The organism is Williamsia sp. Y721, from assembly GCF_059683565.1.
Genome location: NZ_JCASNH010000002.1, coordinates 972777 through 1029910 on the forward strand (window position 1 = coordinate 972777; position 57134 = coordinate 1029910).

Annotated in this window: 54 protein-coding genes (2 of these 54 cut by a window edge); 23 read left to right on the plus strand and 31 right to left on the minus strand. The window is 63.7% G+C overall.

Annotated features, from left to right (window positions below; all coding sequences use genetic code 11):
- Together AC56PL_RS13350 and AC56PL_RS13355 are read left to right on the plus strand one after the other, a co-directional pair.
- Positions 1–1942 carry the 3' portion of an HAD family hydrolase gene (locus AC56PL_RS13350; RefSeq protein WP_497154122.1) on the plus strand. The gene continues 743 nt to the left of window position 1, outside the view, so the window shows 1942 of its 2685 coding nt (coding positions 744–2685); its start codon lies beyond the left edge, outside the window; its stop codon occupies positions 1940–1942.
- A complete protein-coding gene (locus tag AC56PL_RS13355; RefSeq protein WP_497154123.1) occupies positions 1929–2984 on the plus strand; it encodes a class I SAM-dependent methyltransferase in 1056 nt (351 codons plus the stop codon). The genes AC56PL_RS13350 and AC56PL_RS13355 overlap by 14 nt, the downstream gene beginning before the upstream one ends.
- A gap of 265 nt (positions 2985–3249) precedes the next feature.
- Here AC56PL_RS13355 and AC56PL_RS13360 read toward each other — a convergent pair whose 3' ends face one another.
- Together AC56PL_RS13360 and AC56PL_RS13365 are read right to left on the minus strand one after the other, a co-directional pair.
- Positions 3250–4530, minus strand: coding sequence for an HNH endonuclease signature motif containing protein (locus AC56PL_RS13360; RefSeq protein ID WP_497154124.1), 1281 nt, complete (start codon positions 4528–4530; stop codon positions 3250–3252).
- Positions 4531–4657: 127 nt separating this feature from the next.
- Positions 4658–5374 (minus strand): phosphotransferase, encoded by a 717-nt coding sequence (locus AC56PL_RS13365; protein ID WP_495515984.1) that lies wholly within the window; start codon positions 5372–5374, stop codon positions 4658–4660.
- Between the two features lie 140 nt (positions 5375–5514).
- Here AC56PL_RS13365 and AC56PL_RS13370 point away from each other — a divergent pair, with 140 nt between their 5' ends.
- From AC56PL_RS13370 to AC56PL_RS13380, 3 genes are all read left to right on the plus strand, one after another.
- Positions 5515–6417 carry a TIGR03621 family F420-dependent LLM class oxidoreductase gene (locus AC56PL_RS13370; RefSeq protein ID WP_497154125.1) on the plus strand — a complete coding sequence of 301 codons (903 nt, stop codon included), beginning with the start codon at positions 5515–5517 and terminating at the stop codon, positions 6415–6417.
- 85 nt (positions 6418–6502) lie between these two features.
- On the plus strand, positions 6503–6658 hold the full coding sequence (locus AC56PL_RS13375; RefSeq protein WP_495514150.1) for a hypothetical protein: 156 nt from the start codon (positions 6503–6505) through the stop codon (positions 6656–6658).
- A 150-nt stretch (positions 6659–6808) separates the two neighbouring features.
- A complete protein-coding gene (locus AC56PL_RS13380; RefSeq protein WP_495514151.1) occupies positions 6809–7114 on the plus strand; it encodes an antibiotic biosynthesis monooxygenase in 306 nt (101 codons plus the stop codon).
- 262 nt (positions 7115–7376) lie between these two features.
- Here AC56PL_RS13380 and atzF read toward each other — a convergent pair whose 3' ends face one another.
- The 5 genes from atzF to AC56PL_RS13405 are packed head-to-tail and all read right to left on the minus strand — an operon-like array spanning position 7377 to position 14194.
- Complete coding sequence (gene atzF, locus AC56PL_RS13385; RefSeq protein ID WP_497154126.1) at positions 7377–9038, minus strand: allophanate hydrolase; 1662 nt, start codon at positions 9036–9038, stop codon at positions 7377–7379.
- Positions 9035–11038 carry a 5-oxoprolinase/urea amidolyase family protein gene (locus AC56PL_RS13390; RefSeq protein WP_497154127.1) on the minus strand — a complete coding sequence of 668 codons (2004 nt, stop codon included), beginning with the start codon at positions 11036–11038 and terminating at the stop codon, positions 9035–9037. Before AC56PL_RS13390 ends, atzF begins: the two co-directional genes overlap by 4 nt.
- A gap of 4 nt (positions 11039–11042) precedes the next feature.
- Positions 11043–11732 carry an urea amidolyase associated protein UAAP2 gene (locus AC56PL_RS13395; protein WP_495514154.1) on the minus strand — a complete coding sequence of 230 codons (690 nt, stop codon included), beginning with the start codon at positions 11730–11732 and terminating at the stop codon, positions 11043–11045.
- Positions 11732–12592, minus strand: a complete 861-nt coding sequence (locus AC56PL_RS13400; protein ID WP_495514155.1) for an urea amidolyase associated protein UAAP1 — start codon at positions 12590–12592, stop codon at positions 11732–11734. The genes AC56PL_RS13395 and AC56PL_RS13400 overlap by 1 nt, the downstream gene beginning before the upstream one ends.
- Positions 12593–12631: 39 nt before the next feature.
- The gene (locus tag AC56PL_RS13405) at positions 12632–14194 is read right to left on the minus strand and encodes an amino acid permease (RefSeq protein ID WP_497154128.1); all 1563 of its coding nucleotides are present in this window, start codon (positions 14192–14194) and stop codon (positions 12632–12634) included.
- Positions 14195–14409: 215 nt separating this feature from the next.
- Between AC56PL_RS13405 and AC56PL_RS13410 the strand changes: the two genes are divergently transcribed.
- The gene (locus AC56PL_RS13410; protein ID WP_495514157.1) at positions 14410–15024 is read left to right on the plus strand and encodes a TetR family transcriptional regulator; all 615 of its coding nucleotides are present in this window, start codon (positions 14410–14412) and stop codon (positions 15022–15024) included.
- An 86-nt stretch (positions 15025–15110) separates the two neighbouring features.
- Here the strand turns inward: AC56PL_RS13410 and AC56PL_RS13415 are convergent, their stop codons facing one another.
- From AC56PL_RS13415 to AC56PL_RS13425, 3 genes are read right to left on the minus strand one after another with little or no spacing between them, the layout of a single operon-like run.
- Positions 15111–15794, minus strand: coding sequence for an NADPH-dependent F420 reductase (locus tag AC56PL_RS13415; protein WP_497154305.1), 684 nt, complete (start codon positions 15792–15794; stop codon positions 15111–15113).
- A gap of 51 nt (positions 15795–15845) precedes the next feature.
- Complete coding sequence (locus tag AC56PL_RS13420) at positions 15846–16529, minus strand: response regulator (protein WP_497154129.1); 684 nt, start codon at positions 16527–16529, stop codon at positions 15846–15848.
- Complete coding sequence (locus AC56PL_RS13425; RefSeq protein ID WP_497154130.1) at positions 16517–17782, minus strand: sensor histidine kinase; 1266 nt, start codon at positions 17780–17782, stop codon at positions 16517–16519. Before AC56PL_RS13425 ends, AC56PL_RS13420 begins: the two co-directional genes overlap by 13 nt.
- Before the next feature lie 151 nt (positions 17783–17933).
- Between AC56PL_RS13425 and AC56PL_RS13430 the strand changes: the two genes are divergently transcribed.
- Positions 17934–18338: a VOC family protein gene (locus AC56PL_RS13430; RefSeq protein ID WP_497154131.1), complete on the plus strand. Its 405-nt coding sequence runs from the start codon at positions 17934–17936 to the stop codon at positions 18336–18338.
- Here the strand turns inward: AC56PL_RS13430 and AC56PL_RS13435 are convergent.
- Positions 18317–19354 (minus strand): sigma-70 family RNA polymerase sigma factor, encoded by a 1038-nt coding sequence (locus AC56PL_RS13435; protein ID WP_497154132.1) that lies wholly within the window; start codon positions 19352–19354, stop codon positions 18317–18319. The two genes, AC56PL_RS13430 and AC56PL_RS13435, sit on opposite strands and share 22 nt — an antisense overlap.
- Positions 19355–19410: 56 nt before the next feature.
- Entirely contained in the window at positions 19411–19887 is a 477-nt protein-coding gene (locus tag AC56PL_RS13440; protein WP_497154133.1) for a nucleoside deaminase, read from the minus strand.
- Positions 19888–19932: 45 nt separating this feature from the next.
- Between AC56PL_RS13440 and AC56PL_RS13445 the strand changes: the two genes are divergently transcribed.
- The 3 genes from AC56PL_RS13445 (at position 19933) to AC56PL_RS13455 (ending at position 22608) form a co-directional block, all read left to right on the plus strand.
- Positions 19933–20736 (plus strand): DUF72 domain-containing protein, encoded by an 804-nt coding sequence (locus AC56PL_RS13445; RefSeq protein WP_497154134.1) that lies wholly within the window; start codon positions 19933–19935, stop codon positions 20734–20736.
- Positions 20737–20823: 87 nt separating this feature from the next.
- Entirely contained in the window at positions 20824–21807 is a 984-nt protein-coding gene (locus AC56PL_RS13450) for a YhjD/YihY/BrkB family envelope integrity protein (protein WP_495514165.1), read from the plus strand.
- A gap of 99 nt (positions 21808–21906) precedes the next feature.
- Complete coding sequence (locus AC56PL_RS13455; protein ID WP_497154135.1) at positions 21907–22608, plus strand: hypothetical protein; 702 nt, start codon at positions 21907–21909, stop codon at positions 22606–22608.
- Between the two features lie 82 nt (positions 22609–22690).
- Here the strand turns inward: AC56PL_RS13455 and AC56PL_RS13460 are convergent, their stop codons facing one another.
- The 3 genes from AC56PL_RS13460 to AC56PL_RS13470 are packed head-to-tail and all read right to left on the minus strand — an operon-like array spanning position 22691 to position 26246.
- Entirely contained in the window at positions 22691–23917 is a 1227-nt protein-coding gene (locus AC56PL_RS13460) for an SfnB family sulfur acquisition oxidoreductase (RefSeq protein WP_497154136.1), read from the minus strand.
- Positions 23914–25032 carry a dimethylsulfone monooxygenase SfnG gene (gene sfnG, locus AC56PL_RS13465; RefSeq protein WP_495514168.1) on the minus strand — a complete coding sequence of 373 codons (1119 nt, stop codon included), beginning with the start codon at positions 25030–25032 and terminating at the stop codon, positions 23914–23916. The genes AC56PL_RS13460 and sfnG overlap by 4 nt, the downstream gene beginning before the upstream one ends.
- A gap of 35 nt (positions 25033–25067) precedes the next feature.
- A complete protein-coding gene (locus AC56PL_RS13470) occupies positions 25068–26246 on the minus strand; it encodes an LLM class flavin-dependent oxidoreductase (RefSeq protein WP_497154137.1) in 1179 nt (392 codons plus the stop codon).
- Between the two features lie 463 nt (positions 26247–26709).
- On the opposite strand from AC56PL_RS13470, the gene AC56PL_RS13475 reads away from it, so the two are divergent.
- Complete coding sequence (locus AC56PL_RS13475; RefSeq protein WP_497154138.1) at positions 26710–28068, plus strand: ROK family protein; 1359 nt, start codon at positions 26710–26712, stop codon at positions 28066–28068.
- A 122-nt stretch (positions 28069–28190) separates the two neighbouring features.
- On the opposite strand, the gene AC56PL_RS13480 is transcribed toward AC56PL_RS13475, so the two are convergent.
- The 3 genes from AC56PL_RS13480 to AC56PL_RS13490 form a co-directional block, all read right to left on the minus strand.
- Positions 28191–29045 (minus strand): ABC transporter permease, encoded by an 855-nt coding sequence (locus AC56PL_RS13480; RefSeq protein ID WP_495514171.1) that lies wholly within the window; start codon positions 29043–29045, stop codon positions 28191–28193.
- A complete protein-coding gene (locus AC56PL_RS13485) occupies positions 29045–30025 on the minus strand; it encodes an ATP-binding cassette domain-containing protein (protein WP_495514172.1) in 981 nt (326 codons plus the stop codon). The genes AC56PL_RS13480 and AC56PL_RS13485 overlap by 1 nt, the downstream gene beginning before the upstream one ends.
- Before the next feature lie 218 nt (positions 30026–30243).
- Positions 30244–31065: a VOC family protein gene (locus tag AC56PL_RS13490; RefSeq protein ID WP_497154139.1), complete on the minus strand. Its 822-nt coding sequence runs from the start codon at positions 31063–31065 to the stop codon at positions 30244–30246.
- 144 nt (positions 31066–31209) lie between these two features.
- Between AC56PL_RS13490 and AC56PL_RS13495 the strand changes: the two genes are divergently transcribed.
- The 5 genes from AC56PL_RS13495 to AC56PL_RS13515 all read left to right on the plus strand — a co-directional run bounded on the left by AC56PL_RS13495 (position 31210) and on the right by AC56PL_RS13515 (position 35485).
- Complete coding sequence (locus AC56PL_RS13495) at positions 31210–31614, plus strand: TOBE domain-containing protein (protein WP_495514174.1); 405 nt, start codon at positions 31210–31212, stop codon at positions 31612–31614.
- Positions 31611–32399: a molybdate ABC transporter substrate-binding protein gene (gene modA / locus AC56PL_RS13500; RefSeq protein ID WP_497154140.1), complete on the plus strand. Its 789-nt coding sequence runs from the start codon at positions 31611–31613 to the stop codon at positions 32397–32399. Before AC56PL_RS13495 ends, modA begins: the two co-directional genes overlap by 4 nt.
- Positions 32396–33196, plus strand: a complete 801-nt coding sequence (locus AC56PL_RS13505; protein WP_495514176.1) for an ABC transporter permease — start codon at positions 32396–32398, stop codon at positions 33194–33196. The genes modA and AC56PL_RS13505 overlap by 4 nt, the downstream gene beginning before the upstream one ends.
- A gap of 10 nt (positions 33197–33206) precedes the next feature.
- A complete protein-coding gene (locus tag AC56PL_RS13510) occupies positions 33207–34268 on the plus strand; it encodes a sulfate/molybdate ABC transporter ATP-binding protein (protein ID WP_497154141.1) in 1062 nt (353 codons plus the stop codon).
- 176 nt (positions 34269–34444) lie between these two features.
- Positions 34445–35485, plus strand: coding sequence for an ABC transporter substrate-binding protein (locus tag AC56PL_RS13515; protein ID WP_497154142.1), 1041 nt, complete (start codon positions 34445–34447; stop codon positions 35483–35485).
- 75 nt (positions 35486–35560) lie between these two features.
- On the opposite strand, the gene AC56PL_RS13520 is transcribed toward AC56PL_RS13515, so the two are convergent.
- Positions 35561–36625, minus strand: coding sequence for an NADP-dependent oxidoreductase (locus tag AC56PL_RS13520; protein WP_497154143.1), 1065 nt, complete (start codon positions 36623–36625; stop codon positions 35561–35563).
- 108 nt (positions 36626–36733) lie between these two features.
- Here AC56PL_RS13520 and AC56PL_RS13525 point away from each other — a divergent pair, with 108 nt between their 5' ends.
- The gene (locus AC56PL_RS13525; RefSeq protein ID WP_497154144.1) at positions 36734–38317 is read left to right on the plus strand and encodes an MFS transporter; all 1584 of its coding nucleotides are present in this window, start codon (positions 36734–36736) and stop codon (positions 38315–38317) included.
- Between the two features lie 32 nt (positions 38318–38349).
- Here AC56PL_RS13525 and AC56PL_RS13530 read toward each other — a convergent pair whose 3' ends face one another.
- Positions 38350–39138 carry an SDR family NAD(P)-dependent oxidoreductase gene (locus AC56PL_RS13530; protein ID WP_495514181.1) on the minus strand — a complete coding sequence of 263 codons (789 nt, stop codon included), beginning with the start codon at positions 39136–39138 and terminating at the stop codon, positions 38350–38352.
- Positions 39139–39240: 102 nt separating this feature from the next.
- A complete protein-coding gene (locus AC56PL_RS13535; protein WP_497154145.1) occupies positions 39241–40275 on the minus strand; it encodes an ABC transporter substrate-binding protein in 1035 nt (344 codons plus the stop codon).
- Positions 40276–40527: 252 nt separating this feature from the next.
- Between AC56PL_RS13535 and AC56PL_RS13540 the strand changes: the two genes are divergently transcribed.
- The 6 genes from AC56PL_RS13540 to AC56PL_RS13565 all read left to right on the plus strand — a co-directional run bounded on the left by AC56PL_RS13540 (position 40528) and on the right by AC56PL_RS13565 (position 47569).
- On the plus strand, positions 40528–41853 hold the full coding sequence (locus AC56PL_RS13540) for an FAD-dependent oxidoreductase (protein WP_497154146.1): 1326 nt from the start codon (positions 40528–40530) through the stop codon (positions 41851–41853).
- Positions 41854–42039: 186 nt separating this feature from the next.
- The gene (locus tag AC56PL_RS13545) at positions 42040–43080 is read left to right on the plus strand and encodes an ABC transporter substrate-binding protein (RefSeq protein ID WP_497154147.1); all 1041 of its coding nucleotides are present in this window, start codon (positions 42040–42042) and stop codon (positions 43078–43080) included.
- Positions 43081–43116: 36 nt separating this feature from the next.
- Complete coding sequence (locus tag AC56PL_RS13550; protein WP_497154148.1) at positions 43117–43905, plus strand: SDR family NAD(P)-dependent oxidoreductase; 789 nt, start codon at positions 43117–43119, stop codon at positions 43903–43905.
- Positions 43902–45068 (plus strand): ATP-binding cassette domain-containing protein, encoded by a 1167-nt coding sequence (locus AC56PL_RS13555; protein ID WP_495514186.1) that lies wholly within the window; start codon positions 43902–43904, stop codon positions 45066–45068. The genes AC56PL_RS13550 and AC56PL_RS13555 overlap by 4 nt, the downstream gene beginning before the upstream one ends.
- Positions 45065–46765 (plus strand): ABC transporter permease subunit, encoded by a 1701-nt coding sequence (locus AC56PL_RS13560; RefSeq protein ID WP_495514187.1) that lies wholly within the window; start codon positions 45065–45067, stop codon positions 46763–46765. Before AC56PL_RS13555 ends, AC56PL_RS13560 begins: the two co-directional genes overlap by 4 nt.
- Before the next feature lie 48 nt (positions 46766–46813).
- Positions 46814–47569, plus strand: a complete 756-nt coding sequence (locus tag AC56PL_RS13565; RefSeq protein WP_497154149.1) for an SDR family NAD(P)-dependent oxidoreductase — start codon at positions 46814–46816, stop codon at positions 47567–47569.
- An 8-nt stretch (positions 47570–47577) separates the two neighbouring features.
- Here the strand turns inward: AC56PL_RS13565 and AC56PL_RS13570 are convergent, their stop codons facing one another.
- The 10 genes from AC56PL_RS13570 to AC56PL_RS13615 form a co-directional block, all read right to left on the minus strand.
- The gene (locus AC56PL_RS13570) at positions 47578–49149 is read right to left on the minus strand and encodes an HNH endonuclease signature motif containing protein (RefSeq protein ID WP_497154150.1); all 1572 of its coding nucleotides are present in this window, start codon (positions 49147–49149) and stop codon (positions 47578–47580) included.
- Positions 49150–49375: 226 nt separating this feature from the next.
- Complete coding sequence (locus AC56PL_RS13575; protein ID WP_495514190.1) at positions 49376–49585, minus strand: hypothetical protein; 210 nt, start codon at positions 49583–49585, stop codon at positions 49376–49378.
- A gap of 72 nt (positions 49586–49657) precedes the next feature.
- A complete protein-coding gene (locus tag AC56PL_RS13580) occupies positions 49658–50674 on the minus strand; it encodes an MBL fold metallo-hydrolase (RefSeq protein ID WP_497154151.1) in 1017 nt (338 codons plus the stop codon).
- A 10-nt stretch (positions 50675–50684) separates the two neighbouring features.
- The gene (locus tag AC56PL_RS13585; protein WP_497154152.1) at positions 50685–51020 is read right to left on the minus strand and encodes an EthD family reductase; all 336 of its coding nucleotides are present in this window, start codon (positions 51018–51020) and stop codon (positions 50685–50687) included.
- 68 nt (positions 51021–51088) lie between these two features.
- Entirely contained in the window at positions 51089–51712 is a 624-nt protein-coding gene (locus AC56PL_RS13590; RefSeq protein WP_495514193.1) for a TetR-type transcription factor C-terminal domain-containing protein, read from the minus strand.
- Between the two features lie 48 nt (positions 51713–51760).
- The gene (locus tag AC56PL_RS13595) at positions 51761–53263 is read right to left on the minus strand and encodes a class I adenylate-forming enzyme family protein (RefSeq protein ID WP_497154306.1); all 1503 of its coding nucleotides are present in this window, start codon (positions 53261–53263) and stop codon (positions 51761–51763) included.
- Between the two features lie 68 nt (positions 53264–53331).
- Positions 53332–54381 (minus strand): NAD(P)-dependent alcohol dehydrogenase, encoded by a 1050-nt coding sequence (locus tag AC56PL_RS13600; RefSeq protein WP_497154153.1) that lies wholly within the window; start codon positions 54379–54381, stop codon positions 53332–53334.
- Positions 54381–55169: an SDR family NAD(P)-dependent oxidoreductase gene (locus AC56PL_RS13605; protein ID WP_497154154.1), complete on the minus strand. Its 789-nt coding sequence runs from the start codon at positions 55167–55169 to the stop codon at positions 54381–54383. The genes AC56PL_RS13600 and AC56PL_RS13605 overlap by 1 nt, the downstream gene beginning before the upstream one ends.
- 33 nt (positions 55170–55202) lie before the next feature.
- Positions 55203–55961 carry a glucose 1-dehydrogenase gene (locus AC56PL_RS13610; protein WP_495514196.1) on the minus strand — a complete coding sequence of 253 codons (759 nt, stop codon included), beginning with the start codon at positions 55959–55961 and terminating at the stop codon, positions 55203–55205.
- Positions 55958–57134: the 3' portion of an acyl-CoA dehydrogenase family protein gene (locus tag AC56PL_RS13615; RefSeq protein ID WP_497154155.1), read on the minus strand. The gene runs 26 nt beyond the window's last position; only the last 1177 of its 1203 coding nucleotides appear in the window; its start codon lies beyond the right edge, outside the window; its stop codon occupies positions 55958–55960. The genes AC56PL_RS13610 and AC56PL_RS13615 overlap by 4 nt, the downstream gene beginning before the upstream one ends.

The window sequence follows — 57134 nt, forward strand, 5'->3', positions numbered from 1 at the left end:
ACTCGGACCGTTTGGTGCCACTGCGCCTCGTCTGGACCTGACAGAGGGCGACTTCGGCATCACGAGCCTGCGCGCCAAATTGATCGAGGATGCGCAGCTCGATGCCGTCGCGCCGGATGTGGCCTGCACGTGGCGTTACGGCGCATCGGTGCTCGGACCGGTACTCACCGGCTTTGCCGAATGGGCCGCGCGCCGGGCTCACGAAGAAGGCACCTCGGTGCTCTGGTGTCCGATGCGGGAAGGAGAGATGCTCTCGACACTCATCAACAATGCTGCCCGCCAACATGGCCTTGATGTCACCGCGAAGCCGGTGTGGTTGTCGAGGCATCTGACATCGGTTGCGGCGCTGGGGTTCATCGATCAGGACAGCATCCACAAGTTCATGCGGCGCCGTCACGGTATGACCATCGGCGGGTTGCTGGGCATCCTCCAGTTGCGGCCCGGTGATGTTCCGGCGTTGTCGGCGCGGCTCGGCACGGTGCTCGACAACGGGATCATCGCCGACGACGTGGCCACCGCCCTGACCGAGTCTCCGGCGATTCGCAACCGGATCGCCACCACGGCAACAGCCACCCGCGAACGACTCCTGGCACATCTGCGGTCGCTTGGTGCTCTCGACTCGGCCGATCTCACGCTGGTGGATCTGGGGTGGGGCGCCACCATCCAGAGCCAGCTGGCAACAGCCCTGGAGCTGGCCGGGATTCCGATCACTCCGGCCGGCCTGTACCTCGCGACAGACACACGCAGTACCGCGGCCGCGCTGCGTGGACTGCGTCTGGAAGGCTATCTCGGTTCCGCCGGTGAACCCGTCGAGATCGTCAGCCCCCTCATCCGAAGTCCGGAGGTTCTGGAACAGGGCGTGAGCAGCCTGTGCGGCTCGCTGCTCGACTTCACCCCCGAGGGCGAACCGATCCTCGGACCGATTGCGGGCACGGCAACCCAGATCCACGCGCGCGCAGCACTGCATGAGGGTGTTCACGCGTTCCAGGGCGAGTGGATTCGTTATGCCTCGGCGTTGTCGGAGTGGCCGGCGTTCAACGGCGGTGAGGTACCGCTGCTCGGCAACATCTTGGCGTCCTCCATCATCTCGCCCACCCCTGACGAGGCCGCGGTCTTCGGCGCCTGGGAGCACGAGGACAATTTCGGCTCCGATCTGGTGAGTCATGTTGTCCCGGTGGATCTCCTACCAGCCGTCGGATACATGTCGCCGGGGGATGTCACCGACCTCTTGATGCGGGATTCGTTCTGGCCGCAGGTTCTGGCGGCGACGGATCCGAAGCTGGCCGCCGCTGCCGAGGCCGTGAACTCGGGGGCCGTACCGGCCGAGGTCTTCGAGCCGGACGCCCCGGGGAGCGAGACCGTGCTGCGTTTCCGGACCGGCGACGGTAAGTGGCATGACGGACCGAAGGTCCCGTTGCGGATCAACCGCAACGGATTGTCGTTCGCGCGCTTGAACTTCGAAGCGTTCGACGCGACGGACATCTCACTGGCGATCCCGGGGCGTCCGGCGCTTGTACGGGTGGACTGGATCGAGGCCACCGTCACCGCCGGTGGACATCGGTTGCCGGAACCGCTGCGCTGGGAGCATCCCGGGGACTTCTCCGGCCTGGTGTATGCGGAATCGACGTGGCTGGGCGGCAATCTCGTCGAGTTCCACGCCCCGCATTCGGCGTTGTGGATACCGCTGGCCGCGCGGGCCGGTGCCCCGGTCAGCACAGCTCAGGTCACCATCGCGTTTGCTGTTCTCCCGCAATCATTGTCGGGTCTGCAGCATCGGCCCCCATCTGGACCACGACTGACCAGGTTGACCGCTCGCGCCAAGGAAGAATTCCGGGCGGGTGGAGCGCTGGCATTGGCTGCCGGTGTGGCCCGTATCGTCACTCGCGCCGGGAGTCCGCCACCTCCACCGAAGGAAGCGGACGACGACCGTGACGACACCTGAGTTCGGGGATCGAGGCGATCCACACGCCCAGGCGCGGAATGCGCGCCGGGCTCCGCTGCTTCTGCACTCATTGACCCTGTTCTCCGAGGTGATCGGCCGCGTCTTCGCGGCGGCGCGTCCGGCGATCGTGGTGGAGGTCGGGGTCGAATCCGGCGGGGCGAGTTCGATCTATCTCGATCACGGCGCCGGCGAGGTGTACTGCATCGAACCGACACCCACCGAGCAGATGCGCAACACGTTGGCGAAGCATGCCAATCTGCATTTGGTAGAAGGGTTTTCGCCGGACATCCTCAGCGATCTCCCGATCGGCGATGTCTACATACTGGACGGTGACCACAACTACGCCACCGTCCGTGCCGAACTCGACTGGATTCTGTCCAAGGCGCCCGATGCGATCGTCATACTGCACGACGTCTTGTGGCCCTGCGGTCGGCGCGATCAGTACTACAACGCGGATGCACTGGAGCCCGGTGGCGTCCACGAGCACGGTGACGAGGGATCGACGGTGTGGCACGACGCGGTCACTCCGGCGGGTTTTGTCGGTCTCGGTCAGTTCACGGTTGCCGTCGAGGCCGGGGGTGAGCGTAACGGCGTGCTGACCGCGGTCGAAGACGCCCTGGCCGCGCAGCCGCCGGGTACGCACGAGTTCGCTTTGGTACCGGCGATTTTCGGACTCGGGATCATCTACCCAACCGGAGACGCGGAGCGGGCGGAGCGCATACGTGAGGCGCTCGAACCCTATGACAATTCGCCGTTACTGGCGGCGATGGAGAACAATCGTATTGCGCTGTACACCCGCGTTCTCGCCATGCAATACGAGATGGCCGAGGCCGCCGTCAATCGCGACGAACTCGTACACCAGCTCGAGCAACAGCGTGCGCAGCAGAGTGACGAAATCGCCGACCTCCAGCGCCGACACGACGAAGAACTGGCTGCACTGCGGGCCAACCCACCCATCTCGATCCGCAACGTGACCCGACGTGCCGCGCGGAAAGCAGTGCGAGGGGTACGTGGTGTCACTCGTGGTAGACCTTCGCGGTAGGACCGTGCCGCGTGGTGGCCGCCCGTGCGAGAATGCCTCAGCAGCAGGATGGTTTGCTCGCGAAACCGTGGTCGACCACTGCGCTGTCATGCGGAGCTGTACCACCATGTCCCGGCCGGCCTGGTGAGAATCGCGCCAGTGCGCGTTTGCCAGGCCGGGCCGGGATCTGATGGCCCCGGGGGTTCACTATTCAGTTCTCAAAGGTCATGCAGTACACAGGGTTCAGCCTGTGTTGCGCGGTCTTGCGGATTGGTGTCCCGCCCTCTTATGCGGCGGCGAGGTCGGTGGTCAGTGTGCGGCGGGCGTGGGATCGTAGTTCGGTGGTGGTGCCGGGTGCGATGAACCAGGGATGGCCGTCGCGACCCGGGAACACGGTCCACCCGTGGTGGTGGATGTAGCGATGATGGCGCCGGCAGAGTAGGACCATGTTGGTCAGGCTGGTGGTGCCGCCGTTGCGCCAGAAGTCGATGTGATGGGCATCGGTGTACACCGGGGCGCAGCCACATCCAGGGAAAGCGCACCCCTGATCGCGGGCGATCAACGCTTTGCGGATCGCGGGGGTGACGGTGCGTTGGTCGCGTCCGACATCGAGCGGCACCGACTCACTGTCCAGTAGAATCTTGGTGATCACCGAATCACAGGCCACCATCTGGGCGGTGGGTGCTGAGGCGGGGCCGGTCCATTCGAACTTCGGCGCCATGGCCGGCGGCGTAGGACCCGGGATACCCCGCAGCTGCAGCTGTTGCAGATATTCCGGCGAGACTGTCACCGTCACATGTGGTTTTGCCCCGCCGCGGGTAGGTCGGTCTTCCTGATCGAAATACGAATCCAGCAATCGTTCCAGAGCATCAGCACGGATTTGGCCTGTGCTCCGCGGATCCGGCGAGCCGTCGGGTTCGGGTACAGGCCTGCACAGTGGATCGAGTGCCACCGCCAGCTTTTCGCCGAGCAAACTATCCAAGTCCAGGGTGCCGTGGGTGCGGCCGTCATCACCGGTCCCGAATGACAACTCGTTCAAATCATGGTTTTCGGCGTCGGGTACCTCTTTATCCGGCGGCGACAACACCAACGCCATATGCCGTGCCCGTAGCGACACCGCCGCCGGCGTCCCCATCAACGCTTCGGTCAGCAGTCCTCGCTCACAGTCAGACCGGTCAGTAGCCGGGAGTTCTGGATTGCGACGCTCAATATGATTGAGCCCCTTCACAATCGAATCCACATGCTCACCCGATAGTGTCCCGTCGATACCGTAGGACGCTACCGAAGGAATGTCACTGAGCGCCTTACCTACTCGCACGTACCGGTGCGCGACCGCCGGCGCGACACCTGCGTCCCGTAACAGCTTGGCTGTGGACCCCACATCTTTCTTCTGTGCGATCCGACGCTCATCGACCTCGCCGACCAAACGGAAAAGAATCTGCTCCACAACATGATTGAGTCGAACAACCGCCACCATTCGTGAAGATACCTGCGCATCATCACCGGCGACCAAAGCCGCATCCCCTGCCAGATCTGACAACCTGGCGAACGTTCCCCCGAGGTCCATGGATCAACAATACGACGCAGATTCCGTTCGCACAAGCTTTCGAGCGAACTAATCAAGTTGGGCTGCAATATGTTTCGCGATACTCAGGTTCGCGACGAGATAGTCTATCGAGGGGGTCTGACAAGTGTCAGGTGGCGTTCCACAGCCGTTGGTAGTAGTCCAACCGAACGTGATCAACGGGGAGTCCGTACGCGCTGACCAATTCATGCTCCCAGCCGGGCCCGTAGTTCCATCGGGTGCTCATGGCGGCAACTGCGATATCTGCCCAACGATCGCCGATGCCAAGGGAACCGAAGTCGACGTGACCAGAGAGCTCCCCGGCGTCGGTGAGGATGGTGTTGGGGCAGCATGCATCCCCGTGGCAGACGACGAGATGATCGACCGTAGGCGGGTCATGCAGAACTTGGTCCACGTGAATGTTCCTGGAGGCCGCGTCGGCGATGCGTGATGATGGATCCCATTGCCAGGGGCACTGCTCGACCGGCAAACGGTCATGGAGCTCCCGTAAACCACGCCCGACGGCCCGGACTGCAACATCGGGTCGGGCGAGCCAGCGCGGCGACACAGCGCTGCTCCCGGGGAGAGCTTGGGTGAGAAGCCATTCCGCCTGCTCGGACTGACCGGCTGCGATGACGCGAGGCGATAGGGTGTGCGGATTCGTCCAAGTCAGCTTGCGCACTTCGCGTTCCAACGACACCTCCGCATGTGGGGGCTGCCACTTGAAATAGCGGGTCGCCGGACCGGTTCCCAAGCGGTATGTCACTCCGCCGACACCGTTCATCCACACGGCTTCGACGGGCTCGTCCACCGCGACAAATCTGGCGAGCACCTCAGGAATGGGCATATCGGGAACCGCTGACGTCACCCCATGAGCATATGTGGAAACTGTTCGAGGTCTCGAGAACCCCCGCGGCGCAGAATGTCTCCATTGCCCAGGCGGCATCTTCCGCATCGGACGTGGGATCCTTCGATATGGTGGACTTCATGGCCACAACGCGTGACTTCCGTTTCGGTGTCAATGTGCTGGGTCGTGGCAGCGCGGATGATTTTCTGGCACAGGTGCGTGATGCCGAACGATGTGGCGTCGATGTCATCTTGTTGCCAGACCACCTGGAACTCGGGGCGCCCTTCCCCATGCTGGCCGCCGCAGCGGCGGCCGCGCCCGGCGTCCGGGTCGGCACGTTTGTGCTCAATGCCGGGTTCTATCGCCCGGCATTGTTGGCCCGGGACATCGCCAGTGTTGATCAACTCAGTGGTGGACGGTTCGAGATCGGGCTCGGTGCGGGCTATGTGGAGAGTGAGTTCGCAGCTGCTGGAATACCTTTCGGGACACCTGGGCAGCGCGTGCAGCACTTGCGGGAGACGGTGTTGGCACTCAAGGACCTCCTCGGCCGCGCTGACCATGAGCCTCCGTCGGTGCAGACTCCGCCGCCGATCATGATCGCCGGGACGGGGGACAAGGTCCTCACCCTCGCGGCGGAGCATGCCGACATCGTTGCCATCGCCGCAGTCGCCGACGACGAGGCGCTGGCCGAACGGGTCGAGTTCGTTCGATCCAAGGCAGGCAGCCGGTTTGACCAATTGGAGATCAATCTGATCATTTTTGATCTCGCCATCGATCGTGACCCCGACCTCGACGTCCTTCGCAGCCATCGGCCGAAGGATACCGACGCCGAACTCCTGGCGCTGCCAAACGGATTGCACGGCAGCCACAGTGAGGTCGTTGCGCGTATCCGGGAACTGAGGGACAGGTTCGGGGTCAGCTACATCACGCCGATCGACCCGCCCGCCGCCGATATGCAGGCGTACGGGCGGGTGATCTCGGAATTGCGAGGCGACCAGTCAAACGCGCACCCGGATCGGACGCCGCCTCGCCGAAGAAATTAGTCAGGCGCCAGGCGAGCAGACCGTCGTCGTGGTCGGCACAAGCCACTGCTGTCCTGCCCCGATCGGCCGAGCAACTCGCCGGGCTGTGCTGAACGACGAACTGGCCGCTCACTTACTCGTCGTCGCACAGAGTTTGGTGGAACCGCTGCGCCAGTGGGGCACCTTCGCTACTGTCGTGGCCTCCGAACCGGGCGACACCGCTACCGATGAACTGCTGCGCTACCTGGGGCGCGAACCGTAAAACGCCGAACGAAACGAAAGCGGCTAGGTTAATGGTCACCAGCAGTAGACGGTCGGTGCCCGAGAGGGAGGCGGTCATGCCGTCGACCGATCGCCGCTGGCCGATCAGGTGGCGCTTACCTGCGTTCCACACATGATGGCAGGAGACGAAATGACAGTCGAGTACATCCGCTACCGGATCGAAGATCCGCAGCGCCGCGACGAGTTCGAGAAGGACTATGCCGCGGCCGCCGAACAGCTGGCCGCCGCTCCGCAGTGCCTCGGGTGGGAGCTGTGCAACGGCGTGGAGGAACCAGAGCGCTACATCTTGCGGATCGAATGGACGTCCGTGGAGGACCATCTGGGCGGCTTCCGCTCCAGTTCCCTGTTTCGACAGTTCCTCGGGCACATTCGGGCCTACATCGGCGACATCGAGGAGATGAAGCATTACGAGCGCACCAGCGTGGTGTCCACGTAAGCGGCGAACTGACGGTGCCGCCCGGCTGACGGTGCTCGGGCTCGGACGTGCCACCGGTTCGACAAGTCGACGTTGTCGAACTCTTCCGGTGCACGGTCGATGATCGTGGGCACGGCGCTTGCATGCCACGCTCGAGTTCGCGCAGTTCTGCCGGCGCCAGTTCGATTGCCGCACCGACCGGCAGTTCGTCGTCCAGTCATCGGCCGCATCGACCTCGACGGCATCGCCTCCGTCATTGACAGACCGGTGGCAGGTCCGAGAGCTACCGCTCCAGCCAGTGTGTCGCGGTGAGTGGTTCGGCGTCGGCCACCGAGTCGTGGCTACAGCCGAAGCCGACGGTCCAACGACCATCGGACAGTTCGACCGGTCCCAGTGTCATCGGTGCCGGCAGTTCTGCGAGGAACTCGCCGAGGGCCGCCGGTGACAGAGTCCAGAGTTCGCCGCGGATGGACTTCCCGTGTTCGCTGTCTCGCACCAGTCCGGGCTTGGCAGGTTGTGTATCGAGTGCGACCAGGCGATAGTCCGGTGCGGTGGCGGCCTCACCCGACCACCGGGCGCCGCGCCTGGTCAGCTGCCGATCCAGTGGCTGCCCACGAAGATGAGCCCCGACAACAAACACCTCGGCGACGTCGGCGCCCGCCCGCTCCGGCCATGACGGACCGGTGGCAGGCAGGCTGCTGCCGATACGCCCGGCGATGTCGAGTGCAACGGCGTCGTCGTATGCGCGACCGATCACGGTGATCCCGAACTGGGCTGTACTGCCATCGGATTCGACAACTTCTCCGGCGGGGACCGCCACGGCGCACATGTCGAACAGGTTGCAGAAGTTGGTGTACGTGCCCATTGTCGCGTTCACCCCGATCGGATCGGCCGCGACCTGCGCCAGCGTCGGATGCATCGGGGCGGTCGGAACCAGCAGAGCCGCGGCGTCGCCGAGTGCCTCGAGTGCGCGGACGCGAAGGTCCTCGACCCGCCGCCGGTCGGCGAGTAGTTCAGTCGCCTTGAAGCGATCGGCACTACTGATGATCCCGGCCACCGTGGGATCGAGGCCATCCGAATCCTCGGCGGCCGAGATGAACTCGCCGACAGCGTCATACCGTTCAGTCACCAGAGCGCCCTCGTACAGGAGCTTGGCGGCGGCGAGGAAGTCGTCGATGTTGATGCGCTTGACCGTGATACCCGCAGCCTCGGCCTGTGCAACGGCCGCTTCGAAGGCGGCCTGCCAGCGTTCGTCCAATGCGGGCAGTGTGTCCGGAACCGCAACCACAGGTTGCTCACTCGCCGCGAAATTGGTGTTGGCGGGCCATGTTCCGACGTCGGACATGACGCCCATCGCACGGTTGGCGAGATCGAGGTCGGCGGCCAGGATCGTGACACAGTCATAGCTCGCACACGCAGGCACGACGCCGGTGGTGCTGACCACGCCCAGTGTCGGCTTGATGCCGACGATGCCCTGCAATCCGGCAGGCACGCGGCCGGATCCGGCTGTGTCGGTGCCGATTGCGATGTCGGCGAAACCCAGTGCGACTGCGACGGAGGATCCGGAACTGGAACCGCCGGAGATCCGATCGTCGCGGCGCGAATCCCGCACCGCACCATAGGGGCTGCGGGTGCCGACAAGGCCGGTCGCGAACTGGTCGAGGTTGGCCTTGCCGATGACGACCGCGCCTGCTGCCTTGAGCGCGGCGACCGCATCGGCGTCGACGTCGGGCAGGTACTCGTATCCCGGGCAGGCGGCGGTGGTCGGGAGCCCGGCCACATCCACGTTGTCTTTCACTGCCAGGACAACACCGGCAAGTGGACCTCCGGCGGCCAAAGATGCGGTGTGTTCCCGGGTTACGTCGGCTTCATCGCGCAGTGTGATGAAGACTTCGGGGCGATCCGCCGCGGCGATGGCGGCGTAGATCTCGGTGATGCGGCTCATGCCACCCTTCCTGTTTTGATGGCGAACTCGCCACTGTCGGACCAGCGTCGACGTTCTTCGTTTCGGGCGATCTCCATCGCTGTTCGCTCGGCGGCGATGTCGTCGGCGTTCTCGTCGAGATACTTCTGGTGTTCGGCGAGCGAGAACGTTCCATGCTCGATCTCCACCCGGCCGCGTCCGGCCGCGGTGTCGGCCCGTAGGTCGAGCAGTTCGTCCGCACTCACCGGATACCACCTGATCTTGTCGAAGAAGCGCAGCAACCACGGGTGCTCGGGGTCGAATCCCGCTGCCTCCAGAGGATGTCGATGATTCCACACCTGGGTGGTGCGTCCGACGAACTGGTAGCCGCCTGGTCCCTCCATCCCGTAGATGCACATATAGGCGCCACCGATCCCGACCGCGTTCTCCGGTGTCCACGTGCGTGCCGGGTTGTACTTGGTGGTGACCAGCCGGTGGCGGGGATCCAGTGGCACCGCAACCGGGGCACCGAGATACACATCGCCGAGCCCGAGCACGAGGTACTCGGCGTCGAAGACGATGCGGTGCACGTCGTCGACAGAACCCAGTCCGTTCATACGCCGGATGAACTCGATGTTCCACGGGCACCACGGGGCATCAGAACGGACCCCGAGCATGTAGCGCTCGATGGCTTCCCGTGTTGCCGGGTCATCCCACGAAAGGGGCAGATGGACGGTCCGGCTCGGGACCACCAACTCCGATGCGGCCGGAAGCTGGGCCTCGCACTCGATCAGCCAGTCCAGCAGAACCGACTGCCGCAACTTGGTCGGATCGACCTTGACCTGTAGCGATCGGATGCCCGGGGTGAGGTCGATCAGTCCGGCCGGTCGGTCCGCGTCGATCCGTTGCGCGAGCGCGTGCACCCGTGCGCGCAGTGCCAGGTCGAGGGTCATCTCGCCGTATTCGACCAGGATGTTGTCGTCGCCGCTGCGCCGGTAGGTGACCAGGGTGCTGCCGTCTGCGGTCATGGTGGACCCCAGGACACCGTTGTCGAGGTCACCGCCGGATGACAAGACGATGCTGATGTCGGAGCGGCGGGCCGAACCGAGGTCGGCCGGGCTGGCGGTCTCAGCCGAACGGACGGGGACGAAGCGCACGGTGTTGCCCGGCTTGAGTTGGCCCATCTTCCAGCGATCGGCGGTGGTGATGGTGACCGGGCAGACGAATCCGCCGAGGCTGGGGCCGTCGGGGCCGAGCAGGATCGGGGTGTCGCCGGTGAAGTCGAGGGCGCCGACGGAGTAGGCGTTGTCGTGGATGTTCGATGGATGCAGTCCGGCCTCGCCGCCATCGGTCCGCGCCCAGCGGGGCTGTGGTCCGACGAGTCGGACGCCGGTCCGATCGGAGTTGAAATGGACTTCGTAAGGCGTGTTGTAGAGGTCCTCGATGTCTTCGACGGTGAAGAACTCGGGTGCGCTGTGCGGGCCGACGGTCACCGCGAGATGCCAGTTGTCGGTGAGGGCCGGCTTTTCCTCGTTCAGGATGCGCCGGGGTGCACTGACCAGATCGGCGCCGGCGCAGGTGAGCGTATCGCCCTCGATCAGTGGACGGCCGTCCTTTCCACCGAACTTGCCGAGAGTGAACGTGGAACGGCTCCCCAGATACTCCTGCGCCTCCACACCGCCTGCGACGGCCACATAGACCCTCATCCCGACCGGCCCCGCCGCACCGATGTCGAGGACCTCGCCTGCCTTGACCGGGATCGGGGCCCACTGCGGCACCGGGATCGAATCCACGGTGACAACCACCGGTGCGCCGGTCACCGCGACGACGGTGTCCTCGGCGAAGGTCAGCCGCGGACCCATCAGCGTGCATTCGAGTCCTGCTGCGCCCTCGGGGTTTCCGACCGCGACGTTGGCGAGGCGGAAGGATAGGTCGTCCATCGGTCCCGACGGTGGGACACCGACCTGCCAGTGCCGGATACGTCCGGGCCAATCCTGGATGGTGGTCTGCGGACCCGCCCGCAGCACCGAGATCGTCGACATTGCTTCAGGCGCCTTTCGAAACTGCGGCCGGCCGGGTCACGATGACCCGGACTGCGGTGGGGTCGAATCCGTTGCACGGGTTGTTGATCTGCGGGCAGTTGGAGATCAGGACGAGGGTGTCGATCTCGGCGCGGAGGGCCAGTCGTCGTCCCGGCGCGGACAATCCGTCGACGATGCCGAGCGAACCGTCGGCGTCGACCGGCACATTCATGAAGAAGTTGATGTTGCCGACCAGATCGGCCTTGCCCAAACCGTGTGGCGCACCGCCGATGAGGAAGTTCTCGACGCAGGCGTGCTGATGTTTGGTGTGGTGCCCGTACCGCAGCGTGTTCGATTCTTGTGAACAGGCGCCGCCAACCGTGTCGTGATTGCCGACCTCATCCGCCACGATCGTCATCATCGGGGCGCCTTCATGATCCCTGATGACGCTGCCGGTGGTCAGGAAGAGGTTGCCCTGCGCGGCGATCGTCGCCTGGGCGGAGTATCTGACCGCGTGATCGTCGGCACCGTAGAACAGGGTGTCGACGGCCTGATTGCCGTGCAGGTCCACGATGGTCAGCACGTCGCCTGCCGCCACGACACCCGACCAGGGTGCGCGATCTCCGATCACGTGGTCGAAGATCACCTCGCCGGTGACCAGTGCCAGCTCTGCGGCCGACGTCGTGGCGGCGGAAGCTGTTGCGGTGGTGGACATCAGATGGTCCTTTCGAAGTGGGCGGCGTTCCAGGCGTCTTCGGAGTTGAGGACCGCACGCTGGTATTCGGGGTCGGTGTCATCGAGCCCGGCCACGGCGGCGTCGAGGTCGGCGGGCGCCTTCCAGGCCAGCACCTCCACGGGCCCGACGTCGAACGTGACGGACGGGTCGAGGGGGTGGGCGGTGTTGACAATGGCAACGGTGCAGGGCAGATGGAGCAGGAGATCGACGTACTTGTCCTGCCCGGCAGAACCTTTGGACGTGAGCGAACCATCGGCCTCGACCACAACACTGTGGAAGAAGGAGATCGATGGCACCACGTCGGTGGGGGTGAGTCCCTGTTTGGCCGCGGCCAGCGTGAACAGCTCCCGGCCGGCGGGGGAGTGCGAATGGACCTCTCCGGCACCGTATTTCTCGGTATTGGTCGTCAACGTGGTGGTGCCGCACAGGGCGTCGTGGTGGCCCGAGGTGTCCTCGACGATGGTGGCCAGCGCCCGACCCTGATCACTGAGCAAGGGATGGCCGGTGCCGAGGTACGCCTGCCACGGCACCTTCACCGTGTCGGCGACATTGAGTCGCTCCCACGGGGCGTCGGAACGCCACAGCAACAGATGCGCACATCCGGTACCGGTCACGTCGCGCAGTCGCAGCCGTGTACCCCGTGCCAGTACCTTGACGCTGTAGCGCCCGCCGGGGATGGTCTCGGCCCACGTCATATCCTGCGGTGCGATCTGGTCCGGGATCGCCGGCCAGGCCGACGCGGGAACAACCGGCATGGAGTCGGTGATGGCCCGGGCCTGAGCGCGGGCATGCTCGCGGGCGCCTGACGTGGTTCCGGTGGTGGCTCCGGTTGTGGTCATGGTGAATATCCTTGTGCAGTAGGTGAATTGGACGGTCTGCTACTTGGCAGTTGCAGCTGACGGCGCCGGGACCGGCATCGGATGCTTCTTGCCGTGCGGGAAGCAGGCGATACCGACGATGATCGTGACCACGATGCAGATCGGGCCTGCCCACTTCAGGATCGGCATGTCACCGGCCGGATCGAAGATCTCTTCCCGGGGCCAGGCGAGGTTGATCACCATCAGGAACCCGTAGACGACAGCCAAGATGTTGATCGGAATCCCGAACCGTCCCAACGTGAACAGCTTCTTGCCCTCGGAATCCACGGGCACGTCTTCGCCGGGCCAGCCCTTGATGCGGCGCCAGAGCATCGGACCGGTGACGGACAGGTAGGCGAGGTAGATCAGGATGATGCAGACGCTGGCCAGGGTCGCGAAGATGGCGGAGTTGCCGACGTTGACCACGAGCACGCCGATGCACAGGACACCGATCAGGATCGACGGTGCGATCGGGGTTCCGGTCTTCGGGTTGACATGCGACAGGATCCTGGAGGCCGGCAGCCGGTCGTCGCGTGCCATCGAGAACATCAGTCGTGAGCATGCGGTCTGAATTGCCAAGGTGCAGATGAAGATCGCGATCACCACATCGCAGAGCAGGACCTTGCCCCAGAACGATCCGAGGACCGAGTCGAGGACGTAGGGGAGACCGCCGACGGCGAGTTCTTCGCCCAGGCTGGGTGCGGCCATCAGGGCGCCGAGCAACATCAGGCCGCCGCCGATCGCCGACACGGTCAGTGCCAGGCGGATGGTGCGTGGAGCGACGCGGCGCGGGTTCTTGGTTTCTTCGGCGAGTTCGCCGGCGGAACCGAATCCGACCATCACGTAGGCGGCCATCAGGCCGGAGACGATGAACGCCCAGATGTAGCCGGGCTGTTCGCCGGGGATGCCGGTGTCGAAGACGACGTCGGGGCCACGCTCGGCGTGGGTGAACAACGCCAGGATCACCGCGATCACGCCGATGATCTCGCAGGTGACGCCGATGCTGTTGATACGGCTCATCCAGTTGACGCCGATGCAGTTGATGAAGGTCGTGACCACGAGCAGGATCGAGCCAAGCAGAACCGCGTTGGACGCTCCGCTGGTGCTGGTCAGGGCGGAGTCGTCGCCGATGATCTGGAAGCCTTCCCAGATCGACGGCATGACCACCTGCAACGCGATCGCCGCGGCAGAAGCGGTGACGATCTGCGCGAGCATCATGAACCAGCCACCGAACCATCCGATGACCTCACCGCCCATGCGCCGCGCCCACTGGTAGATGGCACCGGAAATCGGGTATCTGGCAGCGATTTCGGCAAAACAGAGTGCGACGAGGAACTGGCCGACGTAGACGATGGGCCACGTCCAGAAGAATGCCGGGCCGCCGAAGGAGAAGCCGAGGCCGAAGAGTTGGAAGATCGTCGTCAGGATCGATACGAACGAGAATCCTGCCGCGAAGGATGCGAAGGTCCCCAATGACCGGTGCAACTGTTGGGTGTAACCGAAGGCAGAGAGATCGTCGGAGTCGCCGATCTGCGAGGCACTCCCGGTTGTCGGCGCCGAGGGTGGTTGCGCTGTTGCGGTCATGGCGGGGTCTTCCTGGTCGTGGGCGCTGGAGCCCGATGAACCTGTCGAGTGATAGATAATCGTGAAGCGATTTCTGTCGGGTGACAGGTTTGTTACCGGGGTGCTACCACGTGAAACAATTAGGTTTCGCAAACCACACTGAGCTGCAGGTAGGGGGCTTACGCTGGTGATTCGTGCTGTCCGAAAGAGCCCGGGCGACAGTAGGGTAAGTGCTTGTGAGTCAGATTGCGGCAGGGCCGGGGCGCCCGAGGTTGGTGGAACAGCGCCGCCGTGGGGCAACCGCCCGCGATGAGATCCTCGACGCCGCAGCTGAGTTCTTCACGACGCGCGGGTACTCGGGTACGTCCACCCGCATGATCGCCGAGGCCGTCGGAATCCGGCAGGCTTCGCTCTACCATCACTTCAAGACCAAGGACGACATCCTCGAGGCGCTCCTGCAGGACACTGTGCTCGCGCCGCTCGAACAGGCGACGGTACTACTCGATGCCGACGGATCAGCGCTGGATCGGCTGCAGCAGTTGGCCCGCTTCGATGCCGGACAACTTGCCCGCTCGCGCTGGAACCTCGGTGCGCTCTACCTGTTGCCAGAGCTGCGGACTGAGCGGTTCGCCGAGTTCCGCAGTGCCCGAAGCGACTTGGCGCGGATCTACGCCCAGCTGGCCGGCGAGGTGCTCGGCAACCAGACCGATCCTCGTAGGCACTTGCCGTTCCGGCTCGTCGAGTCGGTGATCAGCATGCGGTCCGACGAGATGGTCGGCGCGCTGGGGGCGGATTCTCTCGAGGACTTGGTGACGGTGCTCGTCGAGAGCGTCGAGCCGGTCCTCACCTAGTACCGCGAGTCGACAAAAGCACACCGTTCAGTCAAAAGCACACGTTGGAACGTGTGCCTTTGACCGAACGGTGTGCTTTTGTGGGATCAGGCGCGCCAGTCGGCCGTGCGTTCCGGGGTTGCCTGCGCGAGTGCTTCTTTGGTGGCTTCGGCGTCGAAATCTTTGCCGTACACCGGGGTTCCGGGCTGCTGGCGCCACGACTGCGCCAAGGATCCGGCGTCGACCGGATCGAAACCGAGTTCGTCGACGAGGGCCGACACGATCTTCTTGGCCTCGGCGTCATCACCGGCGATGGGTAGTGCGATCCGGCCCTTCGTTCCGGGCGGGGTCCCCTTCTGCAACAGGTGCTTCCAGTAGATGCCGTTGAAGACCTTGATGACGGGCTCCTTCAGAACCTCCGAGACCCACACGCTTTCAGGGGTTCCGTCTTCGATGGCAGCGATTTTCCCATCGCGTTGCTGTGGGTAATAGTTGTTGGTCTCGATCACCGGCGCTCCGGGTTTGCGGTTCGCCACGATTCCCGGTGCCAGGTCAGGTGTGTTCTTCTGGGGAATACTGACGATCACCAGATCTGCGTCCTGGGCGGCGTCCTTCGCCCATACCGCTTCAGCACCGGTTTCGGCGGCCAGTTCGGCAAGGGTCTGCGGATCCCGCGAATTGGCGACGCGCACCTCGTGACCCAACTGCGTCAGGCGACGTGTCAGCGTTCCGCCGATGAAACCTGCACCGATGATCCCGATTTTCACAGCTGCTCCTTGTTGATAGACGATTCGCGATGGTTCAACCCGTCCGGTCGCCGGATCATTCCACTACTACCGGCGCTACAGCACCTGGTCGGGCATTGCGTCGTGCACGAGTAGTGCGATCTGAACTCGGTTGTTGAATCCGAGTTTCTCAAGAATGTGGGAGATGTGTGTCTTGACGGTGGCGACGGAAACGTGCAGGTCGGCGGCGATCTCGGCGTTGGACATACCGCGCGCCACAGCGATCGCCACCCGTTGTTCTCCGGCCGTCAACTGGTCGAACTGCTGGGTGCCCCGGCTGTTCCGAGCGTCGTGCTGGGTATAGCGCTGGATCAGTTTTCGGGTGATTGCGGGCGAGAATATCGGCTCGCCTGCGGCCACTTTGCGCAGTGCCGCGATCACATCGCGCGGTGGCGTGTCCTTCAACAGGAATCCACTGGCGCCGGCCCGTAGCGACCGCAGCACCAGATCGTCGGCGCTGAAGGTGGTCAGCATGATGATGTGCGGAGGGCGGGGCAGTGCGCGCAGTGCCGCGGTGGCATCGAGCCCGTTGACCTTCGGCATCCGGATGTCCATGAGGACCAAGGTCGCGGCGGTCTCGCGGACGAGCTCGGTCACACCGACTCCGTCTGCGGCCTCACCGACGATCGTGATGTCGGGCTGACCGGTCAGCATCGTCCGCAGTCCCGCACGAACCAGCCACTCGTCGTCGATCAACAGGAGCCGGATGTCCGTGTCCAACCCGTCGATCACCTCGGGCATTCTTCCTCCCAGGGCAGCCGTGCAGTCAGCACGAAGTTCCGGTCGATGATGCTGTGCTCGAGCGTCCCCCCGGCCAGTGTCACGCGTTCATTCAAGCCGACCAGCCCCGACCCGGTTCCCGGGATCGATGGATGCGGGTGCAGGTCCGCGTTCAGCGGCTGCGAGATGGTGACCGTCAGCCCGAACCCGGGTGACCCACCGATCCGCACGGTCACCGGCACGGCTCCGGCATGCTTGCGGGCATTCGTCAGACCTTCCTGGACGATGCGGTAGGCAGCGCGACTCACCACACCGGGCACCATGTCCACATCCGCGATGTCGACGGTCGCCTTCACCGGACTTCCGGCCAGTTCTGCCTCGTCGAAGAGCTCGCCGATCGTGGCCAGGGCCCTGGTCGGCGCGGCGAGATCGTCGTCGGTCTCCTCGCGGAGCATGCCGATCACATCCCGCAGATCGACCAGCATCTGATGGACTCCGGCGCGGATCACACCGGCGGCGCGGCTGATCTCATCCGGCGAGGCGTCTGGCCGAAACTCGAGTGCGCCCGCGTGAACCGATAGCAGACTCATCCGGTGCGCGAGCACGTCGTGCATCTCCCTGGCCAAACGTTCACGTTCGGTGGCGCGGGCGTGTGCGATCCGCTCGCGTTGCTCGGACTCGACGTTGCGGGCGAGTTCGGCGAGCGAGATGAGCAGCTGACGACGATTGCGCACCATCGTTCCCCAGCCGAGCGCCGCGACAGTGAGCAACACCGAGAACGCCAGGACCACGGGCCAGGAGTCCTGCTCGGCATCGGGGTACAGAGCATAGTTCGACATCGCGGCACCGATGCCAAGTGCGCCGATCGCAAGGGAATAGCGCAACGGTCGGTGCACAGCGAGCGAGAAGAGGGCCAGGAACGCAGGTCCGGTGATGAACGTGGCAAACCCGGATGCGATGGTGAGGATCAGTGCGATCGCGACTGGCCACCGACGGCGCCAGGCCAAGGCGATGCAGCCGAGTAGACCGACAGCGATGTCGGCAAGGAGGAGCGGACCCCAATTTTCGACACGACCACCAATGGTGAGACTGCCGATCCCCGCGGCGAGTAGCACCATGATCACATCGATCGCGATGTCGCGGTTGGTGCGCCGACCCATCAGCGGATGAGGGTCGGCCTCGAGGGTTTCGCGCACTGCACCGGGCACCCATGCCGGACGTGCGGGCAGGCTTTCCCAGCCGTTGATCTCCGGTGGTGCATCGGCGCGACTCATCTCTCGATGTTCTACTGTCACGCTCGGCAACGCATCAGGCGAAAGTCTGAACAGTCGCCGCGAAGCGGTGCCCGCGATTACTTTTCGGACGGGTAAGGGTCTGCACTTTCAGAATTGTCGACCAGAACACCCAGATACGGAGTACCCGCCAATGTCCCGCATGATGTTCCTGAACACCACGGCCACCGACATCCCTGCGACCCGAACGTTTTTCGCCGGGCTGGGATTCGAGTTCAACGACACGTTCTGCGACGAGAACACGCTGTGCCTGATCGTCAACGACCTGACCTTTGTGATGTTTTTGACCCCGGCCCGGTTCGAGGACTTCATCACCGGTGGGATCACCGACACGAGTAAAGACCGTGAGGTGTTGATCGCGGTGTCTGCCGAATCGCGCGAAGCCGTTGACGCCTTGGCTGACAAGGCACTCGCGACCGGAGGTTCAGCCTGGATGGACCCGCAGGATCACGGCTTCATGTACGGCCGTAGCTTTCTCGACCTGGACGGTCACGTGTGGGAGGTCAGCTGGATGGATCAATCGGCGATCGAGGGCTGAGTGGCAGCCGTCTGGGTTGTCGGCGATGCGGTGGCCGGCAACCCGAACCGGGCAAAGTCTTCGACCATCGTTTCAGAGAAGAAAACCACGACATGCGCGACACCGCCCCGGGTGATGTCGAGAACCTGTAGCTGAAAAGGGCGATGTACGCCGTCCTCTGGATCGCGCATGTACAGCCCGAAAGCAGGCTGGCCATTGGCGGTGGTGGGGAGGAGCACCATGTCGTCGGCTTTCTCGGCCGGGCAGTTGTGTTCGATGAGCCTGCCGATGACAGCCGGGCCCTGGTACCAACCGGTGAACGGCGGCATCTCCCAGATCGCCTTGTCGGTGAAGAGTGCCACGATGGCGTCGATGTTGTAGGTCTCGAAGGCCTCGACCCACTTCTGCAGCATTTCCCGTTGCGCCTGGTCATCGGGTTCGGTGATGGAATCGCGTTCGGGTGACACCTCTTTGAGCTGGGCTCGCGCCCGCTGCAGGAGACTGTTGACCGTTGCGGTGGTCAGGTCGAGGGTTTCGGCGACCTCTGCCGCCCGCCACTGCAACACATCACGCAGGATCAACACGGCCCGCTGGCGCTCGGGCAGATGCTGGAGCGCGGCGATGAAGGCGAGTCGAATCGATTCGCGGGCCCCGACGATGGTGGCCGGGTCCGCGGTCTCGGAGAGCGTCTCATCGGAGTCGGCGAACGGCTCGAGCCAGGGCACCTCGTTGTCTTGCAGTAGAGGAGCCTCTGGATCGTACGAATCGCCACCGAGGCCGGAAGGCAATGGCCTTCGCTGCTTGGAACCCAACGCGGTCAGGCAGGTATTGGTGGCGATCTTGTAGAGCCAGGTGCGGACCGAGGCGCGGCCGTCGAAGTTGGAGTACCCACGCCAGGCCCGGATGAAGGTCTCCTGGAGCAGGTCCTCGGCGTCGTGGTGCGAGCCCATCATCCGATAGCAATGCGCCAGCAACTCACGACGGAACGGTTCGGTGACTTCCAGGAAGTCGGAGTCCGCTGACGTCTCAACAGTCATGTGGCACAGATTACGGGAGCAGTCGGACACCGAACAGCCCAAAAGGGCATGATCGGTCAGTTGTTCCAGAATCCTTCATGTATTTCGACGGCCTCGGGCATCGGGACCGGGCCGTGCACCGCCGTGGGACGCTGGCCGGCCGCGAAGACCTCGCGACAGGGCAGCGCCATCGTCGGATTGTGCTCATCGGCCCCGGTGATGGTGGCCAGGTCGGCCTCCGACAGGGCGTAGACGACGGTCCCGATCCCGGCCCAATAGACCGCACCCGAGCACATCGCACAGGGCTCGGCCGAGGTGTACATGGTCATCGTGGCGAGTTCGGCGGGCGTGAACCGGCCAGAGGCCATCCGGGCGAGATTGGTTTCCGCATGTCCGGTGGCGTCCCGTCCGGTTTCCACCGTGTTCTGTGCCTCGAAGACAACTTCTCCCGTGCTGGTGGCCAGCAATGCACCAAATGGGTGATTCCCGGATTCACGGGAGAGTCGGGCCACCGCAACAGCGCGGCGCAACAGGTGGTCGTCGATATCGCTCATGGATATCAGTGTGCCGGGTGTGGCCATTGGTGTAGTGGTTGAGGGGTGATTCGAGTAGGGACTTCCGGGTGGGTGTATCCGCCTTGGCGCGGTGAGTTCTACCCGCCGGGCCTGGCGCAGCGTCGTGAACTCGAGTACCTTTCCCGCACCTTGAATTCGGTCGAGATCAACGGTTCCTTCTACTCGTTGCAACGCCCTACGAGTTATCAGAAATGGGCGCAGCAGGTTCCCGACGACTTCGTGTTCGCGGTGAAGGGGCCCCGATTCATCACGCATATGAAGCGCCTTGTCGATGTCGATCAACCACTTGCGACGTTTCTGGCCTCGGGCGTCCTGGCGTTGGGCCCCAAGCTCGGACCGGTGCTCTGGCAACTGCCCCCGAACCTGCCGTTCGACCCGGAGGTGATCGCCGCGTTTGCCGATCTGTTGCCCCGGACCACCGCGGAGGCCGCGACGATGTCGCAGGGCCACAGCGACAAGGTCGACGGACGCGCCTGGACGACAACCGATGCCGATCGCCCGTTGCGGCACGCGATGGAGGTTCGGCACCCGAGCTTCGACACACCGCAGGTTCCAGAACTCTTGCGGGAGAAGAACATCGCACTGGTCTTGGCGGATTCCGCGGGCAAGTTCCCGGTCATCGACGAGGTGACCGCGGACTTCGTGTACGCCCGGCTGCACGGTGAGCACGAGTTGTACACCAGTGGATACACCGACGATGCCCTCGACCGGTGGGCGTCGCGTTTTCGGGAACGTGCGGCAGGCAGTGACGTCTACGTCTATTTCGACAACGACGCCAAGGTGCGCGCACCCCACGACGCGCGGGCACTGCTCGACCGGCTCGGGTGAGGCACCGGGTAGCGTTGTCGGTCAGCGCACTCGGTTTGTGAACGGCGCCAATTTTTTCAGGATGTCGGTATGACTTGAGGTGCTCTGATGATCGACCGACTCGACAGGCTGCAAAGACGGCATCCGGTCCTGGGCTTCGGCATCGCTGTCATCTACAAGTTCGTCGATGATCAAGGTGGCTATCTCGCGGTCTTGATCACCTATTACGCTTTCCTGTCGTTGTTCCCGTTGCTGCTGGTGCTCACCACCACGGTCGGCATCGTCCTGGAGGGCAATCCCGAACTCCAACGAACGGTGATCGATTCGGCACTGAGTCAGTTCCCGGTCATCGGTGATCAACTCGGAACACCGCAGGAACTGAGCGGCGGTGTCGCCGGCATCGTCATCGGTCTGATCGGCGCCCTCTACGGTGCCTCCGGCATCGGGCAGGCCACCCAGAATGCGATGAACACGGCGTGGCAGGTGCCGCGAAACAGCCGGCCGAATCCGATCCTGTCGCGGGCGCGAAGTCTGCTGTTGCTCACACTCATTGCGCTGGCGCTCGTCGCGACGACGGTCCTTTCGACATTCGGTGGGCTCTCGGGTCCGCTGAACATGTGGCAGAGCATCGTGGTGGGTTTGGGTGCGGTACTGACCAACTCGATGATCTTTGCCGTTGGCTTCCGGCTGAGCACAACATCCAAGAGCGTGAGCTATCGCGATGTGTTGCCGGGCGCAATTGTCATGGGCGTGGTGTGGCAGCTGTTGCAGACCTTTGGAGCGGTCTATGTGACGGGTGTGGTCAGGAACGCCAGCACCACGAACAGCGTCTTCGCGGTGGTGTTGGGTCTACTTGCGTACTTCTATCTGGCGGCAATCGCCGTTGTCATATCCGCCGAGATCAACGTGGTGCGCAAACACCGGCTGTATCCCCGGGCATTGCTGACCCCGTTCACCGACAACGTCGATCTGACCCGGGGCGATCGAAAGACCTACACGCGGCAGGCGAAGGCCCAGCGGGCCAAGGGATTTGAGCAGGTCACGGTCACTTTTGAGAAGCCTAATCAGGCGGACGAGAAACATGAAGGTTAGCAAAAGCAATAAAGTCTGATGCAGGAACTTACGCTGCAGTAAGTTCTTATGCACCACGCATCAGTGTTAGTGATCAGAAAGGCTCCACGAAAAATGGGGATGAAGACCCGTGTTGTTTCTTCGGCCGCAGCGATAGCCGCCACACTCACCCTCGGTGTCGCACTGGCCGGCCCGGCCGCTGCCGAGACCATCGATCTCGAGGTCGATTACACCGCCAACACCTCGACCGTCATCAAGAAGCTGAATCAGAAGGTCGACTTCCCGGCGACCCCGCTCGTCACGACGCTGAGCCTGGATTACCCCAGTCTCGAAAAAGGCACGCTCAGTGGCCGGCTGAATCTCCCCACCACCAGCACCGACCTCAAACTCGGACCACTGAACCTGGCAACGATCACGATGTCGATCGTTGATCCCTCCGAGGTCACCGGCACCGCGGCGATCGACCTGGAGACATTCGACGTGAGCCTGAAGGCTCAGCAGAGTTTCAAGATCAAGATCGACAGCATTCAGCCGCTGGGCATCAGCACCGGTTCGGCAAATCTGAACCTGCTCTCCCCGAAAGCGAACTGTGTGACGTCGGTGACCACGGCCAACCTGAGCGGCACGGCCAACCTCAACGAGGGTCTCGACACCGTCCTCAGTGGCACCTACGAGATCCCGGCGTTCACCGGCTGCGGCAACCTCGTCGGCCCCGTGCTCAACTCACTGGTCTCGGGCCCCGGCAACACCCTGACGGTGGATCTGAAGACCAACACAGACGGCGCCGCCACCTCCATGCTCCGGCAGGCAGCGAGCAGCTAGACCGGAACCTTCGGGCGAACCTGCAAACAGCTCATGCCCATGCACACCTCGGTGCGCATGGGCATGAGTGGTATTCGGGCGATCAGATGACTCCGTGTAGCGGCGGTGGTTCGCCGTGGAGCAGGGTGCGTCCGATGTGCTGATACTTCCAACGCACAGGGTCGTGCAGGGTGTGGGTCCGGGCGTTGCGCCAGAAGTGGTCGAGTCCGAGATCAGCTGCCGCGCTGCGTGTTCCCGATACCTCGAACAGGGCCGACGACACGTCGTTGGCGGCCCGGTCCGCGACGATCTTGGCCGTCGCGACCGCGATCGACGCCTCGGCCGCACGCTCGACCGCGTTCTCCGCGGTCGCCGAGAACGTCTCGTCCACGGCGTGTCCGGCCACAGCCAATGTTGCTTCGGCCGTGCGGACTTCGACGGCGAGTTCGCCGAAACGCTGGATCAGCAGCGGATCGTCGATCGCCCGATCAACGCCGGCCTCGAACCATGGCCTGCTCTTTGTCCGCGCGAAATCGGTTGCGGCGCGCAGGGCGCCACGTGCGATACCGGCGTCGATCGCAACATGCAGCAACTGGGCAAACGCGCCGTAGCCGGCCGGGGCATCGATCGCCTTCGCCCGCGCCACCAGCTGCTGCGGTTGCACGGTCACGGCTTCGAAGGAGATCGTGCCACTGCCCGTGGTGCGCTGTCCGATGCCGTTCCAGTCGTCCACGATGCGGACCCCGGCGATATCGGCGGGTATGAACGCCACGTATTCGCCGGGCTCCAGCCCTGATTCACCGTTCGGGTCGTCCAGCCGTGCGAGTACCGCCAGCGTGTGGGCGTACAGGGAACCCGTGCAGTAGAACTTCGAACCATCGAGCTGCAGGCTTCCCGAAACGGGTTTGATCGTTGTCGAGATGTCGGCAATCGTTTTGCCACCGCGCTCGGACTGCGCGTTGGCGATGCGACCACCGCCGAGGACATCCGAGAAGATGTCCCGCTGCTGGGTCGGAGTACCGGCCAGCCGCAACAGATTCAGATACACGAAATGGCTGTGTGGGATCTGCGCGATATTCGGATCGGCCGTGGCCAGGATCCGGACGATCTCGGCCACGACGCCGGGCGTCAGGTCGGCGCCACCGAACTGCGTTGGCACGGTGATCGCCAACAGTCCGCTGGCCGAGAGCTCGTCGATCTCACGGTGGGGGAGCTTGCGGTCACGGTCACGGCCGGCGGCCCCGGTGGCAAAATGTGCCGCCAGGGTGCGTGCGGTTGAAAGTGCCTGTTCCGCAGAGTCGATGCGGGTTGCGATCGCGGTACTGCTCACGACGCGTTGACACCGGCTGCTTCGTCCGCCGCTTCGATTTCACGAACCAGCGGGAGCACCTTGGCACCGAAGTACTCGATCTCTTCCTGGAAGTGCAGGAAGCCGCCGAGTACCAGGTCGACCCCGAGACGCTTGTAGGCGACGATTCGTTCGGCGACCTGCTCGGGGGTGCCGATGAGCTTGGTCTTGAAACCGTCGTTGTACTGCACGAGATCCTCGAACGAGGAATCTGCCCACATGCCCTTGTGGTCAGAGGTAGAAGCGCCTGCCTGCTGTACCGCGTCACGGAAGCCCTCAACCGCAGGACGGTTGGCCTTCGAGATGATCTCGCGGAGGGTGTCGTGTGCTTCGGCCTCGGTGTCCCTGGCGATGATGAATCCGTTGAGGCCGAACTTGACCTCGCGGTTGTGCGCCCGGGCCACGGCCCGCAGATCCTCGACCTGCTCGGTCACACCGTCGAAGTCCTTGCCGTTGGAGAAGTACCAATCGGCGTACCGGCCACCGTTGTTGCGGGCCGCGGTGGAGTTACCGCCCTGGAACAGTTCGGGATTCGGGCGCTGTGGGGTGTTGAGCGGTTTCGGTTTGAGGGTGAAGTCGCGGATCCGGTAGAAGTCGCCTGCGTATTCGACGTTGTCCTCGGTCCAGATCTTCCGGATCACCTCGAGGAACTCGGCACTGCGTCGATAGCGTTCATCATGTTCGAGCCACGGTTCGCCGAGCGCCTTGAACTCACCGGAGAACCATCCGGACACCACGTTGATCGCGAAGCGACCGTTCGACAGGTGATCGGCAGTGGCACCGAACTTGGCGAGCACTGCGGGATGCCACAGTCCGGGATGGACCGCCGCGATCACCTTCAGTTTCTCGGTCGCACCGAGCAGTGCAAGGCTGAAAGATGTTGATTCGTGCTGGAACTCGGCACCGTACGAGGCCATGTAGCGCACCTGTGACAGGGCGTACTCGAAGCCGTTGTTCTCGGCGGTCCGGGCGAGCTTCTTGTTGTATTCGAAGTCCCAGCCGGTGCGCTGTTCGATGTCGCTGGTGACCAGGCCGCCACTGACGTTTGGCACCCAGTACGCGAACTTGATCTGGTCGGAAATTTTCTCGGTGGTCATGGGCTCTTCTCCGGATGTTGTGGCGGAAGCAGGGTTTACGAGGCGCTGGCCGGCTCGTACGAGCTCAGGAACGCGCCACGCACTGGTTCGCGTGCGTGATCGTCGCCATCGAGCAATCCGCGCCGGATCAGACGCGGACGTACGCCTTCACCGAAGTGGTAGGCCTCTTCGACGTGCGGATATCCGGAGAGGATGAAGTGGTCGAGGCCGAGTGCGGCATATTCTTCGATCCGGTCGGCAACCTCATCGTGCGACCCGACAAGTGCGGTTCCGGCGCCACCGCGGACCAGGCCCACCCCGGTCCAGAGGTTGGGATAGATCTCCAACGAGCGGGCGTCGGTGGTCGAGTTGAAAATAGCTCCACCGCTGTGGAGTTCGAGCATCCGCTTCTGTCCTTCGGACTCGGACTGCGCGAGGTTCTTCTGGGCACCGGCCACCACCGCCGGATCGAGGGCTCCGAGGAGTCGATCTGCCTCGGCCCATGCCTGTTCGGAGGTGTCGCGGGAGATGACGTGCAGCCGGATCCCGTACGTCGGTTCGCGGCCTTCGGCGGCGGCGAGTCCGCGGATCCATTTGAGCTTGGCGGCGACGGCGTCGGGCTTTTCGCCCCAGGTCAGGTAGGTATCGGCGAACTTCGAGGCCACAGCACCCGCAGCAGGCGAAGATCCGCCGAAGAAGACAGGGGGCAGCGGATCGGGGCGCCGGGCGAGCTGTGCGCCCTGTACTCGGAGGTGCTTGCCGGTGAAGTCGACGGGTGCGTCCTCGGTCCACAGACGTCGGACGATGTCGAGGAACTCGCCGCAACGCTCGTAGCGGGCGTCTTTGGAGAGGAAGTCGCCGAAGGCGCGCTGCTCCGACGCTTCACCGCCGGTCACGACGTTGAGGAGCAACCGTCCCTTGGATTGCCACTGGTAGGTGGCAGCCATCTGCGCCGCGAGGGTCGGGCTGGTCAGCCCTGGACGCATAGCGACCAGGAACTTGAGGGTGTCGGTGGTCTCCAAGAGCATCGCCGTCGACAGCCAGGCATCCTCACACCACAGGCCGGTCGGGGTGAGGACGGCTTCGAAACCGTTGACCTCGGCGGCGCCGGCAATTTGGTTCAGATAACGCAGGGTTGCCGGGCGATCGCCTGACATGTCCGAACCGTGACCACCTGCCATCAGATTCCGGGAGTCGCCATATGTCGGCAGGAACCAATGGAAATGCAGGGACACGATAGGTGCCTTTCTCTTGGAAACGGGGAACGTCTCTTGGAAACGAGGAACGCAACTCAGTGTGGGCTGTATTCGGGATTCGTTTCCACAATTTCGTTCGTCGTGATTTCAAGTCGACGTGGAGGTCGGCGCCGGGGCTATTGTCGCCGGTGAGCTGCGCTGCAGCCGGGGTTCGACAGGTCGCCGCAATCAGTTCGCGTTACCTGGTGCCCATCGGTGGATCGTTTGCAGCCCGGTTGTGTCACTGCTATGTTTGCGCCTATGTCGAGCGCAGGTCACCACATCCCGGAGGTCACTTATATGACCACCGCACTGGGATGTCGTCTGCCGTTTGCTCGCGTCCTCTGTTGTCGAATGTCCTGATCTGATCTCGCCGCGCTCGCGGCATTTTCCGAATCTGACAACTTCCCGCGCTGGAGAACCCATCGGTTCTCCAGGTGCGATCATTCGACGAGGACATCCGATGACTGCAACACTTGATCACCGCATCACTTCTGGCTCCACCCCCACTCGCTCCACCGTCACACGTCCGTCCGAGCGAAGCGGTTCGCGACCTCTGGTCGGTTCCCGCGTCACCGCGCCAGGGCGTCCTGCCCGTCCGCTGGGTGTTCCCGGCCCGAAGAAGGCACCCAAGATTCACATCGCGAACCCGCAGCTGCATCTGTCGACCAAGCCTGCAGCGGTTGTGCTGCGGGCTGCGCGTCTTCACGGACCGGTGTTCCGGGACGCGGCATCAAGTGCCTCAGGACTGAGTATCTCGACCGTGAACCGGCAGGTCAGCGCGTTGCTGAAGTCCGGTCTGTTGCGGGAGCGGGCCGACCTGGCACCGGCAGGTGCCATCGGGCGCCCACGGTTGCCCTTCGAGCTGAACACCGCTGATTTCTTGACCGTTGGCATCCACATCGGCCTCAAGGTCACCTCGATCACCACCCACGACCTCTTCCATCGTGTTGTCGGTGCCATTCAGATCCCGACGCCGGTTGCGGACACACCGGAACAGGCTTTGACGTCGATTGGTCTGAGCACCAAGCGTTTCTTGTCTCGCTGGCCGAACAAGAAGATGCTGTGGACCGGCGTTGCGCTTGCCGGCCGGGTCGACAAGGCCGGCCGTAACACCCACCCGCGACTCGCCTGGGAATCTGCCCCGGTCGGCGAGGTACTCGCGTCGGTCATCGGTCTGCCGATCTCGGTGGCCTCGCACGTGGAAGCCATGGCCGCCGCGGAACTGCTGCTCAACCCCCAGGCCGAACTGCTGGTGGACCCGGCTGAAGAGGGCGGCAGCTTTGTCTACTTCTACGCCCGTGAATCGGTGGGTATCGCGTTCACCGTCGGCGGCAGCGTCTACACACCGGCAGGCGGACCGCCGGAGATCGGTCACTTCCCGGTCGGGAAGACCGCACTGCTCGACCCCACGGGGACCGGACAACTCGAGTCGACGGTCAGTGACACCGGCATCGTCGATGCCGCGATCGCTGCCGGCCTTGCGATCGCCAACGTCGACGAGGTGCACCAGTTGGCGGCCGAGGGACACGAACTCGCTCGCGCGATCCTGGCCGAGCGCGCAGCGGTCTTGGGCCGTGCGGTCGGTCTGATCGGGGACATCTTCAATCCCGACCACGTTGTCCTCGGCGGCCAGGCATTCACCGATGCTCCCTCGACGCTTCCGATGGTCGCCCAGGCCGTCCGTGAAACGTCTGTCGCTCCGCGACGCGACGTTCGGGTGTCACGTTCCGGCGCAACAGTTCAGCAGCAGGCAGCAGGCGCGGTCTCACTCGATGCGATCTACAGCGATCCCATCGAAGCGCTCGCACGTACCGCGTAAACCTTCCGCCGAGCGACCCGAAAAACCGCCGAGCGGGCCGAAATCACCTGCGTAACCGCATTATTGGCACGGTCAACGGTGATCAGGACACGCTCGACGGCTTGACCCGACGATTTGGTTGGTCAGTCGGTGGTGCGCTTGTGGTACGCGAACAAGGCGAATGGGGCGAAGATCAGGGTCAAAGCCACTGACCACAGGACCGTTGCGAGTTCAGGATTCTGCAGTGGCCAGGGTGCCCCGGCCGGAGCAGTCGGGCCGTTGCCCCATAGTTCACGCATGGCCTGCACCAGTGCCGAGATGGGATTCCACTCGGCGATGGTCCGCAACCATGACGGCATCGGGGCAGTCGGCACGAATGCGTTGGACAGGAACGTGATCGGGAACAGCAATGTGAACATGACACCGTTGACCGCTTCGGGTGATCGCATGATCGATCCGATGAGGATCCCGAACCAGATCATCGAGAAGCCGAACAGTAGTACCAGCGCAAATGCCAAGACTGCCTTGAGGAATCCCTCGTTGATGCTCCACCCGATCAACAGGCCGGTGATGGCCATGACCACGATGCCGATCGATGAATGGATCAGCGCCGCCACCGATCGGCCGACGAGCACCGATGATCGCGACATCGGTAGCGACCGGAACCGGTCGATGATGCCCTTCTCCAAATCGTTCGTGAGACCGAGTGCCACGATGAATGCGGAGAATGCGATCGTTTGGCCCATGATCCCGGGCAGCAACCACTCCTTGTAGTCGAAGCCCGAACCGGGATTGATCGATGCCCCGAAGACGTATGCGAACAGCAACACGAACATGATCGGCTGCACCGTCACATCCGACAGCATCTCGGGTTGGCGTTTGGTGTGAATCAGGTTGCGTCGCACCATGACCAGCGATTCCCGCAGTAGGTCGGGGCGTCCTACTGTGAAATCGCGGGTGGCCTGCTTGCCGGTTGTGCCTGCAGCGGTGGTGGTCATCAGTTGGTCTCCTCGGTGTCGGCATCTTCTGCGCGATGCCCGGTGAGTGAGAGGAAGACGTCGTCGAGGCTGGGGCGGGTCAGTCCGATGTCGTCGACCTCGATTTCGCTGCGTTCGAAGATCCCGGCGATCTTGGTCAGGTCGGCGATCCCGTTGGCGGCGGCTGTCAGTTGCCTGGCCGACTCATCCACGAATACCTCCCCGCTGTTCTCACGGAGGAGGCGTGTCGCTTCGGGCAGGTCGCCGGATCTCGACACGGTGAGCACCAGACTGGCCTTGCCCGCCTGCTCTTTGAGTTGCAACGGAGTGCCGGCCGCGATGATCTTGCCCTTGTCGATGACAACGATGTCGTCGGCGAGTTGGTCGGCCTCTTCGAGGTATTGCGTGGTGAGAAGCAAAGTGGTGCCCTGCTTCACCAGTGAGAGCAGAACGTCCCAGAGTTCTTGGCGGCTCCTCGGATCAAGACCGGTGGTCGGTTCGTCGAGGAACAGGACCGGCGGTGACGCCAACAGGCTGACCGCGAGGTCGAGTCGTCGGCGCATACCGCCGGAGTAGGTCTTGACCACCCGATCCGCGGCGTCACTCAGGGAGAACTGTTCGAGCAATTCGTCGCCCGACCGCCGGACCTGTTTGCGGGGCAGCCCGTAGAGGCTGCCGATCATCCACAGGTTCTCGCGGCCGGTCAGCAATTCGTCGACGGTGGCGGCCTGGCCGGTGAGCCCCATCCGGCTACGCACCAGGTCGGGGTTCTCGATCACGTCGTAGCCCGCGATTCTGGCGGTGCCCGACGTCGGCGTGCTCAGAGTGGTCATCATTCGCACGATGGTGGTCTTTCCGGCACCGTTCGGGCCGAGTAGACCCATGACCGAGCCGGGGGGAACGTTGAAACTCACCTCGTCGACAGCCCGGACACCATCGAACTCTTTGACCAGATCGATGGCCTCGATGGCGTAGTCGGTTGCTATGGCGGTGGAGGTCATGTCCGCAACGGTAGCGACGTGGTCTGACATAAGGCCAGTGGTTTTATTGCCAAGCGCCGTGGTTTTACTGCCGAGTACTGCCACTGGGATTCCCCCTGTTGTTGGTTGGCAAGGTGTTGATGCCGATCCTCCGACTTCAAGTGGACATGAAGTCAAGGGCAAAGCGTGATCCCTTACCGGTCATGTCGTGGTGGATGACGAAAATCCGGCGGGTGTGATCAGGATTCGAGGACTTGATGCAGTTTGATCATTGCTCCCCAGGGATCACCGATGGTGGCAAGACGTCCGTAGGGGGTGTCCTCGGGTTCGGTGATCACTGTGCCGCCGAGTTCGGTGGCCCTTGCCGCGGTTGCGTCCGCGCTCTCGACACCGATGTAGATGGACCAGTGCGACGGCACCTCCGGCGGCAGGTACTTCGATGCGTCCATGATCCCGGCGTATCCCTCGCCGGGTCCGGCCCCCGGCAATGCCAGCTGACCGTAGCGGAACTCGTCGGTATCGCTGACGGTCACGAAGGGGCGCTCGAGAACTGTGCTGTAGAACTTCACCGCGGCGGCGTAATCAGTGGTCTGCAGCTCGAAGTAGCAGGGCGCGCCGACCTCGTTCTCGAGTTCGAATCCCTTGTGTTCTTTGGGTTCCCAGAAGCCGAAGACCGCGCCGTGGGGATTGAGGCCAGGTGAGGTCTCGGGATTGCTCCCACCATCGGTCACAAACGTCATCAGCCCCAGTTCTCCGATCTCCATCGGCTCGAAGAGGAGACTGCCACCGGCCTCGGCGACCTTTTTGGCGGAGGCATTGATGTCGGATGTCTGGAAGTACATCCCCCAGAAGTCCGGTGTGTCGGGCGCCATTTTCGGGCCGATGCCGGCGATCCGCTTGTCTTTGTAGGTAGCTGTGGCGTACCCGCCGAACTGTTCGTCGGGTTCGGTGCAGTCCCAGCCGAAGAGTTCTTCGTAGAACTTCGCGGCGGCGACGGGCTCTGAGCTGGACAGGTCGAACCAGACGGGCACGCCGTCGGGTCGGGAGTCGATGGCAGGCATGGTGTTGGTCTCCTCTTGGCGGGGGATTCGAAAGCTTCACAGGCATAGACCAGGGTGCGCGCGAAAACTCATCGCGACGAGGGAAGTCCGCATATGCGGCTGCCGAGGCTTGACAGAACCGCAGCCGCGGACGAATCTCAGTGGGTGACCGACCTGCGAATCCGTCAAGCCGCCGAACTCCTGGGGATCAGTGACGACACTGTCCGGCGGATGATCGCCACCGATGAATTGTCGGCCCACACCGACGCCTCGGGTCGGCAAGTGGTCGACGGTGCCGAGCTGGCGAAACTGGCCAGCGAGCGGGCGCCGGTGCTGTCCTCATCCGATGCGCCAGTCGCGCGGTCGGCTCGCAACCGCTTCGTCGGTCTGGTCACCGAGGTGAAGTCGGATCCGGTGATGAGTCAGGTGACGATGCAATGCGGTCCGTTCGAGGTCACGTCCTTGATGAGTACCGATGCCGTGCGTGAACTCGATCTCAAACCCGGCTCGGTGGCAACAGCGGTGGTCAAGGCCACGAACGTCATCGTGGAAACGAGGTCCGCCGAATGAGGTCGAGAATCTTTGCAGTGTTCGCACTGTTCCTGTCGGCGGCGCTCCTGGTGGCGGGATGTTCGTCGAGCGATGATGACAACTCGGCGAGTGGCACCGGCAGCGATGGCGCGGACAAGGTCACTCTCACCGTCTTTGCCGCGGCGTCGCTGAAGAAGAGCTTCACCGACCTCGCAACGCAGTTCTCCGAAGACAACCCGAATATCGAGGTGAAGTTCAGCTTCGACGGATCTCAGGTACTTGTCACCCAGATCCAGCAGGGTGCCGATGCGGATGTGATCGCGACCGCCGATGAGAAGAACATGGCGAAACTCGGTGAGGCGGTGAGTGATCCGCAGACATTCGCCACCAATACCCTGACCATCGTCACCCAACCAGGCAATCCGAAGAACATTCAGGGTCTGGATGATCTCACGAAAGATGATGTCAGCACAGTGATCTGCGCGGTCGTCGTGCCGTGTGGCAGTGCCACCGCGAAGGTCGAGGAGAACACCGGAATCGACATCACACCGGTCAGTGAGGAAACAGCGGTGACCGGTGTGCTCACCAAAGTGCAGACCAGGCAGGCCGACGCGGGACTGGTGTACGTCACCGATGCCACCGGTGCCGGCGATACGGTGACCGCCGTAGCCGATCCCGCCTTTGCCTCGGTGGTCAACGCGTACCCGATCGGTGTCGTCGCTGCGAGCAAGAGGAAACAAGCGGCGCAGAAGTTCGTCGACATGGTGCTCGGTACGCAGGGGGCCGCGCTCCTCGAGGCGATGGGCTTCGGTCCTGCGCAGTGAAAACCAGTGGACTGAAAGCTGTTCCGGCCTGGCTGTACATTCCGGCCGTGATCGGCGTGGCCCTGGTGATGCTGCCGCCGATCGCACTTGCCACCAACACGCCGTGGAGTGACTTCTGGGAGAACATCACCTCTGATGTCTCACGGGACGCGCTGTTGCTGAGCCTTCGGACCGCGATGATCAGCACCGTGTTGTGCATCGTGCTGGGTGTGCCGATGGCGATCGTTTTCGCCCGGAGCACCGGTGTGGTCATTCGACTGCTGCGCTCGGTGGTGCTGTTGCCGCTGGTGCTTCCGCCGGTGGTCGGTGGTATCGGATTGATCTATGCCTTCGGCAAATTCGGTCTCGTCGGTGAACATCTGGTGGCGATCGGTATCGATATCGCATTCTCGACCACCGCGGTTGTGCTCGCTCAGACCTTCGTGGCGCTGCCCTTTCTGGTGATCAGTCTCGAAGGTGCGTTGCGCAGCGTCGGCAGCCGGTATGAACGGGTGGCGGCCACATTGGGGGCATCGCCGACGCACACCCTGTGGAAAGTGACCATGCCGCTGGTGTTTCCGGCGTTGCTCTCGGGGATGGTTCTGGCTTTTGCGCGGGCGCTCGGTGAATTCGGTGCCACGATCACTTTTGCGGGCAATCTGCAGGGGGTCACCCAGACCGCGCCGCTGGCGATCTACGTGGAATCGATCAGTGAACCGGAACAGGCCTTGCCGCTCTCGATGGTGCTGGTACTGGTGGCGCTGCTGGTGGTCATCGCCGTGCACCTGCGCGATTCTCATCGGGCGGTTGCGATATGAGCGGGCCGATATGAGTGGGGATCTTGTTGCCGAATTACGCAGTGACGTACCGTTTCTGGATCTGCAGCTGACAGTCCCGGCCGGTGCCACGGTGGCCGTCCTCGGTCCGAACGGCGCAGGCAAGAGTACGTTGATGAACCTGTTGGCGGGTCTGCTCAAACCCGCATCAGGGACGATAGACGTCGGCCGGCATGAACTCGTCGGCCCGAAAGTGTTTGTCCCGCCGCATAAGCGTGGTGTCGCGATGCTCTCGCAGCAGGGCATGCTCTTCCCTCATCTGACCGTCCGGCAGAATGTCGCGTTCGCTCCGGCGGCGGCACGGCTACCCCGATCCGAGGTGCGCGCGCGAACGCAGCGGTGGCTCGAAGCAGTGGATGCGATCGACCTGGCAGATCGCAAACCGTCACAGTTGTCGGGTGGACAGGCGCAGCGGGTGTCGCTGGCCCGGGCATTGGCGGCCGATCCGGCGCTCCTGCTACTCGACGAACCGTTCAGCGCACTCGATGTCGATGTGGCGCAGCGTATCCGGGTGCTGTTGCGAGGCATCCTCGCTGATCGTGCTCGCACGACAATGCTGGTGACCCATGACATCGCCGATGCGGTCACGCTGGCGGACTCGGCGATCATCCTGGGCGATGGCAAGGTCGTGGACCGTGGTCCGATCCGTGAACTGCTCACCAGTCCGGCGAATCAGTTCGCGGCGCAGTTGGCCGGACTAAACCTCGTCGCGGGGCGCTGGGACGGGGATGCTCTCGATGCCGGGACCTTCGGAATCACCGGAATGGCCGACACCCCACTGACCGTCGGCGACCCGGTCATGGCCGCATTTTCGCCGACCGCGGTCGCGATCTACCGGACGCCGCCGAGTGGAAGTCCTCGCAACGTCGTGAAAGCCGTTGTCACACGGATTGTTCCGCAAGGTGATCTGGCCCGGGTGGATGCCGGTGTTGACACCCAGGCGGTCGCTGGAGTGATCACGTGGTCGGCTGTTGCCGACCTCGACCTGGTTGCAGACGACGAGGTCTACCTGGTGATCAAGGCCAGCGAGGTCACGCTGTACCACCCGCGCTGACGGCCTCCGGGCGGCCGCTTCGCCGCTGAGACCAGGGGCCCAGAGGCGCTGAGTGATTGACATCACCATTCGACGCGGGCTAAGTTCATTGAACTGATATCAGTTTGAGTTTTGGTTCCCGCTGTTCCCCCCACGCGGCAGACAATTGTTGCTGTCGCGCGATTCTGGAGGTCTCCTTGAAATTGTCTGCCAGGGCAACGCTTGCGGTCGGCATCGCCGGCGTCCTCTTGCTTTCCGTCGCATGCGGAAACGAGAAATCCGCGTCCGGGCCAGTTGAGGGTAGTTGGGAGGATGTGGTCACCGCCGCTGAGGAGGAAGGTGTCGTCCACCTGTATTCCACCCAACACCCGGAGAATCTGGAGGCGCTGAAAGTAGCTTTCGCGCAGGAGTATCCAGCGATCAAGCTCGAATTCACCCGCGGCACGGACGTCGAGACGAATCCCCGCGTAGAGGCGGAGGTGAGAACCGGGAAGGGCACTGCTGACGTACACATGCTGTCCGACCCGGCGTGGGCGACCACGGCTGCCGATTCCGGTGCGTACTCGGTGGACATCGTCGGACCGGCGTTCGACGATCCGGACTACGACCGCGAGGGCAGCGTTCTGAACAACAAGTTCTTCCTGACCAGCGCGGCGGTCATGGCGTTGGGTTGGAATGTCAATGAACTTCCGCAAGGTTTGCAGTCCCCGGCTGACCTGCTCGATCCGGCTCTGCGCGGTCGGGTCGGCGTGGTCAATCCTTCTGGCTTCGCTGCCGTTGTGGATGAATATCAGTTCTTCGAGAAGCGTTGGGGTGACGGCAGCTTCAACGAACAGTTGGCGGCCCTTGATCCGCGTGTCTACCCCAGCTCTCTCGGTATCGCGCAGGCGTTGAGTTCGGGCGAGATCATCGCCACGCCGATGGTGCAACCGTTGGTCCGTGAGATGGAGGCCGGGGCGCCGGTCGACTGGGTGCTTCCGGACCAGGCGTGGGGGACACCGTGGTACTCCCACGTTCTGGCATCGGCGCCACACCCGAATGCTGCGCAGGTGCTGGCGAACTTCTTGGTCACCAGCAAAGGGCAGGAAGCACTGTCGAAGGGTTATGGCAGTGTGCTTTCCGATATTCCGGGATCCGTTGGGCGAGCGCAGGATATTCCGTTCCCCGACACGTCCGCGTTGACGCCGGAGAGCATCGCCAGGTATCAGGAGCAGTGGGAGAAGATGTTTGTGGGTTGAGATCAGCGAATTGCCGTCGTCGCGGTCAGGTTCTCGTGAACCGGCCCCCGGCGGCGGCTTCGCTGCTGCCCGACCTCAGTCGAGGCGGCACAACGTCTTTCCCCTGGTATGACCGTTCAACATTGCCACCAGCGCGGCAGGTGCCTGATCCAGGCCGTGGTACACCGATTCCTGGTGATACATGGTGCCGTCGGCGAGGTGTTGCCCGATCTCGGTGTGGATCTCCGCCGAGAGGTGGTTGAACGAGCCGGCGCGAAAGCCCTGCAGACGCAGACTCTTTGCGGTGATCTGGAACAGGTTTGATGGACCGGGCAGCGGGCTGCTGCGGTCATATGTCGACACGGCGCCGCAGATGGCGACGCGACCGTTCTCGCGCAGGACATCGAGCGCCGCAGCGAGATGGTCACCTCCGACGTTGTCGAAGTATGCGTCGATCCCGTCGGGTGCGGCCTCGGACAACAGTATGCGGAGATCACCGCTGCGGTAGTCGAATGCACGGTCGGCACCGAGGTCGGTGGTGAGGTGGCGGACCTTGTCGGCGCCGCCTGCGGACGCGACGACTCTGGTCCCGCGGAGCCTGGCCAGTTGCACCGCGATGTTCCCGACGGCTCCGGCAGCCGCCGAGACCCACAGCGTGTCGTCCGGTGTGAGGTCGAGTATCTCGAACAGCCCGACGTACGCGGTCAGGCCGGAACTGCCCAGCGGCCCGAGGAACCATTGTGGCTCGAGGCCTCCGGTTTCGATCCTGGTCAATGCGCCCGCACCGCCGAGCGCGCCCTCGGCACCGGCATCGGCGACCGCGTAGTCCCGATAGCCGTGCATATGGGAGACCAGGTCGCCTGCGGTGAAGTCGGGGCTGCGGGAGTCGACCACCACGCCCAGTGCCAATCCCGCGAGGGGATCGCCTGCTCGTAGCGCAGGTAGGTACCCGGCCGGAGCGTTGCTGCCCAGGCGGATTCGGATCGACGGATCGATTGACAGCCAGCTGTTTTGCACGAGTACCTGTCCCGGCGCCAGCGCTGGAACGTCTGCTTCCACGATTGTGAAGTGCTCTGCGGTGAGGGCTCCGGTGGGTGCCGAGGCGAGGTGCACGACACGGTTGGCGGTGGCGATGACGAACCTCCGATGAGTGGGATGCACTACCAGCTAAACAAAGGTGAGTTCAGTTTGGGTATTTGGCTGAAAGTAGCACAGACTCGGTATCAACTGAACTAAGTTCAACTACAGACCGATCGACGGAGTTGGAACATGATGAGCAACGCCCAGACGATGAGCCTGGTTGCGCCACTGCGGGTGCGGCGGTTGCGCAATATGCTCGGCTTCTCGCTGAGCGCAAGTGTGGGCGTGTGGATTCTGGTGCTGGCCGTGCAGTGGACGCTCGCCGAAGCCGGGGAATCGGCGGCAACGGTGTCTCTGGTGCAGTTCGCGGCCAGCCTGCCGTTCTTCTTGCTGGCCTTGCCGCTCGGTGCGATCACCGAATTCGTCAGCCATCGGGCACTTCTCGTCGGGACCTCACTGGTTCTGCTGGCGGCGTCGATCCTGCTGTCTGTTCTGCAGCAACTCGGCATGGCCGGCACCCCGGTTCTGATGAGCGCGGTGTTCATCGCCGGCGCTGGGTTGGCCTCGGTTGCCATTGTGTGGCAGGCATTGTTGCCGCACATCGTCAGTCGAGACATGTTGATGGTGGTCCCGGCCATCGACGGCGCTGTGTTCAACGGCGCCCGGGCGGTCGGGCCGGTTGTCGGCGGCGCGGTGCTCGCCGGTTTCGGCGCGACGTGGGCTTTCCTGCTCATCGCCGTCCTCTTCGCGCTGTGCGTGGGGATCTCGGCATGGAACGTTCCCGGTGACATCGGACGGGCCGCCACGCATCAACCCGTGACCGCAGCCGTCGGCGGCAGCCTGCGGTTCATCCGGAACTCCCGATGGACGCGACGGTTGTTGTTGCGGCTGACCATGTTCGGCATACCGGCCAGTTGTCTGTGGGGACTGCTTCCGATCGTGGCGCACGAGCGCCTCCAGGTGAGCACACTCGAGTTCGGGGTGCTTTCCGGAGCGATCGGGGTCGGGGCCGTGCTCGGTACCGTCGCGCTGATGCCCGTACGGGCGCGATTGAGCTGGAATCACTTTGTGGCACTGGGCTCGGGCGCCTACGCGGTTGTGCTCGCCGGAATGGCGGTGGTGCCCTGGTTCAGCGTCATGTTCGTCCTGTTGGTGGTGGTCGGGGCGGCGTGGGTGGGCGTGCAGAGCACATGGATGATCGCCACTCACGCGGCCGTTCCGCCGTGGATCAAGGCGCGGGTGATCGCGTTCATCATGCTGATGTTCCAGGGCAGTCAGGCCGTGGGTTCGGTGTTGTGGGGTGTACTCGCCGACGTCATCGGTCTGCGCTGGGCAATCCTGTTGTCGGCGTTGATGATGGCCGTATCCGCGATTGAGGTGGTGCGGCGCGGGATCATGCCCAGCCACCAGATCACACCTGATCTCGCCCAGGCTCCGGCGCCGGTCGCTCCACCGCCCGGGCATGAGGGCAAGTGGGTGATCATCGAGACCACCTACCGGGTGGCCCCGGAATGCGCGAGCGGATTCGTCGCGGCGATGGAGGAGTTGCGGCGCTCGCGCCTGCGACTCGGCGCCAGACGATGGATCCTGGCCACACCGGCGGATGCCTCCGGCACCTTTGTTGAATACTGCATGTTCAAGGACTGGTCTGAGTATCGGTCGCAGGAGACCGAGCGGCTCACGGTACCGGAGTACCGGCTGCGCACGCTCCTCACGGAGTACCTGGTGACAGAGCCGCGGACGCGGGTACTGATCGAACCGAAGACCCCGTGAGGGGCATGAACACCGTTATTGCACAGCGTTTCTCAGGCCGTGAACCGACCACCGTTGCTCAGTAGGACGACGCCCACCAGGTTGACGGCGGCATCGGATGCCAGATACAGGATGTTGTCGGCCAATTCCTGGGGGGAGGCGTAGCCGCGGGCACCGCTGCCGGCCATCGCCTCACGTAGGTGCGCAGGGGTACGGGCCGCCATACCGGTATCCACCGGGCCAGGTGCGACTGTGTTGACGCGGATACCAAAGGGGGCAACCTCTTTGGCCACGGACTGACTCAGCGCGTGTACACCTGCCTTGGACGCACTGTAGTGCGGGTAGCCGATGAGGGTGTCGAACCCCGAGGATGATCCGATCGTCACGATCGCGCCGCTTCCGGCAGGCTTCATGGCCCGGACAGCCTCGCGCAGAACGAAGAACGTGCCGTCGAGATTGATCGACATGACCCGGCGCCAATCGTCGTCGTCGAGATGCGCGAGGATGTCGATCGGCTCGCCCTTCTCGGCGGCGTCGTACATGCGCTGTTTGCTCTTGGGGTCATCGACACCTGCGGCATGGACAACGACGTCGACGCGGCCCTGGTCGGCGACGATGGTCGCGAAAGCGGTTGCCACTGCGGCCGAATCACTGACGTCGAGTCCGATGGCCTGCCCGACCTCGATCTCGGCTGCGACCGCCTCCGCGGCGACGGCGTTCACATCACAGAGGTAGACGGCCCGGGCCCCGCGGTCGGCGAGTGCCTTGGCGGTTGCCGCACCGATGCCGGATCCGGCGCCGGTCACCACAGCGATTTTGCCGGCGAACTGATTGTCGGTCATCTTCTGCCTTTCGGTTGGGGTCATACGTCCGACGACGGGAGGTCGCGGGACGACAAAGCCCGCGTGCGGCCAATCGATGGCGGCACGCGGGCCGGAGGTATGTCAGTTGAAGACTTGCTCGAGCTCGTCGCGGTACTTGTCGGCACCTTCACCGGAGGTCACGTCGGTGTTCTGGTCGGGGATCTCCTGTGCCAGAGCGAGTGATCCCTCGATGTCCGGCAGCACCGAGCTGTATCCGACGGATGTGGCTGCCTGGCCTGCCGCGGTGACCATGAAGTCGGCCAGCACCTGCGCGGCATTCGGGTGCGGTGCGGTGCCCAGCGCGAGCCCGTACCACTTGGCGCCCCAGATGTGCTCGCCCGCAGCCCATTCGACCGGTGCGCCGGCCTCCTTGTTGGGCAGCATCGGGTCGGCCATCAGTCCGGCGCTGATCTCACCGGAGGCGATCGCCTGCGCGAGTGGCTGGTTGCTGGGGTACATCCGCGGATTCTGTTCTGCCAGTTGCTCCAAGATCTCACGCCCGCCGTAGTACTTCTCGGTGTGGGAGTAGTAGTCCAGGTAGGTGGGCGACGTCGCCGGGTTGACGATGCCGATCTTTCCCTTGAGGGCCGGATCCAGCAGGTCCTGCGGTGTTGAGACGCCACCGGGCAGCAGACCGGTGTTCCAGCCGAATCCGAGGAGCACCGCGCCTTCGAGGAAGTAGCGGTCGGCGATGATGCTGGTCTCGCGGTTGTAGTCGGGGTTGTCGAAACTCGGCCCCACCAGGGGGACCGCGGCGTCGCCCTCTTCGTTCGCGTTCATCCATGACACGTCGGTGATGACCGCGAGGTCTCCGATGCCCTTGCCGGAGCGGCTCTCGGCGTCGATCTTCGACAGCAGGTCGGCGTCGACACCGCGAACGATCTCCAGGTCGATGTCCGGGTATTCGGCCTCGAATGCGGTCTCGAGCGCTGCGAGCCGAGGGGCGGCCTGCGTCGAGTAGATCGTGACCTTGCCTTCTTCGTTGGCTGCCGCGACGACCTCGTCCCAGGAACCGGAGACGGGTCCGGAGGTACCCGATGAACTGCTGCCGCATGCGGTCAGCGTCAGGGCAGCCGCGGCGACCGCGACCGTGGCGCGGATGAATTTGCGATTCATTTCGGGGCGTCCTCTTTCTGAAAGCTGAAGTTAATTCGGTTCACCATAAAGTGATGCGCCCCACAGCGCAAGCCTTGTATGCAATAGACCTCGCCTCTGATGGACTGGTGATTGACACCGCTTACGGTTCGTGAAAATCTAATTGAACCGAAATCAGTTCTGTTTATCGCCGGTGAGTTTCTACGGGGCCAAGTGGTGGCTGCCGGGGTGCATGAATGGCCGGCATCGGAGTCCGGCGAAAGTGAGGAATCTATGTCCAACGAAGCCTTTGACCTCCTGGTTGTCGGTGCCGGCATGGCCGGACTGACCGCAGGCGCCAAAGCCGCGTCGAACGGCAAGAAGGTCTGTCTGCTGGAGGTCGGCGGCGACGTCGGCGGCTCGGCACGGTTCGCCGGCTATGCCTGGACCGCCCCCACCCATGAGGTGATGGACGCCGAGAATCCGCATGGGGACGAGGCGCTCAAGCGAGCACTGGTCGACCGCTTTCCGGGCGGTGTGGACTGGATCCGCTCGGTCGGAATCGATGTCGACGACGCCCAGCGCATCCTCAGTTTCGGGGGACAGGGCCACAAGTTCGACACCAACCACTACATCGACACCTGCCGTCGGATCGTCCTCGATGCCGGTGGTGAGATCTTGCTCCGTACGGAGACCGACAGTCTTGTCAGCGTCGATGGCGTCGTGACCGGTGCCCGCGTGCGAACCGGTCCCGGTGAGTCGCGAGAGATCTCGGCTGCGTACACACTGCTGGCCACCGGTGGTTTCCAGGGCGACAAAGAGCTACTCGCCCAGCACGTCCATCCCGATGCCGGGAAGATGCAGCTGCGTTCGAACCCGAACAGTTGTGGTGCCGGATATCGACTGGCGATGGCGGTCGGTGCAGGTGCAGGGCCGGACAACGTCGGCTTTTACGGCCACCTGATCCCGAGTGGTGTGCAACTCGCGGACCCGGCCGATTTCGTCGACATGTCGCTCTACTACAGCGAACATGCGTTGTTGTTCAACCTCGACGGCAAGCGCTTCGTGGATGAGACCCTCGGCGATCATCTGACGACGATGGCTCTTCTGGACCAGCCGGAGAGTCGTGGGCTGCTGATCGCCGATGCGCGAGTGCACCGCGACTGGATGCTGGCGTCCTATGTCGAGGGAGCCGTTGCGCTCGACAAATTCGAGTTGGCCGGCAAGCGCGGCGGCCGGGTGGGTATGGCCGAAGACCTCGAAGAGCTCGAGTACCTGCCCGAGGAGTGGGGCTACGACGGTGTCGCCATCGGTGCGGCGATCGCCGAGTTCAATCGCGCCGCCGGGAGCGGTCAGGACCTGACGCCCGGACGGCAGCGGGATCGCGAACCGCTCGCGGAGGGCCCGTACTACGTCATCGAGACGGTCCCGGCCGTCACTTTTCCTTTCCACGGGATCTTGATCGACGACCAGGCACGAGTCCTCGACACCGCGGACGTTCCGATTCCAGGCCTGCTCGCGGCCGGGTCGGATGCCGGTGGTCTGTGGCACGAGGCGTATGCCGGCGGCATCGCATCGGCCCTGGTCTTCGGGCTGACCGCGGCCGCCACGGCGTCCTGATCGGCGGATCGGTTGGCCGGGTTCAAGGCCTGGAAACAAATTCAGTTCAATTGTTCGAAAGTGATTGACACCACAGCCGGCGAACAGTAGCTTTCAAACTGAAATCAGTTCAGGACAGATTTACGCGAATCCCGAACTCCCCACGCACGTTCAGGGCTCGTCGTCGAGCCCGAAGGGACCAGGAACATGAACACCCTTTCCAAGGCAATCGGGGCCGCGGCCACAGCCTTTGCGTTGCTCGGCACCGTCGCGTGCGGTGGCTCGTCGGGTTCATCGAACGAAGCCGTCGACGGAAGCTGGGACGACGTCGTGGCGGCGGCAAACGACGAGGGCAGCGTGATGCTGTACTCCAGCCAGAAGCCCGCGAACCTCGAAGCGCTCAAGGTGGCTTTCGAGGCGAAATATCCCGAGATCACCATGGAGTTCGTGCGCGGCACGGACCCGGAGATCAACCCCCGGGTCGAGACCGAGAGCAAGACCGGCAAAGGCACCGCCGATGTCCACATGCTCACCGACGCGTCGTGGATCAACACGGCCGCCGAATCGGGCGCGTACTCCGCAGAGCTCGTCGGACCGGCTCTCGAAGCTCCGGCGTTCGAGCCCGAGCGCAGTGTCATCAACAATCGGTTCTTCCTCACCAGCGCCGCCGTCTTCTCCATGGGGTGGAACACCACCGCTGTCCCGGGTGGGTTGAGCACTCCCGACGACATCATCGATCCCGCGTACAAGGGCAAGATCGGCATCGTCAACCCGACCGGAATCGCCTCGTATGTCGACATGTACCGCTTTTTCGCCACCAACTACGGCGAGGACTACTGGAAGCAGATCGCTGCCCTGAATCCCCGCGTCTACCCCAGTGCCCTCGGTGTCGCCCAAGCGCTGACCTCGGGTGAGGTGGTGGTCAGTCCTTCGGTTCAGCCGCTGGCGACCGAGGTGAAAGCCGGCGCGCCGGTCGACTGGGCCCTGCCGGCCAAGCCTTGGGGAACACCTTGGTACACACAGGTTCTCAAGGGTGCCCCGCATCCGAACGCTGCCCAGGTGCTCGCAGACTTCTTGGTGACCGTGGAAGGCCAGACTGCCTTGAATGACGGTTATGCCGCGGTTCTCCCCGACATCCCGGGCGCTGTTGCCCGGGCGCAGGACATCGCTTCTCCCGAGACCGACGATCTCACCCCGGAAAAGGTTGATCAGTACTCCCAGGAGTGGTCGAAGCTCTTCCAGAGCTGACGCCCTGCGGACACGAACCCGAAAGGTACGACGAAGATGGATGACACCGCAGCTTCGCTGCGCGGAATCAACGTATTGGTGACCGGCGCGTCCGGCGGCATCGGCGGCGCGAGCGCCGAACTGTTTGCGGCGCAGGGTGCAACGGTGTACCTCACCGATGTCGATGACGCAGCGGGGCAGACCCGGGCGGATGCGCTGGGGCCCAGCGCCCACTATCTCCATCTCGACGTGACCGATGAAAGTGATTGGGCGGCGGTCACATCGGCCATGGCTGCGAATGAGCATGTGCTCAACGTCCTGGTCAACAGTGCCGGTGCGGCGATCAAGGCGCCGCTCGAACAGACGTCGCTGGACGGGTTCCGGAAGATGATCGACCTCAACCTGGTCGGTACCTTCCTCGGCATCAAGGCCGCGGCCGAAGCGATGACCGCCGGTGGTTCGATCGTCAACCTGGCGTCACTGCGCGGCGTCTTGGCCACCGCGGAACTGGGTGCATACGGGGCCGCGAAGATGGGTGTGCGCGCACTGACAAAGGTTGCGGCACTGGAACTCGCCGACCGGGGTATCCGGGTCAACGCGGTCTGCCCGGGCAGCATCGAAACGGAGATCACCTCGGTTCCGGACTTTGCCGCCGATGACACCGTGGCCTACGTCCGCAGCATTCCGATGCAGCGGCGGGGATCGTCCGAAGAGGTGGCGAAGTCGATCCGCTTCCTCGCCACCGACGACAGCGCCTACATCACCGGAACCGACCTGATCATCGACGGCGGTCAGGCAGCGGGCGTCCGGACACCGAAGATCTCGACAGAAGGAGTCGCGAAATGACCTCTCAATTCAAGGTTTCGGGCCTGAACAAGACCTACGGAACAAATGTGGTCGTCGATGAACTCGACCTCGACATCGAGGAGGGCGAGTTCCTGGTCCTGCTCGGACCCAGCGGGTGTGGCAAGACCACCACGCTGCGTTGTCTGGCCGGACTCGAGACCCCGCAAGGTGGGTCGATCGCGTTCGGGGACAGGATGGTCTTCGATTCCGGCGCGAAGCTCGATGTTCCTGCGCACAAGCGCAATATCGGCATGGTGTTCCAGTCGTACGCGCTGTGGCCGCACATGACGGTCCGCGAGAACATCAAGTACCCCCTCAAGGTCCGCAAGCTGAAGCAGGCGATCTCGGAGGGTGCGGTCGAGGCCGCGGCCGACATGGTCGATTGTGGGGCGCTGCTCGATCGGTACCCGTCCCAACTCAGTGGTGGCCAGCAGCAACGCGTCGCGGTCGCCCGTGGGCTGGTGGCCCAGCCCGACCTGGTGCTGTTCGACGAACCGCTCAGCAACCTCGATGCCCGCCTGCGAGACCAGGTGCGCTCACAGATTCACCAATTACACCGGAAGCTGGGTTTCACAGCGGTTTTCGTCACCCACGATCAGGCTGAGGCGTTTGCCCTGGGTGACCGGTTGGCGATCATGAAGTCGGGCAAGATCGAACAGTACGACGCCCCGGAACACGTCTTCGAGAAGCCGGCTTCGGAGTACGTGGCCGCGTTCATCGGAATGGGTAACCGGCTCGAACTCAAACGGGGTCACGATGGCTGGATCACCAGCGCCGGTGACATCATCGATCTGAGCGGCGCTGTGGTGCGCGACCGGGCCGACCAGGGTGAGAGTGCGGTCGCCAGGTTCCGTCCGGACGACGTCTTCCTGCACGAGTCGCTCTCGGATGTGCCGGCAGGCAATGTCGCACTGCACGCCGAGTTGGTCGATCACGAATACGGTGGCCGGTACTTCGATGTGATGGTCAAGACCGGAACCGAGCAACTCTCGTTGCGGGCCAGGGCTTCTGATCATGGAGCTCGGCTGCGTCAGACGACGGCCGGTGCGCCGATGGTCATCAGCTTCTCACCGGACAGTTTGCGCGTCTATGGTGATCCGGCCGGTACCTCGGCAGCCGAACCCGGCCTGGTCGCGGCGGGCAGCGGGAGCATGTCGTCATGACAACTGCCATCGCAGCGGCACCCGCGCGATCATTCACGATCCCTTCCCACTGGCGCGCCCGGATCGGGTACTTCGTGATCCTGGCGGTGCTGGCGTACCTCGTCGTGCTTCCGATGGTCCGGCTGCAGATCCTGGCCTTCGAAGACGGTGCCGCGGGGTACAAGACCCAATACGGTCGTTATGACATCGCGAAGACACTCTGGACCACGGGAGCGTTGGCCGTCGGTTCGCTGGTGATCGCGATGGTGCTCGGCACGCTGCTGGCGTATGCGGCCAGTCGCCTTCCACAGAAACTCTCCTGGCTCAAGGTCATCCCGATCCTGCCGATCGTCATGCCCGCGGTCGCCAACATTGTCGGCTGGGCATTTCTGCTCTCGCCCGGGCCCGGCTATCTCAACGTGCTGCTCCGGAAACTCCCGTGGTGGAGCGATCTCGAATCAGGGCCTGTCGATGTGTACAGCGTGCCGTGGATCATCATCCTCACCGGCTTCGGACTCACCTCGTTCGTCTACCTGTTCGTCAGTTCGGGGATGCAGAACATCAGTTCCGAACATCTCGAGGCAGCGCAGACCAGCGGCTCGTCGACCGCCGGGATCTTCTTCAAAGTCGTTCTCCCACTGCTGCGCCCATCGCTCATCTACGGTGGCGGTATTGCGTTGCTGCTCGGGCTGGGACAGTTCACCGGACCATTGATGCTCGGCCAGAACAGCGGTGTGAAGGTGTTGACCACCGAGATGTATCTGCGGGTCTCGCAATCACCTTCGGACTTCGCCGCCGCTGCGGCCGCCGGATCCCCCCTGGTGATCTTCGGCCTGGCGGTGGTCCTGATCCAGAAGGGTCTGCTGGGCAACCAGTCACGGTTCGTGACCCACGGTGGAAAGTCTTTCGTCAATCCGACCGGCGGCGGAAGGTGGGCGGCTGCCACGATCGCGATCTTCTCGCTGTTCGCTTTGGTGCTGCCGCTGGTCGGCTTGATCATCGTCTCGCTCACTCCGTATTGGTCGGGTTCGCTGAGCTGGGACCTGTTCACGCTGGCCAACTACAGAGAACTCTTCGCGACCAACGCGATCGTGGAATCGGTCATCACCAGTGTCGTGACATCGATCGGGGCCGTGGCCGTCTGTATACCGATCGGTTATCTGATCGCGAATCTCCTTGTGCGAGGGCGCAGGTTCAAGATCCTCGGACTGATCGCAGATCTGATGACGGCCCTGCCGCTCGGTATCCCGGCCGTGATCTTCGGTGTGGGCTTCCTGATGGTGTACACCGAGCCGCCGTTCATCCTGTACGGCACCCGGACAGTGATCATCCTGGTCTACATCGTGCTGATGCTGCCGTTCGCGGTCCGCATGCAGATGACATCGATGCTGGCGCTTGGCAACACCTACACCGAGGCATCGGCCACCAGTGGTGCCTCACCGATGGTGACCACACTGCGAATCATGTTGCCGCTCATGCGTCCCACGATCCTCAGTGCCGTTGCGCTGATGTTCATCCTGCTCACCCATGAGTTCGCCGCCTCGCTGCTCGTCCGGGCATCGACCACCCAGGTGATGGGCACCCTGCTCTATGACATGTGGCAGAACGGTTCGTACCCGTTGGTCGCTGCGATGGCACTGCTGATGACGGCGGTGACCACGGTGGGTGTTGCGATCGCGATGCTCTTCGGCGGACGTAACGTGCTGAGCAAGCTGTAGACGGGCGGGTAAAATGTGAGCCAAAAGGATTCAGGGACTGTGACTTCGATGAACACCCGACTGCTCGACAAGGTTGTCCTCGTGACGGGGGCCACCGGCGGGATCGGTATCGAGATCGTTGCCCGACTGGCCGCGGAGGGCGCCCGTGTGGTGGCCACCGATGTGGATGGGCAGGCATGCGAGGCGCTGGTTTCTTCTCAGGAGCAACCTGATCGGCACCAGCCCATCGCTCTCGACATCACTCAGGAATTGCAGTGGCAGAGCGTCGTCGAATCCGTCTGTGGGCGCTACGGGCGCATCGACGCCCTGGTGAACAATGGCGCCATCGGCAGCCTGGAGACCGTGGTCGATGAGGACCTCGAGCGATACAACCGGGTCATCGCGGTCAGCCAGACCGGGACCTGGCTGGGGATGAAGCATGCAGGCGCGGTCATCGAGCAGAGCGGTGGCGGATCCATCGTCAACATCTGTTCGATCCTCGGCAGCGTCGGCGGACTGGGTAACAGCTTCGCCTACGCGGCCGCCAAGGGGGCCGTGCGGACGATGACGAAAAACGCTGCGCTGCACTGGGCCACGAAGGGGGTGCGGGTGAACTCTCTGCACCCCGGGTTCATCGAGACGCAGCCCCTGCTGGATCGCTACGCGGGCAGCGATCGGTACCGGTCCATGGTCGCCCACACCCCGATGGGGCGGCTGGGCCGGGCGTCGGAGGTGGCAGCGATGGTGGCTTTCCTGGCCGGCGACGACTCGACCTTCGTGACCGGTTCGGAAATGTACGTCGACGGCGGCTGGACCGCTGACTGAACAGGGGTTCAGGCAGCGTAACGCCACGGGGTATTGGGCCAGCCGAGATCGACTGCGAACTCCCGCGGGGTTACAGCTTTCTCCTCGAATGCTGCCCGCGCGCGTTGCAGGAACCATTCGGCGTCGGCGTCGCTGTTCGGGTTCCACATCTCCGGGTTGGTGAAGTATTTCTCCGGGAAATGAGTGTTGTTCGGCTGCAATGGTTCCAGCGATCCGCGGTGGCGCCACCCGACCCGTCCCTGCCAACCCGGCGGGCCGGTACCTTCGGTGATGATCTCGGTGATCCACCCGGTATCACCATCGGTGACCTGGGCATGATCAGGCCCACAGACCAAGGTCAGCACGGTGATATCGGTGCGACCGCCTTTGGCCCACTCCCGAATGTGGTGGACCGCGCACTCTGAGGCCGGGGCATCACAGCCCGGACGCGAACAGCCCCGCTCGGCGGCAATAAGGGCGAGTCTTTGGTCTGCGGTGGCCAACCGTTCTTCACGTCCCAGATATAGCGGGCGGTGTTTGTCGTCGAGCAACGCCAAGAACTTGCGGCTCACTCCGGCGAGCTTGAGGGCATCCTTGACGGCCAGGACCCCGCCGGAGGCGGTGGTGGCCAGGCCGGTTTCCTGTTCGAGTTGCTCCAACGTCATCGTGACGATGACCTGCGCGGGTAGACCGCGGTGAGTACCGAGTTTGCCCTGCCCGACGACCATTTCCATCAGCTTCTTGAACGCATCATGGTTGCGTTGTCCCGGCGTGCGGGTATCGCGCTCGGCGGCGGCGCGGAGGGCGTCTTTGTCGGCCTTGTCGGCGTTGCCGGTCGGTGAGTCCGGATCGTTCGGATTGTTCATGCCCTTGGCTGCCCATTTCGCGGCCACCACGTCCCACAGCGCTTTGGTCGCCGGGTCGAGAGTGCCTTTGATCCCGGCCATGTGGTCTGCGCCCTGCTTGGATACCGACAGTTCCCGCTTCTGCGCACGGTCGGCGTCATCGAATTCGCCGTCGGGGTTCAGATGGGCATGTAGGTGCAGACCCACCTTTTTCAGCTCGTCCGGGTCCATCCTCCGGGCGGCCTCGGCCATCAGCCTTTCTCCGTCGGACCACAGTTCGAGGTTGCTGCGGATCGTGCCGGGCAGGTTACGCAATGTGTCATCGATGACGTTGTAATGCGCCACCCCGATCGCACCATCGCGCAACGCCGACCACGTGTTGGGGTACACCGGTGCCGTGACTTCACCCGATGGGGTGTGCCACTGGCCCACGCGTTCAGCGCGTTTGGACCGGGCGCTGGCCTGAGTCGTGGAAATCCGTAAATGATGGCGCAGGAACTTGTTGTGTTTGAGCCCTTGTTTGGCGGCGACCGAGCGTTCCCGGAGCTCGACAGCGACCCGTACTTTGACGGCTTCATCACGGCGACTCTGGGTTTCGATCGCTTGGGCGAGTTCGACGGTCTCTTTGTCTGACAGGTTCGCCAGCGAGATGTCAACAAGTCTGCGGGACAACACTTCACGGACAGCAACGATCTCCTCCGCATCAAGGGCCATGCCCTCGATACGGTCGATGAGATGTGCCACCCCCGCGGTCATGAAACAGTTCTATCAGCACCCACCGACAAGTGGCGGCATCGCTGGATTGCGTGCGGTCAAAACCTATTTCAGAACAACGGCTGAAGTTGTGGACGAATCTGATGTCGGAGAGCGCGGCCTACATATGGGGCGAGTTTCGACATAGGCGGCAAGAACCTGGCACATGAATGAAATCGATCCGATTGCCGTTTGTTGCTCGGATGGGGCTCGCGAACTAACTGCTGTACTACGATTCGTCGTCCCACCACTGCTCGAGCACGTCCACCAGTTCGGTCATGTCGAACTTGACGGCCGTACGCCGTCGCGTTGGTCGCCACTCGCCACTTGCTTGTCCGAGGCGAAGATCCCCGATGTGTTTGCCGCTGTTGTCCTTGACATGGATTGTGATGCCGTTGTTCTTGAGTTCGAGACCTTCGAGGTCAACCGTGATCTTCATATCGACATGATGCCGTAGCGGACGTTGGAATTGGCGGACGACTGGTGGTGACGTCGTGTATGAGCGAACCGCTTAGCGGATGCTGAAGGTATCAACCCCGTCGTCCTCGGTGACCGAGAGCAGATCGCGGTCGACCAGGACGTCGAGGTGGGCGAGGGTCTCGCACGTGGCGACCATCTGATTGAAAGAATCCAGCTCGGCGAAACGTCGGTCGCGACGCGTCCAGGTCAGACTCTGGGCGACCTGAAGTCCCGTGCTCGGACCCAATTCGATGACAGTGCTGCGAGTTTGGCCGAGGCGGCGGTCGTGATGGGCCAGCAGTTCCAGGCACCGTGTGTGCACATCGCTGCCGACGGGACCGTGCGCGGGGAGCATGGCGGACGCCGGGTGGTCGAGGAGCATTGTCAGCGACTGTAGATACCGGCCCAGGGGGAGTTCCCAGTCGCCGAGTTCGAAACCGATCGACGGTGTGATGGTCGGCAGAACGTGGTCTCCGGTGTAACAGAGACGCCGATCGATGTCGTGAAAGACCAGGTGGCCCTTGGTGTGCCCGGGGGTGTGCACGGCAACGATGGAATGTCCGGGGATGTCGATCGACCCGGGGGAGAGCCAGTTGTCCGGCAGTTCCCAATCGCCGGCGAAGAACGGTTCGTCGATCGAACTGCGGTAGGCCTGCTCGGCGATGGCGGTGTCACCGGCTCGGTGCAACTCGCGGATCGAACTCTCCGGGACGTTGCTGCCCAGCCGGGTGATCGCATCGATGCCGGGCGCCTCGGCGCGCCCCAGATGAACCCGAGATCCGTGGCGGCGGCGCAGTTCTACGGCAAAGGTGTAGTGATCGCGGTGCACATGGGTGACGTAGACATCGTGGATGTCCGACGGTGTGCGCCCGATTCGGGCGAGTGCGGCGGAGAGTTCATCGTGGGTCGAAGGCCGGTGCCAGCCACCGTCGATCAGGGCGAGCCCGTTGCTGGTCTCCAGGGCGTACACATTGATCGCCCGCAACCCGTCCTGCGGCATCTGCAGCGGAATCCGGTGCACGCCATCGACAATCTGCGTGCACCCGGCCTGCGCCCACTCGACTGTCATCCTGAGGTGGTCATTCTTCGCTGGCGACGAGCGGGACCATCGTCTTTTCGTCGCCGTACCACATCATTCGTCGACCGCCCATGGTGCCGACGTGATCGACAGCAGCCTGCCACTGCGGGCTCGCCAGTGCTGTTTCAAGCGCCTCTCGTGATTCAAAGCTCAAGACCGACAGTCCATCCCAGCCTTCTGATCGGCCGCCGAACGATTCGAGTAGTTCGGTGTGCTGCCAGCGCAGCAGTCCGGGTAGTGGGTAGGTCACGTCGGCATGTTCTCCCCGCCACCACGTCATGAACTGCTCGTGGGTCCAGTCGGTTGGTCGCGCTGCGATGAGGATGAGGTTGTACATCGAGACTCCTAAGTGAATTCAGTTCATTCTGTTCGGCCGACGAGAGGGCAGCGTCGGTCGAGGTCGATCTACTTGCTGACGACCCGGATGGCCGCGTCGGTGACCAGCGTGGTGATCTCGTCGAGCGTGATCTTGCCGCCGGGCCTGTACCAGCGCCAGATGCTGATGACCAGGGCGAGCACGAGGCGGCCCAGCAGATGTGGATCGGAATCGACGAAGTCGCCGGATTTGATCCCGCGGGCGATCAGGTCGGTCCAGTTCTGCTCGATCTCGCCGACCAGCTCGCGCGACCGGAGGCGTTCGCCTTCTTCTTTGACGGACTGGCGCTCGGTGGCCAGCAGATCCATGTGGTTCTGCAGGATTCGCCGTTGCGATGCGTCGGTGGGAGTTGCTTCGAGTGACGCGGCGACCGCGGCACGTAGGGCTTCCTTGGGATCGGTGATACCGGCGGTGGCGGCGGTGAACCGTTCGGCGGATTCGGCCAATTCGAGGCGCATGATCGTCAAAAGGCAGTGCGCTTTCGACTCGAAGTAGTGGTAGAGCGCGGTCTGGCCAATACCTACCTCGTCGGCGATCGATGCCCATTTGGTGTGTTCGTAGCCGACTTTGCCGAACTGATCGATCGCCACCGATAGTATGAGGGTTCGTTTGGATCGCGGGCTCTCGCGACGAACCTCGGTATCAGTGGTCATTGGGCCCCCTGGAGTCTGGCATGTACACGGCTGTTCCGACTCTACCTCTCACTGAGGTGAATTAGGGTCAATTCTGGATGCGAGGCCGGTGGCCAGGCTCACCGCGTCCGGTCGCGATAGCTTGCCCACGCGATTCTGCGGCAGATCGTCGACCGTGAAGACGTACTCGGGCCACTTGAACTTCGGGAAGTCGGTTGCCGCGAGCTGGTGCGTCACGCTTTCCAAGGTGAGCTCCTCGCCGCGGGTGACCACCAGTGCCGCAGCGCGTTCGCCGAGCATGTCATCGGGGACCGGGACCACACATACCTGGACAACTTCGGGTAGCCCGGCGATGGCCGACTCCATCTCGTTGATGTCGATGTTGCGGCCACCGCGGATGATGATCTGTTTCTGGCGACCCATCACCGCGATGGTGCCGTCGTCGCCGACCTCGACGAGGTCGCCGGTGGGCAGGAATCCGTCGGGGGACAGCGCGGGCGCAACCGGGCTGCCACCGCGGGCGTAACCGATGAACATCGACGGCCCTTTGACCTGGGCATCACCGATCTCGCCGGTGGGCACCGGGACACCACTGGTGTCGACGGCCCTCACGGTGGTGCCCGGGAACGGACGGCCGTCTCGGCCGAGCCGGATTGCGGGGGGATCATCGAGTGCAGGTGTGGTGTGGCCGAGGCACTCCGACATTCCGAAGACCCGCAGGAATGTGGTTCCCAGTGTGGTCTCGGCGTTTTCGAGTGCGCGCTCGTTCATCGGTCCGCCACCGACGGTCAGTGCCCGCACGTTGGACAGCCGGCCCTGTGAACCCTCGGTCACCGACAGCTGAAGTGCCATGGTCGGAACCAGCATCGTCCAGGCGACAGCGTGTTTCGCCATCGCGTCCACGGCTGCGGCGGGCGACCACTTCCCGATGGCGACCAGAGGTCCGCCGAGGTAGGCGGGGAGATACATGCCGAAGCAGAAGGCCGCAACGGACGACAGCGGAACAAATGCGCCGATGGCCTCGCCCGGCCGCAGTCCGACGGTATCGATCGTGCTCTGACAGGCGTAACGAATGGCATCTTCGGACTGCACAACACATTTGGGCCGACCGGTCGATCCGGAGGTCATCGCGATTGCGGTACCACCCCGCCAGCGGTCGATATCCCCGAATCCTGCTGTGCCCGAGCCCTTGTTGAATCGCAGCAGGCGGCTGTCGAAGGCCTGAACCGAGTTGCCGAACCGGTCGGTGTCCACGCCCCAATGAGCCAGCGATGCCGGGTCGCCGACAACGATGTCGGGTGCGATGTCTTCCAGAGCCAGATCGAACTCGGATTCGGTTGCGTGCGGGCTGAAGACGGCGACCAGACCGCCCCGCATCCCGACGGCCACCGCGGTGGCCAGGGTCTGCCAGGTGTTGTCGGCCTGGATGAGTGCGGTCGGCGGTGCCTCGTCGATGGCGGCGATGCGGTCGGCGAGTTCGCGAGCAGCGTCGACCACCGTCTTGAGGCTGTGGTTGCCCAGTTCGTCGATGACGGCGATGGAATCCGGATCGGTCTGGGCCCGGGCGACCATTTCCTGTGCAAGTATTTTCACTGCGCTGTCTCTTTCGGTTGCTGTCGGTGTCGCGTTCAGGTGGGAGCTCAGACCCCGGGGACCAGAACCCCACGGCCGGCGAAAGCGCCGGAACGTAATTGTCGGTAGGCCGCGGGGATGTCTGCGAAGCCGAATCTCGTGACCTCGGAATGCAGGGTGCCAGCCTGGGCCAACGCGACCACGTCGCGCAGATCGGCCGTTGTTCCCCAGAACGGGGCATTGACCTGCCAACCATTGGGCATACCAAGGTCTTTGCCGACAGTCAGGCGGCCACCCGCGGTGCCGACAACAACAATCCGTCCGCCGGGGGCGAGCAGCGCAGGTGCCGGTTCGACGGTGGCAGGTGCGCCGACGAAGTCGAAAACCACATCGGCGCCGCCGAGTGCGGTGATGTCGGGGGTGGCGGCTTCCAGGCTCAGATGGCTTGTCTGCGCGCCCAACTCGAGCGCCAGGTCGTGGCCCTGCGCGCGGTTGTCGACGGCGATGATGTGCCGCACACCGAACGCCCGCAGGATCTGCACTGCCAGGTGGCCGAGTCCGCCGATTCCGACAACCACGGCAACAGTGTCGCTGTCGATCAGGTCTTTGTGGGTTGCAATCGCGTGGTAGGCGGTCAATCCGGCGTCGGCCAGGGGCGCGGCCTGATCGGCGGGCAGAGATCCGGTGGGGACCAGTACATCGGCGGACGGGACCAGCATCAGCTCGGCGAGGCCGCCGTGATGGCCGAGACCGTTGCCGATCGGCGAAAGCCGACCATCGGGTCGGGGCACGAGTTCGAGACAGTAATTCTGCCGTCCACGACGGCAGTTGCGGCAGGTTCGGCAGGACCAGATGCCGTGTACCACCACGGATTCGCCGATCAGGCTGCGGTCGCCCGCCGGTCCGGCGTCGATGACTGTTCCGGCGACCTCGTGTCCGAGGGTCAGCGGCAGCGGATAGTCGAATCGGCCGGGCGGGGAGTCCATCACGCTGAGGTCGGAGCGGCACAATCCGGCCGCCCCGACCTTGATCAAGAGTTGTTCGCCGCCGGGCACGGGGTCGGGGATCTCCCGGACCACGGGTGACTGGCGCCAGGCGGTGAGCTGAACGGCCAACATCAGCGTGCGGTCCAGCCGCCGTCGACGATCAGGGTCTGCCCGGTCATGTACGACGAGGCATCCGAGGCCAGGAAGAGCACGGCACCGTTGATCTCGCCTTCGGTGCCACCGCGGCCGAGCATGGTGTTGCGGCGGACCCAGCCGGCGGACTTGTCGTTGCTGAACAGGCCATCGGTCATCTCGGTATCAAACCAGCCCGGGACAACTGCGTTGACGCGGATGCCCCGTCGACCCCATTGACCTGCGAGTTCGCGGGTGAGTCCGAGAGTGCCCGCCTTCGACGCGGCGTAGCTGGCGCCGCCGATCGGGGCGGTGGACACCAGCCCGATCACCGATGAGATGTTGATGTACGAGGCCTTTTCGTCCTCGGGAAGACGGGTGGACGCGTACGTCGCGAGATGAAAACCCGCGACGAGGTTGACCTCGAGGATCGAGTTGAACCCGTCGACCGTTTCGTCTTCGGCATTCGGTGGGCCGGGCATACCGGCGTTGTTCACCAGGATGTCGAGGCGACCGGAGGTGGTGTAGACCTCGTCGACCAGGGCCCTGCGGTCGCTGTCGTCGGTGATGTCGCAACGAACCGGGACGATGCCGGGTACCTCGTCGGCCAGTGCGTTGAGCCGATCGAGACGACGGGCCGCGGCGTAGACCGTCGCACCGGCAGCCGCCAGCGTGCGGGCGAAACCCAGCCCGAGGCCCGACGAGGCGCCGGTGACGATCGCGGCGCGGCCGGACAGGCCGAACATCGAGGTCAGCATCGAATTCAATCCAGAGGTGTTGTCAGTCATCACTTCTCCCGTACATCACAGTTGGAGTCGACATCAGTAGACCGCGGTTCGGCCACCATCGACGGGGATGATGGCTCCGGTGGTGTAACCGGCTGCGTCAGAGGCCAGATGGGTCACCATGCCGGCGATCTCCACCGGCAGTCCCAGCCGGCCGGCGGGCAGGCGGTCGACGATCTTGCCGATGAACTCGTCATCCCAATTCTCGGCCATGTCGGTGGCGAAACCGCCGGGCATCACACAGTTCACCCGCACGGTGGGCCCGTATTCCTGCGCGAACGCCCGAGTGAGGGCATTGAGGCCGTTCTTGGCAGCGGCGTACATGGCCTCGGGCGGACTGGGGCGTTCGGCGCCGATGCTCGAGATGTTGATGATCGATCCGCCACCGGCTTTGACCATGCGCTCACCGGCAACGGCCATCAGCCGGAACGGACCCTTGAGGTTGACCTCGATGGTCTTGTCCCACAGGCCTTCGGTGACCGAGACGAGGTTCTCGGCCAGCGGGGCGATACCGGCGTTGTTGACGACGATGTCGAGGCTGCCGAACTGCTCGATGATCTGATCGACCGCCGGCTCGATGCTCTCCCATTTGCCGACATGCAGGGCAAAGGGGTGTGCGGTGCCGGGTCCGCTGTCGCCGAGTGTGGCAACCGCTGCCTCGCAGGCCTCGATCTTGCGGCTGGACACGATCACGGTCGCGCCCGCCTCGAGGAGGCCCTTGGCGATGGCCAGTCCCAGACCGCGGCTCGCGCCGGTGACCAGGGCGACCTTGCCGGTCAGGTCCGATGTGCTCATTTGTGCTTCTTCACTTCCAGGCGGGCGATGGTCCGCAGGTGAACTTCGTTGGGGCCGTCCGCAATCTGCAGCGCGCGGGTGATGGCATGCAGGCGGGCAAGGATGGTGTCATCGCTGACCCCGGCGGCACCGTAGGTCTGCACGGCGCGGTTGACTACGTTGTGCGCGACCTCCATGGCGGACACCTTGATCGCGGCGACCTCCGACCGGGCCGAAGCATTGCCCTTGGTGTCCATCAACCATGCCGATTTCAGGACCAGGAGCCTGATCTGGTCGATCTCGATGCGGCTGCGGGCAATCCACTCTCGGACGACACCCTGATCGGACAGTGGTCCGCCAAAGGCGATGCGCTCCAACGACCGCTTGCACATCATGTCCAGCGCGCGTTCGGCCATACCGATCGCCCGCATGGCGTAGTGCATCCGGCCGGGTCCGAGTCGTCCCTGGGCGATGGCAAAACCATCGCCCTCGGCGCCGAGCATGTTGCTCGCCGGCACCCGGACGTCGGTGAACTGGACCTCTCCGTGTCCGAGACGGTCTTTGAACCCGAACATCGGCAGATCGCGAAGGACCTCGATGCCGGGTGCATCCGCGGGCACCAGGATCATGCTCTGCTGGCGGTACGTCGGACCGTCGGGGTCGGACTTGCCCATGAAGATGATGAGCTTGCAGTCCGGGTCCATGACGCCGGAGGTGTACCACTTACGGCCGTTCAGGATGTACTCGTCGCCCTCACGGGTGATGGTCGAGGTGATGTTGGTGGCATCCGAGCTCGCGACGAACGGCTCGGTCATCGCAAATGCCGAACGGATGCTGCAGTCCAGCAATGGCTTCAGCCACTGCGACTTCTGCTCCTCGGTGCCGAACATGGCCAGGATCTCCATGTTGCCGGTGTCGGGTGCCGAGCAGTTGATGGTCTCGTTGCCGATGATCGAGCGACCGACGATCTCGGCCAGCGGTGCGTATTCGAGGTTGGTCAGTCCGGCGCCCAGATTGTCGTGGCACATGAACAGGTTCCACAGTCCCTGTTCGCGGGCGATGGCCTGCAGGTCGCGCATGATCTGCGGCTGCTCGTGCGGGTTCTCGTTGGCCGCGATCTGCTCGTCATACACCTTTTCGGCGGGGTAGACGTGCTCGTCCATAAAGGTTTCGAGTTTGCCGAGCAGTTCCTCG

Bases quoted from the DNA above. Each gene is read 5' to 3' on its own strand.
- AC56PL_RS13395 (WP_495514154.1), bottom strand. From the start codon at position 11,732: ATGTCCACCACCGCAACAGCTTCCGCCGCCACGACGTCGGCCGCAGAG.
- AC56PL_RS13435 (WP_497154132.1), bottom strand. From the start codon at position 19,354: ATGACTGTTGAGACGTCAGCGGACTCCGACTTCCTGGAAGTCACCGAA.
- AC56PL_RS13560 (WP_495514187.1), top strand. From the start codon at position 45,065: ATGACAACTGCCATCGCAGCGGCACCCGCGCGATCATTCACGATCCCT.
- AC56PL_RS13370 (WP_497154125.1), top strand. From the start codon at position 5,515: ATGGCCACAACGCGTGACTTCCGTTTCGGTGTCAATGTGCTGGGTCGT.
- modA (WP_497154140.1), top strand. From the start codon at position 31,611: ATGAGGTCGAGAATCTTTGCAGTGTTCGCACTGTTCCTGTCGGCGGCG.
- AC56PL_RS13525 (WP_497154144.1), top strand. From the start codon at position 36,734: ATGATGAGCAACGCCCAGACGATGAGCCTGGTTGCGCCACTGCGGGTG.
- AC56PL_RS13475 (WP_497154138.1), top strand. From the start codon at position 26,710: ATGACTGCAACACTTGATCACCGCATCACTTCTGGCTCCACCCCCACT.
- AC56PL_RS13380 (WP_495514151.1), top strand. From the start codon at position 6,809: ATGACAGTCGAGTACATCCGCTACCGGATCGAAGATCCGCAGCGCCGC.
- AC56PL_RS13600 (WP_497154153.1), bottom strand. From the start codon at position 54,381: ATGTTGGCCGTTCAGCTCACCGCCTGGCGCCAGTCACCCGTGGTCCGG.
- AC56PL_RS13610 (WP_495514196.1), bottom strand. From the start codon at position 55,961: ATGAGCACATCGGACCTGACCGGCAAGGTCGCCCTGGTCACCGGCGCG.
- AC56PL_RS13590 (WP_495514193.1), bottom strand. From the start codon at position 51,712: ATGACCACTGATACCGAGGTTCGTCGCGAGAGCCCGCGATCCAAACGA.
- AC56PL_RS13580 (WP_497154151.1), bottom strand. From the start codon at position 50,674: ATGACAGTCGAGTGGGCGCAGGCCGGGTGCACGCAGATTGTCGATGGC.
- AC56PL_RS13420 (WP_497154129.1), bottom strand. From the start codon at position 16,529: ATGCCCGAGGTGATCGACGGGTTGGACACGGACATCCGGCTCCTGTTG.
- AC56PL_RS13430 (WP_497154131.1), top strand. From the start codon at position 17,934: ATGTCCCGCATGATGTTCCTGAACACCACGGCCACCGACATCCCTGCG.
- AC56PL_RS13485 (WP_495514172.1), bottom strand. From the start codon at position 30,025: ATGACCTCCACCGCCATAGCAACCGACTACGCCATCGAGGCCATCGAT.
- AC56PL_RS13455 (WP_497154135.1), top strand. From the start codon at position 21,907: ATGAAGACCCGTGTTGTTTCTTCGGCCGCAGCGATAGCCGCCACACTC.
- AC56PL_RS13565 (WP_497154149.1), top strand. From the start codon at position 46,814: ATGAACACCCGACTGCTCGACAAGGTTGTCCTCGTGACGGGGGCCACC.
- AC56PL_RS13555 (WP_495514186.1), top strand. From the start codon at position 43,902: ATGACCTCTCAATTCAAGGTTTCGGGCCTGAACAAGACCTACGGAACA.
- AC56PL_RS13605 (WP_497154154.1), bottom strand. From the start codon at position 55,169: ATGACTGACAACACCTCTGGATTGAATTCGATGCTGACCTCGATGTTC.
- AC56PL_RS13575 (WP_495514190.1), bottom strand. From the start codon at position 49,585: ATGAAGATCACGGTTGACCTCGAAGGTCTCGAACTCAAGAACAACGGC.
- AC56PL_RS13390 (WP_497154127.1), bottom strand. From the start codon at position 11,038: ATGTCGACGATCTCGGTGCTGCGGGCGGGTCCGCAGACCACCATCCAG.
- AC56PL_RS13440 (WP_497154133.1), bottom strand. From the start codon at position 19,887: ATGAGCGATATCGACGACCACCTGTTGCGCCGCGCTGTTGCGGTGGCC.
- atzF (WP_497154126.1), bottom strand. From the start codon at position 9,038: ATGAGCCGCATCACCGAGATCTACGCCGCCATCGCCGCGGCGGATCGC.
- AC56PL_RS13365 (WP_495515984.1), bottom strand. From the start codon at position 5,374: ATGCCCATTCCTGAGGTGCTCGCCAGATTTGTCGCGGTGGACGAGCCC.
- AC56PL_RS13425 (WP_497154130.1), bottom strand. From the start codon at position 17,782: ATGAGTCGCGCCGATGCACCACCGGAGATCAACGGCTGGGAAAGCCTG.
- AC56PL_RS13360 (WP_497154124.1), bottom strand. From the start codon at position 4,530: ATGGACCTCGGGGGAACGTTCGCCAGGTTGTCAGATCTGGCAGGGGAT.
- AC56PL_RS13530 (WP_495514181.1), bottom strand. From the start codon at position 39,138: ATGACCGACAATCAGTTCGCCGGCAAAATCGCTGTGGTGACCGGCGCC.
- sfnG (WP_495514168.1), bottom strand. From the start codon at position 25,032: ATGACCACCGAGAAAATTTCCGACCAGATCAAGTTCGCGTACTGGGTG.
- AC56PL_RS13405 (WP_497154128.1), bottom strand. From the start codon at position 14,194: ATGACCGCAACAGCGCAACCACCCTCGGCGCCGACAACCGGGAGTGCC.
- AC56PL_RS13490 (WP_497154139.1), bottom strand. From the start codon at position 31,065: ATGCCTGCCATCGACTCCCGACCCGACGGCGTGCCCGTCTGGTTCGAC.
- AC56PL_RS13535 (WP_497154145.1), bottom strand. From the start codon at position 40,275: ATGAATCGCAAATTCATCCGCGCCACGGTCGCGGTCGCCGCGGCTGCC.
- AC56PL_RS13570 (WP_497154150.1), bottom strand. From the start codon at position 49,149: ATGACCGCGGGGGTGGCACATCTCATCGACCGTATCGAGGGCATGGCC.
- AC56PL_RS13545 (WP_497154147.1), top strand. From the start codon at position 42,040: ATGAACACCCTTTCCAAGGCAATCGGGGCCGCGGCCACAGCCTTTGCG.
- AC56PL_RS13550 (WP_497154148.1), top strand. From the start codon at position 43,117: ATGGATGACACCGCAGCTTCGCTGCGCGGAATCAACGTATTGGTGACC.
- AC56PL_RS13480 (WP_495514171.1), bottom strand. From the start codon at position 29,045: ATGACCACCACCGCTGCAGGCACAACCGGCAAGCAGGCCACCCGCGAT.
- AC56PL_RS13510 (WP_497154141.1), top strand. From the start codon at position 33,207: ATGAGTGGGGATCTTGTTGCCGAATTACGCAGTGACGTACCGTTTCTG.
- AC56PL_RS13540 (WP_497154146.1), top strand. From the start codon at position 40,528: ATGTCCAACGAAGCCTTTGACCTCCTGGTTGTCGGTGCCGGCATGGCC.
- AC56PL_RS13400 (WP_495514155.1), bottom strand. From the start codon at position 12,592: ATGACCACAACCGGAGCCACCACCGGAACCACGTCAGGCGCCCGCGAG.
- AC56PL_RS13585 (WP_497154152.1), bottom strand. From the start codon at position 51,020: ATGTACAACCTCATCCTCATCGCAGCGCGACCAACCGACTGGACCCAC.
- AC56PL_RS13595 (WP_497154306.1), bottom strand. From the start codon at position 53,263: ATGGTCGCCCGGGCCCAGACCGATCCGGATTCCATCGCCGTCATCGAC.
- AC56PL_RS13450 (WP_495514165.1), top strand. From the start codon at position 20,824: ATGATCGACCGACTCGACAGGCTGCAAAGACGGCATCCGGTCCTGGGC.